The following is a 55,816-nucleotide window of genomic DNA, read 5'->3' as shown; positions in this document are numbered from 1 at the left end:
AGCGGCCGGACGATCTCCGCCGTCGTCGGATGCGGATACCTCGGCATGCTCGCCGGCCCCGCGGTCGTAGGCTTCATCAGCAGCCGGACCTCGCTGAACACCGGGTTGCTGGCGGCCGTGGCGGCGCTCGTCCTCGCCGTCGTGCTCGCGCCGGTCGTTCGCCCGGACCGCACGCGCACCGCCGCACCGGACGGAACGCGTTCGCCCGACGTCATCTGATTCCGCGTGGGCGGTCGTGACACACTGGAGGGGTGACGCGACCAACCAATCGTCAGCAGGCCGCCGCCGCGGCCCGACAGCAGGCGGCAGCAGCCATGGCCATGTCCGGCGCGGTGGATCTCGGCGTACTCAAGGAGCGGGCCGAAGCCGAACGCGCACAAGCGCAACGGGCCCAGTCGCAGGCCGCAGCACAACCTGCCGCGCCCGGTGAGCCGCCCGCCCAGGGCGGGCAGTCGCCGGCCGCCGGTGCGGGAACCGCGGCGGCCGCGGTCCTCGACGTCACCGAGGAGACGTTCGAGGCCGAGGTGCTCAACCGGTCGATGCAGCAACTCGTGGTCATCGACCTGTGGGCGGAATGGTGCGGGCCGTGTAAGCAGTTGTCGCCGGTCCTCGAACGCCTCGCCGCGCAGTCGGGCGGGCGCTGGGTGCTGGCGAAGGTCGACGTCGACGCCAATCCCCGTATCGCACAGGCCTTCCGGGTGCAGTCGATCCCGATGGTCGTCGCGATCGTGCAGGGACAGCCGGTGACCGCCTTCAACGGGGTGCGTTCCGAGGCCGAGATCACCCAGTGGATCGACGACATCTTCGCCCAGATCGGCGACATCCTCCCGGGCGTGCCCGACGGGCCTGCACCCGAGCCGGAGCCCGAGGACCCGAGGCTGGTCGCCGCCGAGACGAAGCTGAACGACGGCGACTTCGACGGCGCACTCGCCGACTACCGGGCGATCGCCGAGGCCGAGCCGGAGAACCTCGAAGCGGTGTCCGCCGCGCGGAACCTCGAGTTCATCCTGCGGGCGCAGGCGCACGATCCCGCCATCGTGGAGACGGCGTCCCCGCGTGACGTCGATGCGCAGCTCGCGGCCGCGGACGTCCTGCTGCTCAACCAACAGCCCGAAGCCGCGTTCGACCGCATCATCGACGTCGTGCGCGTGACCGCGGGGGAGGAGCGCACCCGGGCGCGCACCCGGCTGCTCGAGCTGTTCGAACTCTTCGATCCCGCCGAGCAGTTCGTCGTGAGAGCCCGGCGCAAGCTCGCCAGCGCGCTCTACTGAGCGCCGCGTGCCGCGCGGGGGTTCGAGTGGTGTGCTACTCCCGCGGCACCAGCCAGATCGCCGAGTTGGCGGGCAGCATGACCCGAGCCGACACGGGACGTCCGTGGTACGACGGCCCATCCGCCGTGACCGACCCCATGTTGCCCCGCCCGGCACCGCTGTAGGCGTCGGCATCGGTGTTGAGGATCTCGTCCCAGACACCGGCCGAGGGCAACCCGACCTGATAGTCGGCGCGGTCGGAGCCGCTCAGGTTGAACAGGCACGCGACGACCGATCCGTCGGTGCCGTATCGGAGGAAACTGATCACGTTGTTGGCGGTGTCGTTGGCGTCGATCCACTCGTAACCCAGCGGATCGATGTCCTGGGTGTACAGCGCCGGCCGGGACCGGTAGATCCGGTTCAGGTCGGTGACGAGGGCCGAGATGCCGGAGTGCAGTTCGCCCTCCCAGCCCTCGAGCTGATGCCAGTCCAGACTCCGGTTGTCGGCCCATTCGCCGGTCTGCCCGAACTCCTGTCCCATGAACAACAGTTGCTTGCCGGGGTGGGACCACATGTAGGCGAGGTAGACGCGCACTCCCGCGGCCTTGGTGAACGAATCGCCCGGCATCCGCGTCCACAGCGTGCCCTTGCCGTGCACGACCTCGTCGTGGGAGAGCGGCAGCACGAAATTCTCGCTCCACGCGTACACCAGCGAGAAGGTGATCTCGTGGTGGTGGAAGCTGCGGTGGATCTGATCGCGGGACAGGTAGTCGAGGGTGTCGTGCATCCAGCCCATGTTCCACTTGAAGCTGAACCCCAGCCCGCCGAGATCGGTCATGCGGGTCACGCCCGGCCATGCGGTCGACTCCTCGGCCACCGTGATCACGCCCGGGAAATGTTTGTGCACAGTCGCGTTGGTCTCCTGGAGGAACTGCACCGCCTCCAGGTTCTCGCGACCGCCGTGCACATTGGGGCGCCATTGCCCGGCCGGTCGTGAGTAGTCCAGGTAGAGCATCGAGGCCACCGCGTCGACGCGGAGACCGTCGATGTGGAACTCGCTGAACCAGAACAGGGCGTTCGCCACGAGGAAGTTGCGGACCTCGTGCCGGCCGAAGTCGAAGACGTAGGTGCCCCAGTCGAGCTGCTCGCCGCGCATCGGATCGGCGTGCTCGTACAGCGGGGTGCCGTCGAATCGGGCGAGCGCCCAGTCGTCTTTGGGGAAGTGGGCCGGCACCCAGTCGACGATCACGGCGATGTCACGGGAGTGGAGGTGATCGACGAGGTAGCGGAAGTCGTCGGGCGTTCCGAAGCGCGCCGTCGGCGCGTAGTACGACGTGACCTGGTAACCCCAGGAACCGCCGAACGGGTGCTCGGCGACGGGCAGGAACTCGACGTGGGTGAAGCCCTTCTCGACGGCGTAATCGGCCAGCTCGTGCGCGAGTTCGCGGTAGCCAAGGCCCTGACGCCAGGACGCGAGGTGGACCTCGTAGACGCTCATCGGCTCACGCTCGGGCGCGGACCGTTCCCGGCGCGCGATCCACGCGTCGTCGGTCCAGACATGTTCGGACACGGTGACCCGGGACGCGGTTGCCGGGGGCGTGCTGGTGCGGAAGGCCATGGGGTCGGCCTTGTCGCGGATGACGCCGTCGGCGCCATGGACGCGGAACTTGTAGTGGGTCCCGTCGCCGACGTCGGGGATGAAGACCTCCCACACCCCGCTGACCCCGACCTTGCGCATCGGCGCAACGCGCCCGGTCCAGTCGTCGAAGTCGCCGATCACGGTGACGCCGTGGGCATTCGGTGCCCACACGGAGAAGGCGGTGCCGTGCACGTCGCCGTCGGTGGTCGTGTACGACGTCACCCGCGCACCGAGGGCGTTCCACAGTTCCTCGTGGCGGCCCTCGCTGAAGAGATGGATGTCGACGTCGCCGAGGCTCGGCAGGAACCGGTAACCGTCGGCCACGACGAATTCCGACGTGCCCCCGGTGGAATCGGGGTAGACGACGCGGTACCGGTAGTCCATCAGGTCGGCCATCGGCACGGTGACCACCCACAGGTCGTCGGTCTGACGGGTCATCGGATGATCGACTCCGCCGATGACCGCCGACACCGAGATCGCGTTCGGGCGCAGGGTGCGCAGGATCGTCGCGCCGCCGGGCGCGTCGTGGGCGCCGAGGAAGGCGTGTGGATCGGGATGGGTCTGCGCCGCGAGCCGACGCAGGTCGTGGTCGGTCGCGTAGGGGTCGGGCAGGTCTGGCGGATCGGTGCGATCGGTCACTGATACCTCACTGGATCCGATAGGCGAGCTGTTGTGCGGCAACAGGTTCGAGGGGCGGCAAGGCGAGGATGTGCGCCACCGCCCGCCATGGCTCGAGCCGGACGTAGTTGTCCTGGCCCCACCAGTACTCCTCGCCGGAGACCTCGTCGCGGACGGGGAAGCGGTCGTACCACTCGAAGCCGAGCTTCGGCAGGTCGAGCCAGACCGTGGAGTCCTCGGGACCGAACGGGTTCAGGTTGATCACGACGATGACCCGGTCGCCCGACACCGGGTCGATCTTCGAGTAGGCGATCAGCGACGGGTTGTCGACATGGTGGAAATGGATGTTGCGCAGCTGCTGCAGTGCGGGGTGCCGGCGCCGGATCTCGTTCAGCGAGGTGATCCACGGCTCGAGCGACTCGCCGCGGCTCGCTGCCGCCTTGTAGTCACGGGGCCGCAGCTCGTACTTCTCCGAGTTGAGGTACTCCTCGCTGCCCTCGGTCACGGCGACGTGCTCGTACAGCTCGTATCCGCTGTAGACACCCCATGTCGGGGCCAGGGTCGCGGCGAGCGCGGCGCGCAGTGCGAACATGCCCGGACCGCCGTGCTGAAGACTCTCGTGCAGGATGTCGGGGGTGTTGACGAAGAGGTTGGGGCGGGCCTCGTCGGCGTGGTCGGCGATCTCCCGGCCGAACTGCTCGAGCTCCCACTTCAGCGTCTTCCAGGTGAAGTAGGTGTAGCTCTGGCTGAAGCCGAGCCGGGCGAGGCCGTAGAGCCGCGCCGGCCGGGTGAAGGACTCGGAGAGGAAGAGCACGTCGGGGTGGCGCTTCTTCACCTCACTGATCAGCCACTCCCAGAAGTTCGGCGGCTTGGTGTGCGGATTGTCGACGCGGAAGATGTCGACTCCGAGCCCGACCCAGTGCAGGACGACCTTGAGGACCGCTCGGTAGATGCCGTTGCGGTCGTTGTCGAAGTTCAGCGGGTAGATGTCCTGGTACTTCTTCGGCGGGTTCTCCGCGAAGGCGATGGTGCCGTCGGGCTGGGTGGTGAACCACTCCGGATGCTCGAGCGCCCACGGATGATCCGGTGCGCACTGCAGGGCCAGATCGAGCGCGACCTCGAGGCCGAGTTCGCGAGCCCGGCCGACGAAGTACTCGAAGTCCTCCTCGGTGCCGAGGAGGGGATGGATGGCGTCGTGCCCGCCGTCGGAAGATCCGATGGCCCACGGCGAACCGACATCCTCGGGTCCCGCGACGAGGGTGTTGTTGGGGCCCTTGCGGTTGATCTCACCGATCGGGTGGATCGGTGGCAGGTAGACGACGTCGAACCCCATGTCCGCGATGCGCGGCAGATCCTGGGCGGCGGTGAGGAACGTGCCGTGGACGGGATTGCCCTCACCGTCCCAGCCGCCGGTCGAGCGCGGGAACAGTTCGTACCACGAGCCGAACAGTGCGCGCTTGCGATCGACCCACACCCGGTAGGTACGGCTCTTGGTGACGAGCTCGCGGACGGGATGGGCGGTCAGCAGTTCGACGACCTCGTCGGAGACCGCCAGACCCACCCGGTTCTCGACACGGCGACGACGTGCCCGGAGTTGGCGCGCGGCGTCGAGCAGGAGTTCTCGGTCATCACCGGCGACCAGGTCGGCTGCGGTGTCCAGTACCCGCGCGCCGGTCTCGATGTCGTTGGCGAGGTCGGCGGCGCCCTGCCCGGCGTCGAGCTTCTTCAGAACGGCCGAACGCCACGTGGCGTAGGGGTCGCTCCAGGCCTCGATCCGGTACGACCAGAATCCGACGGCGTCGGGGACGAAGGCTGCGTTGAAGGTGTCCGGTTCCGGCGCGGGAACCATCCGGACATCGAACGGTCCGCGTCGCGGAGCCTCGACGTGCAGTGTGACGCCGAGCGCGTCATGTCCTTCACGCCAGGCCGTGGTGCTGACCGGGAAGTATTCTCCCACAACGGCTTTGGCAGGTTGCTGACCCGCTGACACAAGGGGTGCGATGTCGTCGATACCCATGCGCCCGATCACGTGGAGCCTCCTGTCGTCAGCTCCCGTGAGTGGCCGGGGTGCGCTGTCGGTCTCGCCTTCGTTGGTATCACCGGTACCCAACCTAGTGCCCCGCGGACGGGATTGTCTTGTCATGGATCGCCCGCCGTGTCGGGCGGGCCGGGCGCGGCGGGGTCGGTCGAGGTCAGCCCACCGAACGGGCGGGATCGGTCAATCGGGTCAGTGCCGAACGGACGACCGCGGGGTCGGTGGTACGCCACATCGGGGGCAGCGACGCGAGCAGATAACCGCCGTACCCGGCCGTGGCCAGTCGGGAGTCGAGGACCGCGACGACCCCGCGGTCGTCGACCGAACGCAGCAGGCGGCCGGCGCCCTGGGCGAGCAGCAGCGCGGCGTGGTTGGCCGCCACCGACAGGAATCCGTTGCCGCCGCGCGCATCGACCGCACGCTGCCGGGCGGTCAGCAGCGGATCGTCGGGACGAGGGAAGGGGATGCGGTCGATGAGCACGAGGCTCAACGACGGGCCCGGCACGTCGACCCCCTGCCACAGGGACAAGGTGCCGAACAGGCAGGTCGCCGGGTCGTCGGCGAACCGCCGGACCAGGGTGGACGTCGTGTCGTCACCCTGGCACAGCACCGGGTGGTCGGTGCGGTCGCGGATCGCGTCGGCGGCTTCGCGCGCCGCGCGCATCGAGGAGAACAGACCGAGCGTGCGTCCGCCGGCGGAGTTCACGAGCTCGGCGATCTCGTCCATCGTCCGCGACGAGATGCCCGAGCGGTCGGGTCGGGGGAGGTGACGTGCGACGTAGAGAATCGCCGACCGCGGATAGTCGAAGGGCGAGCCGGCATCGAGGCCGGTCCAGCGTGCCGAACCCGAATCGGACGGGACCGCCTTCCCGCTGGCGGTGACGTCGGCTGTGCTCGACCCCGCTGCCGGGCTCGTCTCGTCCGTCACCGGACGGTCGGTCCCGCGCCCCGACGCCGGGAGTCCCCAGGTCGCGGCGAGGGCGTCGAAGGAGCCGCCGATCGTGAGGGTCGCCGAGGTCAGGATGACCGTGGCGTCGGCGAACAGGGAGGCCCGGAGCAGGCCGCCGACCGACAGGGGTGCGATGTGCAGGATGGGCCGGGGCTCGGCCCCGCGGCGTGAGGTGTCCAGTGACGCCCACACGACGTCGCGCCGCTTCGCCTCGTCGGGTTCGTCGAACGCACCGAGTACGCGGACGACGGTGTCGTGCATGTCCTCGAGTGAGGTCAGGGCCGCCGAGCGGGCGGCCGCCGCGCCGTCGTCGGCGCCGGCCATCCGTACCGGTCCGATCGCGGTGCGCGCCTGCCACAGCCGGTCCCGCAGCATCACGAGGACAGCGGTGGCGTCGGACGGCAGGCCGGTCCACTGGCGCATCGGCGCGTTGTCGAGCAATTCGCCCAGCTGTTCACCGGCGCCCAGGAGGGCGTCGGCGGTCTCCTCGTCGACGAGCTTCCCGCACCGGCGTGCGACGAGCGCCACCGAGGCCGCCGACAGTTCGTCGGTGGCCACCGACGTCATCCGGTCGACGAGCTCGTGGGCCTCGTCGATGACGACGACGTCGTGCTCGGGCAAGACGTTGGCCGGGCTCGTGGCGTTGATGGCCAGCAGCGCGTGGTTGGTCACCACCACGTCGACCTTCCCGGACCGACGGCGGGACTGCTCGGCGAAGCAGTCCTCGCCGTAGGAGCAGTTGGCCGCGCCCAGGCACTCGCGGGCGGTGACGCTGACCTGTCGCCACGACCGGTCGGAGACGCCGGGGACGAGGTCGTCCCGGTCGCCGGTCTCGGTCTCGCTGCTCCACTCCCGCAGACGCGTGACCTCCCGGCCGGTGCGCGACAGCTCGAACGGGTCGAACAGCTCGGTGTCCGGCTCGTCGGCGGTACCGGAGTGGATCTTGTTCAGGCACAGATAGTTTCCGCGCCCTTTGAGAATCGCGAAGGTGGGCTCGCGGCCGATCGGCTTCTTCAGCGCCTTGGCCAGGCGGGGGAGATCGCGCTCGATGAGCTGGCGCTGCAACGCGATCGTCGCGGTGGACACCACGACGGTGCGGCCGCTCTCGACGGCGTGCCGGATGGCCGGCACGAGGTAGGCCAGCGACTTGCCGGTGCCGGTGCCGGCCTGGACCGCGAGATGTTCACCGGTGTCGATGGCGTGCGCGACCGCGGAGGCCATCGCGACCTGACCGTCGCGGCGGCGGCCGCCGAGTGCGGTGACCGCCGCGTCGAGCAGGTCGGTCACCGGGGGTGTGTTGGGCATGAGGTGTGTTCCGGTTGTCCTTGCTGGGTTCGCCGTGCGCGGGAACGGTGTTCTTTCAGACGTATCGCGGGCCCGGTCGGTTCCCGCTGTCGAGATCGGGATCGTGGTCGGGACCGCGGCGCTGCTACCCGGTCCGACTCGACCCGTCGTAGAGCAGGTCGCCCACGAGTTCGACACCCGCCTGCCGCAGCGCCGAGAGAGCCTTCGACGTCGTCTCGGGCGCGACACCGGCGGTGAAGTTCAGGAGGACGCGGGTGCTGAAACCGGCCTCCACGGCGTCGAGCGCGGTCGCCCGCACGCAGTGGTCGGTGGCGATGCCGACGATGTCGACCGACTTCACCTTCCGTTCCCGCAACCACACGGCGAGGGTGGAGCCGTCGGCGGCCGCGCCCTCGAAGCCGGAGTACGCGGCGCTGTACTCGCCCTTGGAGAACACCTCGTGCGCCGCCGCGGCGTCGAATTCCCGGTGGAACGCGACGCCGTCGGTGCCGACGCGGCAGTGCGGTGGCCAGGTGTCGACGTAATCGGGGTCGTCGGAGAAGTGCGCACCGGGGTCGATGTGATAATCGCGGGTCGCGACGACGGTCCGGTATTCGTCGAGGATCGACGTGACCGCCCGCGCGACCGCGGCGCCGCCGTTCACCCCGAGGGCGCCGCCCTCGCAGAAGTCGTTCTGCACGTCGACGACGATCAGCGCGTCGGCGGGACGGGTGCCGTCGCTGCGTTCGGCGCTCATCCAATTCTCCTGTCGTCGGGGGACATCGGTTCCGGGCGTCGGGGTGCGGTCAGCCGAGCTCGTAGCGGGTCGGCACCGCGGGATCTCCATGGGACAGGCCGAGACCCTCCCAGGGCAAGCTCACCAGGCCGGCCGCGAGGTGGGCGCGGGCATCGGTGAGAGTGGGCAGCGACGCCACGGGCGTCCCACCGCGGACGAGCGGGATCTGCAGGTCCCGGATGCCGAGCCCGTCCGGCGCGGGGCGGGTGCCGTCGGCGCGATACACGATCTCCTCGACGATCGTGCCGCTCGACCGGGCCGCCCGCACGGCCGACTTGGCGCCGCCGCGCGACTCCTTGTGACTCGCACGTTTGGCCACCGGCAGGCCGTCGACCTCGACGAGTTTGTACACCATCCCCGCCGTCGGCGCCCCGCTCCCGGTGACCAGGGATGTCCCGACCCCGTAGGTGTCGACCGGCTCGGCGCGCAGCGAGGCGATCGCGTACTCGTCGAGATCACCGGACACGACGATCTTCGTCTCCGTCGCGCCCAGGTCGTCGAGCTGCGCGCGGACCTGGCGCGCCAGCACACCGAGGTCGCCGGAGTCGATGCGCACGGCACCGAGTCCGGGGCCGGCCACCTCGATGGCGTTGCGCACGCCCTGGGTGATGTCGTAGGTGTCGACCAGCAGCGTGGTACCGATCCCGAGGACCTCGATCTGTGCGGCGAACGCGGCCTTCTCATCCGGGCCGTCGGGTCCGGTGAAGCCGAGGGTGAACGCGTGGGCTGCGGTGCCGGCGCTGGGCACGCCGAAACGGCGCGCCGCCTCCAGATTCGAGGTGGCGGCGACGCCCGCGATGTAGGCGGCACGCGCGCTGGCGACGGCCGCGCGCTCATGGGTGCGCCGCGATCCCATCTCGATGATCGGCCGCGACCCGGCGGCGCTGACCATGCGCGCCGCGGCCGAGGCGATCGCACTGTCGTGGTTGAGGATCGACAGGATCAGGGTCTCGAGCAGGACCGCCTCGGCAAACGTCGCTCGGACGGTGAGGATCGGCGACCCGGGGAAGTAGAGCTCGCCCTCGCGGTAGCCGTCGATGTCACCGGAGAACCGATAATCCCGCAGCCAGGCCACCGTGTCGGGATCGAGGAATCGTTCGACGACGGCGATCTCCTCGTCGCCGAACCGGAACGCCGCGAGCTCGTCGAGGACGCGGCCGGTCCCGGCCACGACGCCGTAGCGCCGACCGTCCGGAAGGCGGCGCGCGAAGACCTCGAATACGCACTGGCGGTGCGCAACCGGGTGGCGAAGCGCTGCCGCGACCATCGTCAGTTCGTACTGATCGGTCAGCAGCGCGGTGTTGTCGATGCTCACAATCGCTTACCCTGTCCCTATGGCGCCTGACGAAACTCGTGCGCACGAGGCTACCCCCGGCGGTACGGCGGTTGCCGAACCAGAGGTCGCCGACGGCGCGGCGGGACTCGACAAGCCCTGGATGACGATCGTGTGGGACGACCCGGTCAACCTGATGCGGTACGTCACCTTCGTCTTCCAGAAGATCTTCGGCTACTCCGAGTCCCGGGCCAATGAACTGATGATGCAGGTCCACACCGAGGGCCGGGCCGTCGTGTCCTCCGGCGACCGCGACAAGGTCGAGGCCGACGTCGCGAAGCTGCACGCCGCCGGTCTGTGGGCCACGATGCAGCGGGATTCGTGACCGGCCGGTCCGCTTCGCGCACACTCCGGGCACACTGAACGCGTGCGCACCTGGAAACGCAAAGGGCGCGGCGACACGATGCGGATCGCATCGCAGCTCGACGCGCACGAAGCAGAACTGCTCGCATCCATGGTCACCTCGATGTGCGAACTGCTCACCGAGCGGGCCGATTCCGCGCCCCACGACGACCTGGCGACGCTCACCGGCATCAGTGTCGGTCACTCAGAGGCACCCGACGACGTCACCCTCGGGCGCCTCCTCCCGGACTTCCATCGCCCCGACCAGGACGACGAGCTCTCCGCCGAGGTCGTCAACGGAAAACTGAACTCGGCGCTGCGCAGCGTGCACGAGCCGCAGATCATCGACGCCAAGCTCGGTGCGGCCCGGGTGCTGCTCGACACGCTCCCGGCGGGTGGCGGGGACCTCGTCCTCACGCCCGAAGAGGCCGCGGCCTGGCTCACCGCGCTCAACGACGTCCGGCTCGCGCTCGGCGCGATGCTCGGCATCTCCGAGGACACCCCCGACCAGCTGCCGCCGGATCACCCGCACGCCGCGCATCTCGACGTCTACCACTGGCTCACGGTGATGCAGGATCTGCTCGTCGAAGCGCTGATGTGAACCGACGTCCAGGGAGTTCGAGGTCTGTGTCCGCATCGACGTCAGGAGTTCTGTGAGCACACCCGGTCGACCGGCCCGCGCCGGCAACCGCATCACCGACATCGCAGGCATCTCCGTGGGGCATGCGCATCGCATCGACGACGATGCGCGGGTGGCCGGGTCCCCAGCGGCGCCCGACGGTCACGGATGGGCCACCGGCACCACGGTCGTGCGGGTGTCGGCACCGGGCGCGATCGCCGCGGTGGACGTCCGCGGCGGCGGTCCCGGTACGCGCGAGACCGACCTGCTCGACCCGTCGAACACGGTGCAGACCGCGCACGCGATCGTGCTCGGCGGGGGGAGCGCCTACGGGCTGGCCGCCGCCGACGGCGTCATGCGCGCGCTCGAGGCCGACGGTGTGGGCCTACCGCTCGACGACCGGGGCCATGTGGTGCCCATCGTCCCCGCCGCGGTGATCTTCGATCTGCCGGTGGGTGCGTGGGATCACAGGCCCGACGCGGACTTCGGAGCGGAGGCGGTCCGGTCGGCGCACACCGAGTTCGCCGTCGGATGCGTCGGCGCAGGCGTCGGTGCCCGGGCCGGCGCGCTCAAGGGCGGGGTCGGGACGGCATCGGTGACGATCGACGCCGGCCCCGCGGCCGGGATCACCGTCGGTGCACTGATGGTCGCCAATCCGGTCGGTGCGGTCATCGACCCGCAGACCGGGTTGCCGTGGGATCTGGGCGAGGCCGAACTCGCCGATCTCGGATTGTCCCGTCCGTCGGCCGCCGACCTCGACCGGCTCGCCGACCTCGCCGCGAAACAGACCGTGCTCAACACGACGATCGGTGTCGTGGCGACCGACGCCGTCCTCGACGCCCCGATGACCAGGCGGTTGGCGATGGCCGGGCACGACGGTCTCGGGCGCGCGATCCGGCCGGCGCACTCGCCGCTGGACGGGGACACGGTCTTCGGCATCGCGACCGGCGCGGTCCGGCCGGCGACGGCCGTGCCGGCACCCGCGGGCATGCACGCCGACGTCGCGGTGGTCGCCGAGGTGTGCCGGGTCGCGGCCGACGTCGTCCAGCGGGCGATCGTCGACGCGGTCCTCGCGGCGGAACCGATCGCATCGATCCCCACCTACGCGCAGGCGGCGCCGTCGGCGTTCCGATGACCGCTCCGCGGGCCGGGCTCCGACGCCCTCAGCCGTGCCCGCTGGTGCAGCCCCAGTAGTAGATCGAGCCGCCGCCCGCGTAGTAGAGCGCGTTGGCCTGGGCGGTGTAGAGCCGTGATCCCGTGCCGTATCCCCAGTAACTCGGCGACGACGCGATCGCGCCGCACCCGTTGACGAACTGCGCGACGACGCGGCAGTCGTCGGCCGGGCAGACCCGCGTCGCGGCGGCGGAGGCCGCGGCGTACGACCCGTAGTCGAGGGCGCGGCCGACCGAACCGGTCGACGGCGACAGCGCCAGCGCGCCGTAATAGTCGTAGTACGCGTGCGCCGGAGCCGGGTCGGCGACCGCGGTGCCGACGAGGGCGGAGGCGGTCGCCGCCACGGAGGCGGCGAGCACGGTGACACGTCGGGTCAGGCCCGGGCGGGTGGATCTCACGGAAGCTCCTCGGTGTGCAGTGGCAGAGGTGGGCATGGCGTTCTAACCTCCGGCCGGTTCACGGGTGGGCTGGCCGGGAGTCGGGGTGCCGGAGGGGGTCTCGGTCGGCGTCTGGATCACGTCGGGCTTCTCCACGTCGACGGTCTCGTTCCACTCGGTCAGGTCGACGGTGATCGTGGTGTCCGGGTCCGCGGGGTTCGGGCTGAAGACGAGCCGGGCGAGCTGGTTGGTCCCGGTGGTCAGCCAGACAGTGGTCGGAACCGGCGCGTCCTGCGGCCCGACGACCTGACGCGCGCCGGTCAGCGCGGCGAGGGCACCCGCCGGCACGGTGCCGTTGATCTGTGCCGTCTCCACGCCGTCGACGGTCTCCGAGCCGACCTTGGTCGGGTTCTGGAATTCGCTCAGCACGTTGGCCAGGCCGTCCTCCGGGTCGAGGAACACCGAGACGTCGTAGATGGACTTCCCGTCCCCGTAGCTCAGGTATCCGTCCCCGGCGATGTCGGCGAAGAGCACCCCGTCGACGTAGACGAACGGGGCCGAGGCCTCCTGTGGGTCCTTGGTGCCGAAGACCACGGTGGCCTCACCCTTGGCGGCGTCCGCCGGGGTGGTCACCAGATCCGCGGTGACCTTCTTCGCGTTCAGGTTCGGGACCGTGCCGTCGACCACGAGGTCGAGGTGGGCGCCGGTCAGGGCCTCGGTGTTCGTGGCCGCGGCCGCGAGCTGGGCCGCCGGGTCGACGATCACCGTGGTCGAGGCCGACGCGCTGGTCGCGGTCGGCGAACCCGTCTGGGAGGTGGAACATCCGGTCAGAACGATCGCGGCGACGATCCCCGTCGACAGTGCGGCCGCGGCCACCCGTTGGGCTCGTTGCATGAGAAGTGCCTCCTCCGTTGACTTTTCGACACACCCCCGGTGCCGTTGGGACGCAACACTAGCGGCGTCCCGCGTCGGATCGGGGGTACGTACGGTTGCCGAATGACGTCTCGTCGGATGACGGTCGATCCGCTCATGCAGCCCCGCGCGTCGAGGTGGAGGGACCTCGTGGCGGAATAGGTGTCGCGACGCCGACGTTGCACGTCGGCGAGATCCGCCACAATGGGGACACCCGCGAGGAGACCTTCGGAAATGACCTCGGGGTGCGTACACGTCTGGACAGGAGAACGGGACACCGATGCTCACGATCGGGCAGGAGCTGGTCGACGCCATGGTCGCGCACGCACGCGCCGACCATCCCGACGAGGCGTGTGGGGTGATCGCCGGTCCCGAGGGGTCCGACGACCCGCGGCGCTTCATCGCGATGGTCAACGCCGAGCGATCGCCGACGTTCTACCGCTTCGACTCGGCCGAACAGCTCGCCGTCTGGCGCGAGATGGACCGCCGCGACGAGGAGCCGGTGGTCATCTACCACTCGCACACCGCCACCGAGGCGTATCCGAGCCGCACCGACATCTCCTACGCGGGAGAGCCCGGCGCGCATTACGTGCTGGTGTCCACGCGCGACCCCGAGACCGCCGAGATCCGTAGCTATCGCATCGTCGACGGTGCGGTCACCGAAGAAGAGATCGAGATCAGGAGCTGAGCATGTCTGTCACCGTATCCATCCCGACGATCCTGCGTACTCACACCGGCGGGGAGAAGCGCGTCGAGGGGTCGGGTTCGACGCTGGCCGCCCTGATCGACGACCTCGAGACGGGCAACGCCGGGCTGAAGGAACGACTCGTCGCGCCCGACGAGAACGGCACCGCCAAACTGCACCGGTTCGTCAACATCTACGTCAACGACGAGGACGTGCGATTCTCCGGCGGCCTCGACACCCCGATCGACGACGGTGACGAGGTGACCATCCTGCCCGCGGTCGCCGGCGGCTGAGCGTGGCCCGCTACGACTCCCTGATCGACTCGGTCGGCAACACCCCGCTCATCGGTCTGCAACGGCTCTCGCCGCGCTGGGACGACTCCGACGAGGGCCCGCACGTCCGCCTGTGGGCCAAGCTCGAGGACCGGAACCCGACCGGATCCATCAAGGACCGCCCCGCGCTGCGGATGATCGAACAGGCCGAACGCGACGGATTGCTGCGGCCGGGCTCGACGATCCTCGAACCCACGAGCGGCAACACCGGCATCTCGCTCGCGATGGCGGCGAAACTCAAGGGCTATCAACTGATCTGCGTGATGCCCGAGAACACCTCGGAGGAACGGCGCTCGCTGTTGCGGATGTTCGGCGCGCAGGTCATCTCCTCACCCGCGGCGGGCGGCTCCAACACCGCGGTCGCGGTGGCCAAGGGCCTCGCCGCGGACAATCCCGACTGGGTGATGCTCTACCAGTACGGCAACGCGGCGAACGTCGCGGCGCATTACGAGGGCACCGGCCCCGAGTTGTACGCCGACCTGCCCGAGATCACCCACTTCGTCGCCGGGCTCGGCACGACCGGAACGCTGATGGGCGTCGGGCGGTTCCTGCGCGAACGCAACCCCGATATCGAGATCGTCGCCGCCGAACCCCGGTACGGCGACGAGGTCTACGGCCTGCGCAACATCGACGAGGGTTTCATCCCCGAGCTCTACGACGACTCGGTGCTGACCCGCCGCTTCTCGGTGACCGGCGTCGACGCGGTCGCGCGGGTGCGGGAACTGATCGACCTCGAGGGCATCTTCGCGGGGATCTCCACCGGTGCGATCCTGCAGGCCGCGCGCGGTATCGGCCGACGGGCACTGAAGGCCGGGACCCGCGCCGACATCGGCTTCGTCGTGCCCGACGCGGGATGGAAGTATCTGTCGACCGGGGCGTACGAAGGTAGTCTCGACGACGCGGAGCAGGCACTCGAAGGCCAGCTCTGGGCCTGACCCCGCTACCGAGGACTTTCCAGCCATGAGCTCGTACACCCCGCCGGTCGGGCAGCAGCCCGCGCGACGCGCGCGTCCGCTGTGGCTGCGTTCGGCGATCATCACCGCGTGCATCGTCGCGGTGCTGTTCGTCATCGAGGCCATCGACGTGGCGACCCACTACGACCTCGACCAGAACGGCATCGAACCACGACAGGTCGACGGACTGGACGGCATCGTGTGGGCGCCGTTCCTCCACGGCGACTGGCAGCACCTGTTCGCCAACCTGATGCCCGGCGCGGTGTTGTGTTTCCTCGTGCTCATGACGCAGCGGTTCCTGATCGTCACCGGCATCATCTGGGTGGTGTCGGGGGTCGGCGTCTGGCTGTTCGCCGCGCCGTACTCGGTGACCGTCGGGGCGTCGGGCATCGTGTTCGGCTGGCTCACCTTCCTCATCGTCCGCGGTCTGTTCAACCGCGATCTGTGGCAGATCCTCGGCGGCCTCGTGCTGTTCCTGGTGTACGGATCGATCCTCTGGGGCGTCCTGCCCTCGGATCCGCTGATCTCCTGGCAGGCCCACCTGTTCGGCGCGATCGCCGGTGTGTTCGCGGCGTGGGCGCTGGCGGCTCGCGATCGGCGCAAGCCGGCGGCCACCAACCCGGGGGTGGCGCCATAATCGCGGCGGGCGGCCAGGACGCACCCATCGGGATCTTCGATTCGGGCGTCGGCGGGCTGACGGTGGCACGCGCCATCATCGACCTGCTGCCGGACGAGGACATCGTCTACATCGGCGACACGGCCAACGGGCCGTACGGACCTCTGACCATCCCGGAGATCCGCCGGCACGCCCTCGCGATCGGGGACGATCTCGCCGAGCGCGGCGTGAAGGCCATCGTCATCGCCTGCAACACCGCGTCGGCCGCCTGCCTGCGCGATGCTCGCGAGCGGTACGCACCGATCCCGGTCATCGAAGTCGTGCTGCCCGCGGTGCGTCGTGCGGTGGTCGCCACCAAGACGGGCCGGATCGGCGTCCTCGGCACCGAGGCCACGATCTCTTCACGGGCGTACCAGGATTCGTTCGCGGCGGCGCGGGACGCGGTGATCACCGCGGTGCCGTGTCCGCGATTCGTCGACTTCGTCGAACGTGGGATCACCAGCGGCCGGCAGATCCTGGGACTCGCACAGGGATACCTGGAGCCGCTGCAGCAGGCCGGGGTGGACACCGTGGTTCTCGGCTGCACGCACTATCCGTTGCTCTCAGGGGTCATCCAGCTCGCGATGGGCGACGAGGTGACCCTGGTGTCGAGCGCGGAGGAAACCGCGAAGGACCTCTTCCGAGTCCTCACCGAGGCCGACCTACTGCATCCGCACACGGGCCGCGACGCGACCCGCGTCTTCCAGGCGACGGGCGATCCGGACCTCTTCGCGAAGCTCTCGAACCGATTCCTCGGTCCGGTCATCGGAGCCGTGCAGCACGTCTGAGGAACCGACCGCGCTTCGCCGCGCAGTTGTGACCCGTATGCCGACGCCCGGGCGCGGAATCGTGGCACAGTGGGGCCTATGCGTCTCACGGTCCTCGGGTGCTCGGGCAGTGTGGGCGGGCCGGGCGCCGCGTGCTCCGGTTATCTGCTCTCCGTTCCCGGTGAACAACCGGTACTGGTGGACTGCGGCCCGGGAGTCTTCGGTGAGCTGCAGCGCGTTGCCGACCCCAGCAACGTCGCCGTCGTCCTCAGCCACCTCCACGCCGATCACTGTCTCGATCTCCCCGCGATGCTCGTCTGGCGGCGGTACGCGCCCGAGCCGGCCAGCCGGCGGGCACCGTTGTACGGGCCGCACGGCACCGCGCTGCGGATCGGCTACGGGTCATCGGAGTTCCCCGGCCAGCTCGACGACATCACCGACACGTTCGACGTCCACGAATGGAGCGACGATCAGGAGATCACGCTGGGCGGGATGCGGATCCGGGCGATGAACGTCAACCACCCGCCCGACACCTTCGGATTGCGGATCACCGGACCCGAGGGGCAGGTCATCGCCTACAGCGGGGACACGGCGCCCTGCGACGAACTCATCGATCTCGCGGCCGACGCGGACCTGTTCCTGTGCGAGGCGTCGTGGACACACGCACCGTCGGAACGCCCACCGGATCTGCACATGTCGGGGATCGAGGCGGGGGAGGCCGCGACCAAGGCCAACGTCCGTGCGCTCGCCATCACCCACGTCGCGCCGTGGTCGGATTCCGCGGAGATCCTCGCCGAGGCCCGCAGTACGTTCTCCGGCCCGACCGAGCTCGTCAGCCAGGGACAGGTCATCGACCTCACCTAGATGTCGTGCGCGCGCCGGTCGTTACAGTGAGACCCGTGACCACACGAGCTGACGGCAGAGCCGACGACGAACTCCGTCCCATCACGTTCACCCGCGGGTTCACCAGCCACCCGGCGGGTTCGGTCCTGGTGGAGTTCGGCAAGACCCGGGTGATGTGCACCGCGAGTGTCACCGACGGCGTGCCGCCCTGGCGTCGTGGTTCCGGGCTCGGGTGGCTGACCGCGGAGTACGCGATGCTGCCGGCCGCCACCCACGATCGGTCGTCGCGTGAGTCGGTCAAGGGGCGGGTCGGCGGACGCACCCACGAGATCAGTCGGTTGATCGGTCGCTCGCTGCGCGCGTGTATCGATCTCGGCGCGCTGGGCGAGAACACCATCGCCCTCGACTGCGACGTCCTGCAGGCCGACGGCGGTACCCGCACCGCGGCCATCACCGGCGCCTATGTCGCGCTGGCAGATGCGGTCACCTACCTGCGCGCGGCGGGCAAACTGTCCGACCCGCAACCTCTTTCGTGCGCGATCGCCGCGGTGAGCGTCGGTGTCGTCGACGGCCGTGTCCGACTCGACCTTCCCTACGAGGAGGATTCGCGGGCCGAGGTGGACATGAACGTCGTGGCCACCGATGCCGGCACCCTCGTCGAGGTGCAGGGCACCGGCGAGGGAGCGACCTTCCCGCGTTCGACGCTCGATGCGCTGCTCGACGTCGCCGCCGTCGGTACGGAGAAGCTGTTCGAGGCTCAGCGCGCGGTGCTCGCCGAACCGTACCCGGGCGAACTCCCCGGACGGGCCTGATGTCCTCGGTGCTCCTGGCGAGCCGCAATGCCAAGAAGCTCGCCGAACTCCAGCGCGTCGTCGATGCCGCGGGCATCACCGGGGTCGAGATCGTCGGCCTCGACGCGGTGCCCGACTACCCGGAGGAGCCCGAGACCGGCGCCACCTTCGAGGACAACGCGCTGATCAAGGCTCACGCAGGTGCTCGAGCGACCGGGTTGCCCTGTCTCGCCGATGATTCCGGTATCGCGGTCGATGCCCTGAACGGAATGCCGGGCGTGCTGTCGGCGCGCTGGTCGGGCCGGCACGGCGACGACCCGGCCAACAACGCGCTCCTGCTGGCCCAGTTGTCGGACACCCCGGACGAACGCCGTGGCGCGGCGTTCGTGTCGGCGTGCGCCCTCGTGCTGCCGGACGGGACAGAGACGGTGGTGCGCGGCGAGTGGCGTGGACGCGTCTTGCGGGAAGAACGCGGGCCGCACGGATTCGGCTACGACCCGCTGTTCGCCCCCGAGGACGAGATCGCCGCCGGCCGGTCCGCGGCGGAATTGTCGCCGGGGGAGAAGGACGGGCTCAGTCACCGCGGAAAAGCGCTGGCGCAGTTGGTCCCGGCGCTGCGCGCGCTCGCGGGCTGACGCCCGTCGCGTCGACGCGCGGACGAGATCAGCTCGCCGTGCCGGTGTACATGTAGACGCCCAACGTATGGGGCCGGCCGTCGAGCAGGATGTTCATGTCGTCGGCGCCGGCACGCGACATCCCTTGTCGCTCATAGAATCCGAATGTGCACAGCGAGTCCGTGTACAGATGGAAGTCCGAGCGGCCGCGTCCCCGGAGATGGTCCAGGAACGCGCGGTAGAGTGCGGCTCCGACGCCGTGTCCCCGGGTGGTGGAGGCGACGGCGAAGAGGGTCAGTTCGTCGTCGAGCGGCCTGACGGTGCGGGCGCCGAGCCGGTGGGCCACCGATTCGTATGCGAAGAAGCCGCGCAGCGACTTCAGCTGGGGTAGTCCGAGAACGGCGGCTCGGGCGGTGTGTGCCCAGAGCAGTGCCCTGTTCGTCGCCCGCTCGGGCAGGTGCGGCTCACCGTCGACACGTCCCAGGATGATCCCGACCACGTGACCGTCCTTCTCGGCGACGCGGCTCCAGGTGCTCGCCACCAGTTGCTCACGCAGATAGACCTCGAGTGCGCTGTCGAGAACGCGACGACCGCGGACGTACCGGTGGATGAAGAACGCCTCGTCGATGATCTTCTTGACGTCCTCGGCGTCGGTGGAACGGTATGGGCGATAAGTGATGTCGGTCATGATCCCTTCATTTCGTAGGTGTTGTCGAGTGTGGTTGTCGGGTTGGGGGCGACCGGACCCGAGCCGTGGGTGAGTGCGATGAGGTCTGCTTCGAGTGCGGCCCGGTCGCCGTCGTCGAGGACCGCTCCCCAGAGCGGGGCGGTGTTCGAGCCATCGGCGGCCGCGATGATGAGTCGTGTGATCGCCGGGTCGAGGCCGTCGTCGGCCAGCGTGGCTCGCCAGTGATCGGCGTCCTGCTGGGCGAGTTCGGCCGGGCCCGGTTCGTACATCAGGCTCGCGGCCAAAGCGATCTGGTCGCGCAGACCGGCGGAGTCCCGGGCGTCGGCGAAACTCACCCGGATGTAGGCCCTGGTGAGTCGTCCCGGTGTCTCGGCCTCCTCGCCGGCGACTCGTTCGACCTCGGCCCGGAACTTGGTCATCAGGTCGGCGGCGAGTTCTTCGAGCAGTCCGTCTTTGGCGGGAAAGTGATAGAGCAACCCGCCTTTCGACACCCCGGCCGCGGCGGCGATCTCGGACACCGATACCGCGGCACCCTGGCGCGCGACGAGACGGGCCGCGGCGTCGAGGATGGACCGTCGCGTATCGGCGGCGGTGCGTCCGGATGTGCGTCCCATGTCGTCCTCCTTCTGATCGGACCCGGGGGTCTCCTGACGTCGTCTACAACTGTACCGTCCAGACGGTATAGTTTCAATCTCCGAGGGAATGCGAGGGTCCAGGCGGTCTCGCCCGGTCCGTCGAGCGCGCGTCCGATCCCGTCGAGAGCGCGTCGACATTCATCGACCGTGCACGGGAGAGGTGCGAGGGTGATCAGCTGCCGGCGTGGACACCCAGCATCCGCGCGACCGAATCGGGCCAGCGGTACTGGGTGGCCCGGTGCCGGGCCGCTCGTTCGCGATCGATCCGAGGGAGGCTGAGCACCTGCCGGATCGCGCTGGCGAAACCCGACCCGGAATCCTCGGCAGCAGCGCCGCACGTGTCGTCGACGAGGCTCGCGACGGCCGACGAGCGCGATCCGATGACCGGTGTACCGGCGGCCAGTGATTCCAGCGCGGAGAGGCAGAACGTCTCGTGCGGCCCGGGGGAGAGCGAGAGGTCGGCGCTCGCGAGGAGTGCGGCGACCTGCCGCCGGTCCGTGAGGTGCCCCAGAAATGTCACCGGTAGTCCGCGCGCCAGGTGTTGCAGCGGGCCTCGCATCGGCCCGTCGCCCGCGACCACCAGATGTGCAGGCGTCCCGGAACGGTGGAGCCTGTTGAGTGCCGCAATGCTTCGGTCGGCGCGCTTCTCCACCGAGAGGCGTCCGCAGTGGGCGATGAGCGCGCCGGTGCCGTCGGACCATTGCTCGCCCAGATTGGGATCGAGGTGCCGCGGGTCGAAGACGTCGAGGTCGACACCCAGCGGGGCACGGACGACGTTGGGCGCCGCGACGCGATCGAACTCCGCGGCGGCGAAGTCGGTGGTGCAGACGACGGTGTCGTAGTCGCGGGCGGTGGCCGCGTTGGCTCGATCGGCGAGCGCCCGCGCCGTCGGGCCGGGCATGATCTGACCGAGTAGGCGGTCGAGGCGCTCGTGGGACACCATCGTCGAATGGATGTCCCGGGCGCGCGCCCACCGGCCGAAACCGCGGAGGGTCAGGCGGTCAGAGACCTCGAGGGCGTCGGGGTGGAGATGGGCGAGGACGTCGGCGACGCGACGCGCAGACGCGAGGCGGTAGCCGCCCGAGGCCGGGATGCGTGGTGCTGCGACGGTGATCCGGGTGACACCGGAGGGAAGTGCCTCCTCGCCGGGGTCGGCGCCGGGGACGATCAGGACGACGTCGTGACCTGCCTCCACGTAGCCGGCGCCCCAGCGGTCCACCGCGGTGCGCAGACCGCCGGAGCGTCCGCCGTAGAAGTTCGCGAGCTGGACGATCCGCACGGAGTCCAGTGAGCCGGACCCGGGTGAACGGACGTCCAGCGTGGGGATATCAGAGGTTGAACTGCGCCTTCACTTCCTGGGTCCGCTTGTGCTCGAACCAGAAGGACAGGAAGGGAATCGTGCCGGCGATGGCGGTGATGACGGTCTTGCCCACACTCCAGCGCACCTTGATCGCCAGGTCGATGGCCATGATCAGGTAGACGAAGTAGACCCAGCCGTGCACGAACGGCACGAAGTCGAGTGCGTGATTGTCGAAGCCGTACGTCAGCACGAGCTCGACGACGAGCAGCAGCAACCACACGCCGGTGATCCAGGCGAGGACGCGATACCGCAACAACGCGCCGCGGACCTTCTCCACCGGGGCGGCGAGGGTGGGGGCGGTGGAATCGGTCTCGGTCACTGCTGGCCTTTCGATGAGGGTGTGGGTTTCGTGTCGGTCGGACGGGCGTCGGCGTCGCGGAGCTCGGCCAGATAGCGGTTGTACTCGGCGAGGGCGACGTCGTTCGCGGGGTCCGACGAGGTCAGCGACGACGCACTGGGAGTCGTCGGACGTTCGGGGAGGATTCCCTCGGGGATCTGGTCCGTGGACTTCCCGGCGCCGACCCTGCGTGCCTCGTCGGGATCGCTCTCCAGGATGACGAACTTTCGGTAGGCGTAGATCACCGCCGCCGCGAACGCCGGCCACTGCAGGGCGTAACCGAGGTTCAATCCGGAACCAGAAGCCGACTCGTACCGCGACCACTGCCACCACGCAAGCGCCAGGCACACCACGGCGGCGGAGACGGCGAGCACCGTGAGCGCGGGCCGGTGGGCGCGGCGACGGGTGGAGGACATGCCTACGACGGTACCTGGCCTGCGATGATCAGAACGCGGCCGGTAGGGTGGTCGCCGTTACACTGCGTGACTCCCCGCCTTCCTGGGGCGTCGCGCCCACGCGCGAGTGGCGGAATTGGCAGACGCGCTGGATTTAGGTTCCAGTGTCTCAGGACGTGGGGGTTCAAGTCCCCCCTCGCGCACCATAGGGTCCTTACTGCAATCAGCGCGTGCGTTGACAGCGAGAAGAAGGTCATCAATCAGGAGTTTGGCGCCGTCAGAGATGACGGCGCGTTTTGATTGGCCTGTGTGCTTGAGATACGAGGCGTGGGCGACGTCTCGGCTTTGCTCGACGTCACCCGTCGCCTCTTGCGCGCGGTACCCGGCGTCGGCTGCGACAAGTTCGGCGAGCGGTGAACTGAGGTCATGGCCGGTGACGTCTTCGACGCTGAGGTACAGGTGTTTGAAGATCGCCTGGTTGAGTTTGCGTCGGACCTCATCGCTGGCACTTGCATAGAGCTGTCCCGGGTTCGCGAGCAGGCGAAGGCAAAGATCGATGTACTTGGCGCCGTGGCTGAGGGTGTCCTCTACCGAGTCCAGCTCCCCGCTCAGGTGTTGCCGCTTCTCGTCAATCTCTCTGAGTTTGCGCTGGACCTTGACGGTAGCGAGCGCGCCGTCTGCGGCGAGATCGAGGAGGTTCTCTTCCTTGGTATCGAGAGCGCGAAGCTGATCGGCGAGCTGCTTGCGGTGGAGACGAGTCGCGGACGCCGAGTCAGCCAGTAGCTTCTCCATGGTCGTCCTCAGTGCGGAGATGAATTCTTCCGAGAACCTGATCGTCTTGTAGTGCTCTTCGATAGCAGCCTCGACCAGGTCGACGTTGTTGTACGGAGCATCACAAGTGTGGTCTTGTACGCCGCGGCAGAAAAAGTACCAGTACTCGCCGCCGTGTCGCCCGGTCGCGCGCTGCATGATGATTCGCCGTCGGACACCTCGGGAATGACATTTGCCGCAGAACAAGGTGCCCTTGAGGTAGTGGTCATGCTTTCGGCGCCGCTCGCCGGCGTAACCACGCTCCTCCACCAGGGCCTGGACGCGCTCGAACAGCTCTTCAGAAATCAGCGGGGTGTGTCGCCCCGGGAACTCATCGCCCTTGTACTTGACCCTGCCGAGGTAGTACCGATCCTTGAGGAGGGCTGCAACTTTGGTGTGCGAGATCGGTCCGGCGGGTCTGCTCAAAGTGGGCCGGGTAGTCAGGCCCCGGTTGGTCAGTTCGTCAACGATCTCGCGAATAGTCAGGTTTCCCCCTGCGTACAACTCGAAGGCGAGTTGTACGAGGGGCCCTCGCTCCGGGTCGACCTCGACCGATCGGATCTCGCGACCCTCTCGGCGGTCGATCGTGTTCAGGTAGCCGATCGGCGCTGGGCCGAGCGTTCCGCCCTTCTTCGCCTTCTCGCCCATCTTGTAGGCGATGTCGGCGCCGTCTTTGGCGGAGCGGTACTCGTTGAACGCAGCGAGTAGTCCGTGCATGAGCTGCCCGACGGGGCTGGCGTCGATGTTCTCGGTCGCTGAGATGAGGGTGACGCCGCGTTTCTTCAGGTCGGCCATGACGACGGCGTCGTCGATTCGGTTGCGTGCGAGGCGGGACAGCTCGTAGATGATGATGAAATCGATGTCGCGCTGGTCGCGGACGCGGGCCAGCATCTGCTGGAACGAGACTCGCTCAGTCATCTCGGTGGCGGACTTCCCCGGCTCGACGTACTCGCCAACGATCGACAGACCGAGCTGATCGGCCTTTCGAACGCAGGCGGCGCGCTGGGCGGGTATCGAAATGCCCTCCGGGTCGTAGTCGGTATGGACCTGGCCGGCCGATGACACCCGCAGGTAGAGCACGGCCCGCGTGCCGGGGAGTGCGGACACGTCGTGATCCTCGGACGTTGCCAGCTCCGCGGGAGCCGGAATCGTTCGGGCGCGCGGTGGTGCGTAATCGAGGGATGCACTCACCCCGGTGCCGCTGGGGTTTGTTGTCATCTGTGCTTCCCTCCTCTCTTTACATCGTTGTGGCTCAGCAGAATTCGTAATCCTTGGTCACCACAGTCGGATGATAACTCTGTTCCGCGCGCGTGCCGAGTGGTCAGGTGACGCGGAATTCACATCGCTATCTGTGGATTTCGTGCCGTAGGGGGGCCGTCCGAGTTCGCGAGGGCTTGGGTACTTGCGGACAGTGAACGGGCGTGCATCGTTGGGTCAATCCTTGGATTCCGGTCGTCGGTCCACGTCGAAGTCGGGAGCTTGCAGGAATACGTGCAGCCTGCCGCCCGCTTCGAGGATGGTGTGGTCGCGGGTGATTTCGTCGAGCAGTGCTTCACGGTCGATCGTGACGAAGTCGGACAGCTTGTAGGCCTCGGCGATGCTGTTGATCTTGCGTTCGGCCTCTGCGAGGTGCGTCACGCCTTCAAGCACATCGTCAGGCGTCTGGTAGCTGTCGCAGTCCCGGCCAGCCCATTCGTCAAGGGCGCTCCCGATATTGGGTGCGTCACCAGGGTTCGCTGCCTGGAGAAACGCGTGCAGTGCGTCGCCGTCGGTCGGGAGCGGATCACCGTTTGGGGGCGGTGTCGCCGCGAGGGAGTAGGTGACGAGCCAGCACGCCCAGCGATGCAGGCCCTCCGGCACGTCCCCCAGGTGGATGCGTTCCAGTACCTGCGACCATATTTCCTGGCTCGCTGGAAGTCCCAAGATGATGAAGCGTAGCGTCGCTTCCTGCGCGTCGGCCGGGAGAAGGTCGTAGAGGCTCGCGGCAATGGTGCGGGCGATGTCGGTGCTGATCGGTCCTTCGCGGTCTACAGCCACGGACAGCTGAGCCCGGACCTGTGGAAGGTGCTCCTCGACCGCGATCTCATGCGCGGGCTGCTCTGGGGGCTGCAGAACACCGTCATCTGTGCTGCTGTCTCCATCGTTCTCTCCATCGGATTCGGCATGCTCCTGACGACCCTGCGGATCTCGGAGAATCGGATTCTGCGTGGCGCGGCGCAGGTGTGGATCGAGATATTCCGCGGACTGCCGCTGCTGCTGCTGCTGATCTTCTTCATCTTCCTCGGAGCACCGCGGTTCGGCATCATCGTGCCCACCTTCTGGGCATTGACCATCGGCATCACGCTATACAACAGCGCGGTCATGAGCGAGATCTTCCGCGCCGGTATCGCCTCACTGCCCAGGGGGGGCAGGCCGAGGCGGCTGCCGCAATCGGAATGCGCCGCTTGCAGATCCAGCGCATCATCCTACTTCCCCAGGCTGTCCGCATCATGCTGCCGGCCCTCGTGAGCCAGGTCGTGATCGTGGTGAAGGAGACCTCACTCGGCTTCGTCATCGGCTACACCGAACTGCTGCGCAGCGGCCGGGTGGCCGTGGAGTACCTGGGCGGTCAGTACGCGATCCCGATCTACGTGATGGTCGGCATCATCTATCTCCTGGTCAACATCTCGTTGTCCAAGGTCGCCCGCCGGCTCGACGCGCGCGGCTGACGCATCGACCCTGACCGATCCCGTTGGCACGTCGTCGATGTCGTGGTGACGAGATCGGCAGTCGGGTGGTCCCTATCCGGCGAAACCCGAAGATCTGTGCGCTGTCACAGGTGAGTCGAGAGCATGACGATCGCTGCGTGGGATCGGACGAACCTCCACCGGGAAGTCAGTGCTGTGGTTGCTGTCGCGATGTCATCGAAGTCCACGTCGAACATCGCGTTCGGTGACAGCAGGGCTGTCAGATCGGCGTCCATGTTCGGGTACGCGTCGAGTGCGGCCGACACCGGTTCGTAGTCCAGGGGGCCGTTCTTGCGATCAGCGAGATAGGAGGCGGCGAGTATCTCCAAGAGCGAATCCTCGTCGATCGTCTCCAACCGGGCCACGACCAGGGACAACCGGCCGCTCGTCGCCAGACAGCGACCGGCAGCGATTCTCCGAACCCTCGATGCGGCCGGATCGTGGAGCAGGTCCCGCAATCCGGCCACCGTGCGGGATGTGAGCGCGGTACCCAGCGCTGTCAGGTGCTCGAGGGCCGCAAAGCATGCCGCCGACTCGTCCCCGGTCAGCTCCAGGGCCTGCTCGGCGAGCGTGTCGATCGCGGCGGGGCCCCCTCTGGCGAGCAGGTCGAGCGCGGTTGCCTGGTCGAGATCGAGTTTCTCCGATCCGGCGAGCCGTGCCACCAGCATCTCGTGGCGGCGAAGGTCCGGCAGCGACTCCAGTTCGGTGACTGTGCGCTCGCGCGCACTGATCGACGGAAACGATCTGGCCAACTGATTGTCGGTCAGAGAAGACGTGGCCGGGCCTTCTCGTGGGTCGAAGCTCACCGCAACGAAGTCCGACGCTGCCCGGCTGGAGCCGGTGACGACGGTGGTCGCCTGCCGACAGCCTGTGACGATCGCGGCACGATAGTCGGCGAACACATGTGACCACCGTGATCCCGGTCGGCCGCCGTATGCGGTGACCGCCTCGGCTTCAACCTCGCCGCGCGGGGAGCTGTCACGGTGATGGGTCCACGATTCCGGGTCCCACACGATGTTCGGTTCTGCCGTGGCCGCCATCGCCGGCCACAGGGCGAGCATGTCCTGGGCGTGGATGTCGTACACGCACACCGCTCGTACCGATACCGAGTGGCACATCTCGACTTCGTCGACGAAGTCGAGAATCTCCCTGACGAGAATGTTCTGTACCCGCTCGCGCAACTCGGCCCGACTGCCGACAAACGTGGACACGGTTCGTGTCGGCACAACCGCCCGCGAGTTCGTCATCAGACGCCGCCCCTCACGTGAGGGCGATACCGAGACGACCTGCCATGACCCGGATCATGTGTTGGACACCGATCTCGTTCCGGCCGATGACCATGTGACTGTGCTGTCCTTGTCGAACGCCCTGACCGCACTGGGGGAGCATGGCGAAGTCCTCGTCGCGGACCGCGGCGTGGACCTGCGCGAAGATGTTGTCGTAGAGCTCGCGCTGTTCGTCGGTTGTGGCCGGGTACTTGGCCATCCAACTGTGGCGCACGGTACAACGGGTCGCGGAATCCTCGGGAAGGATCTCGATGACCTCCACCCCTACCGGGCTGTTTGCCAGGATGAGGTTCGGGTAGACCCAGTAGATCAGGCCCATCTGCTGAACCGGGTCCCACGAATCCGATGGCTCGGTGCCCTCCAGGTCGGTGATCCAGTTGAACGGAAAGCCGATGCGGTGGTGGTCGCCGAACTCGTCGTAGACGTGGGTGTTGGCTCGAGTGTTCATCCCGATGACGCTCTGTCCGTGCACGAACGGGAAGTGATAGCCCTCGGCGAATGCCTCCAGGGCGCCCTTCCAACTGACCGCCGAGGTCAGGAACCGCTCGTCGTGGTAGCCGTAATCGCCGTAATTCCAGAAGGCGAGTTCGTCGTTGAAGGAGCCCAGGTGCGCGTCGAGGTCGAAGGGGGCGTCTGCGGTGAGTACTGCCCAGACGAAGCCGTGCCGTTCCTCCGACGGCAATTCGACGAGCCCGTACTGTGAGCGGTCGATGTCGTCGAATCCTGCCTTGCCCGGGACGCCTTTCAGCTGACCACGCGAATCGTAGACCCAAGCGTGATAGGGGCAGGTGAAGCGGCGCGAATTACCCGATCCGCAGGCGGGCATTGCGCCTCGGTGCCTGCAGTAGTTGAGGAACACGTGTGCGACACCATCTCGGTCGCGGGTGATCAGCAGCGAATCGCCGATCACCGTGCGTACGACGTAGTCGTGGGCGTCGGGGATCTGGGCGCTGGCCAGGATGGCCATCGGAGTGTGGCGCAGGATCTGATTGTGCTCGAGTTCGGTGAGTTTGTCGTCCCGGTAGTAGTCGAGTGGGACACGCAACGTCGACTCGGCCATGTCGGTGGTGTCGTCGAGCGACAGTTTGAGAGCACGTCTGGTCAACTCGTGCCCGATCTTGGTCGGGTCGGCGGGCGCTTGGCGGGATTCCGTCGAAGTCATGAACGTCGTCCTTCCTCTGAGCAAGGAACGTGGGGGCTGTTGCTTCTGCTTGCACTGACTCACTAGACCATACAGATATTCCGTTTCATGTATGGCCTAATGGTCGGATCGCGGACGCGCTAGTCTGCGACAGCGGGTCGGGGAAGAGTGCCGCCGTAGAAGTGAGGTGAGTGAGGCTGCGTACCCACGGCTGGGGCGGAAAGACTCCGCGGTCCGATGGCGAGGCGGTGTCTCGAATCCTGGCGGCCGCCGGCGAGCTACTCGACGGGGGCGCCGACACGCTCTCGATCAGCGAACTCGCGACCGCTCTCGGCGTCACCCGGCAAACTGTCTACCGGTACTTCTCCAGCGCCGAGGAGGTACTGCGTGCCACTGCGGAGCACGCGACCGCTGATCTCGCCGAAGAAATCCGCGCTTCGGTCGGTGGGATCGAGGACCTCGCGGAGGCTGTGGTCGAAGCAGTCGCGGTCACCATCGAGCGGGTGCACGAGAACCCGCGGTTCCGAGTCCTGTTCACCGAAGAGCTCCAGGGCAAGGTCATCGTGGCGGTCACATCGGATGCGGCCATCGCTTCGGGGCGTCAGATCATCGAGTCCTTCGACGCAGACCTGTCGGCGTGGGATGAGGGAAGCCTGGGGGAGCTGTCCGAACACATGTTGCGCACACTGCAGAGCTTTCTACTGGACTCCGGCGGACCTGCTCGGCTGGGAGGTGACTTGCGTCGATACCTGCGACGCTGGGTCGGCGCGGCCATCGGTGCCCACCGGCCGTTGTACCGCCGTTCGCTCGACTAGACGGCCGTGATGCTTGGTGTATGGTCTACCGAGCGGGCGAGCCGATCTGGTCAGGTGAGCGCTCGTGTCTCCTGCCGGACAGCTGGTGGTGCTGTGCAGGGGGTTGGCACTGCCGTTCGCCCGCGTCGGTGCCGTGACGGCAGGGTGATCTTCTGCCGTCACGGCCTCGGTTGCCGGTTCGCGGATCTACTCCAGCCGTTCGACCAGGGAATCCGACAGTTTGTCGAGCAGGTCGAGGCTGGATTCCAGGGAGGACAGCTCCGATGCCGTGAAATCGGTCAGCGCTCGGCGGAGCACCGCTTCGCTGGCAGTATCGAACCGGGTCAGGAGTTCTACGGCCCGCTCCGTGGGAACGACCGGCGCGCGGCGCTTGTCGTCGGTGTCGGGCGCTGCTCGTTGTACGAGACCGGCGCGAACCATCTGGCCGAGGAAGTTGCTCACGGTCGGGCGGGCGAGCCGAAGGTGCGATGCGATCTCGCTCGGTGTCCGTTCCGTCCGTCGGTGTCCGGTGATCAGGATTCGCAAGACCTCGACCTGCGCGTCGGGGATGTCGGGCAGGTCGTCGGCCGCGCGTGCCGACCGGAGGAGGGCGCGCCGCAGTGGCCCGATGGTGTCGGCTAGTCGCGCAGCGAGCCCGGCGGTTGGACGAGTGCGGTCTCTCACAGAGCGGCCCTCCGAATATTGTTTTGTGACAAAATCACATCATGAACAGTCCGACATCGATCTCTGAGCCCGCGCCCGACCAGGACCTTTCCGGAATCGTGGGCCACCGGTTCGTGTACACCTACGCAAACGGCTGGCAGTACGAGATGTACGTGAAGAATAGATCGACCATCGACTATCGCATTCACAGCGGGATGGTCGGCGGGCGATGGGTGACGGACCAAGCGGTCGATCTGGTCGTGCTCGTGCCCGGCGTGTACAAGGTGTCCTGGACCGAACCGACCGGGACGTCGGTGGTCGTGAATGTCGTTCCGGGGGAACGGTGCCTGCACGGGACCATCTTCTTTCCGCGATGGATCGAAGACGACCCGTCGAAGACCGTCCTCCACCAGAACGAGCATGTCGACCTCATGCACACCTACCGGGACAACGGCCCCACGTACCCGATTCACGTGGTTCCCGAATTCGCCTACATCACCCTGTTCGAGTACGTGGGGCCCGACGACCCGTCGGTGATCGATCGGGCGCCCGAGGACCTGCCGCCCGGTTTCGGCGACCGGTCGAACTGATGGGGGCGCCCGGGCTGGACCACTTCGCACGGCTGTCCGTGCGCGTCGGGACACCGGTCGAGCTGGAGGCCTCGGCACGCGGGCGTCGGCGACTGATACCGATTCTGGGCGGCACGATATCCGGGCGGGACTTCACCGGCAGGATTCTCCCACTGGGATTTGACGATCAGTTGATCCGGACGGATCGGGTCGCCGATCTGCATGCGGAGTACGCTATCGAGTTCGACGACGGGTCGCGCGCGATGGTGACGAACGTCGGTGTGCGGGTGGCGGATGCGGAGGTCACCGCCGCCCTGCTCCGAGACGAGCCGGTGCCGGCCGAGCGCGTGTACTTTCGCACCACACCCAGAATCACCTGTGGAGCAGATCGGTGGGCGTGGTTGTCTGAAGTCGTTTTCCTAGGCTGCGGGATGCGGCGACCCGGGGTGGTCGACATGGATTTCTACATCGTTCGGTGAGGCATGACCGTGGCGTTCCTCTTGCTCGGGCGCGTGCCGTTCGCGCCACGATGGGCGCAACCGTGTCTCACTCGTGTTCGCCTGAATAGTGTTCGGTGCACCAACCGTGAATCGCTGCGAAGGACACTGCAAAGCATTTACTTGCGGCGATTCTCGTCCCATCGGATTCAGCTGTTGACGAGGAGCGAGGTATGACCGAACTGACACTGTCGCAAGCGCAGCACATCGTGGCGTCGGCTGTCGACGAGGCCGATCGGATCGGCCAGCCCGTGAACATCGCCGTGGTGGACGGTGGCGGCAATCTGGTGACGCATGTACGCCAGGATGGCGCGTGGATCGGGAGTATCGAGATCTCGATCGACAAAGCTTGGACCGCACGCGCTTTCGACCTCCCGACGTCAGAGCTGGCGTCGAACGCTCAACTGGGTGGCCAGTTCCACGGCATCCAGGTGACGAACGGGGGCCGGGTCACTGCGTTTGCTGGCGGCGTGCCGTTACGAATCGATGGCGTGGACGTCGGCGCCGTCGGTGTCAGCGGCGGTAGCGGTGAGCAGGACCAGGCCATCGCCCTGGCTGCCGCGGACTCACTCGAGGCCCGGGTTTCCTGAGCGCGAGTGGCTTGAGCTGGCCGCGGGCGGCGAAGCCGGGACGGTCGATCGCCGGCGAACTGTGCTGCCGGGCGGCCACTCGCTACGCCGACGGCGTGACCACACGGCCTGATTGCCATGTGTATGGTCTGATTCAGCACACTCGTTAGGTCGCGCGTCCCGAAAACGCTATGACCAAGGTCACATTCTGATTTTGTAACAAAACTATATCACCACCGCACCGCCATGAGGTAGGATTGAGCGCAGTCTAGGGAGGGCGGGAACCCATGGTGCGTCGTCGGTTGAGTTGGCTGCTGGTCTGTGCGATCAGCCTTGTGGGGGTGTCGGTGGTGCCGCCCCAGAACGCTGCTGCCTCTCCGCGTGCAGTGCAGACCGGTTCAGGGCTGGTAAGAGGTGTGAGCGTCGATCACATCGAACAGTTCCTCGGAGTGCCCTTCGCAGAGGCGGACAGATTCGCGCCGCCCCGTTCCCCGGGCAGGTGGGGCGGGGTCCGGACGGCCGACCGGCACGGGCCGCAGTGCCCGCAGAAGACACCGGGTCCGGTGCCGCTGCCGAATTCCATCCCGTTCCCATCCAGTGAGGACTGCTTGTCGATCGACCTGTACGTCCCGGCTGGAACCACGTCTCAGGACAAGCTGCCGGTGATGGTGTACCTATTCGGCGGGGCCTACGTTCTCGGCTCGACTTTCCAATACGATTCGCCCGCCGACCTCGTCCGGCGCGGCCGAGTGATCGTTGCCATCCCGAACTATCGCGTCGGTCCCTTCGGGTTTCTCTCGTTGCCGGAGCTGGCCCGTCAGAACGGTGGCGTCTCCGGGACTCTCGGGACAGCGGACCAGCAGGCGGCGCTGCGCTGGGTGCGGGACAACATCGGTGAGTTCGGTGGTGATTCCGGCAACGTCACATTGTTCGGTGAGTCCTCCGGCGGGATGAGTGTGTGCACCCAGATCGCCTCGCCGGGATCGAGGGGGCTGTTCCGTCGCGCAATCATCCAGAGCGGTGCCTGTGCCCGGAGCCCAGTGGTCCCGCCCACACGTGAAAGTGGATACGAACGCTCGATCGCCTACGCGAGTTCGCTGGGCTGCCGGACGCCGAGTACCCGACTCAGTTGTCTGCGTAAGCTCCCCGTCGATCGACTCCTCGAGTCGCCGACCACCGGCTTCGACTCGGCGAAGACGACTTGGGGGCCGTTCATCGACGGCGTGATCGTCACCAAGACCCCGGAAGAGGCCTTGCGTGAGGGTGCGGCCCGTTCGATGCCGCTCATCATCGGCAGCAACGCCGAGGAGGGTGACATCTTCGTCGCACTCTTCGAGTACATGAAAGGCCGGAACCCGACCGAGGACGGATTCCGTTCGATGGTCCGAGACCGGTACCCGGACAAGGCCGATGCCGTGCTGGCGGCCTATCCGGTAGAGCGGTATCCGTCGCCTGCGCTCGCGATGTCGGCGGTCTACACCGACTCGCTGTTCGCTTGTCCAGCACAGGCGACCTCGGAAGCGGCCATCGAGGGCGGGGCGAGGGTGTGGCAGTACCGCTTCGCCGCGGCGCCGCTCGGCCGGCCGCACCCCCTGGTGCCCAGGTCGTTCCACGGTGCCGAGCTGACCTACCTGTTCTCCCGGCTGGGCGGTGTCCCGATCCCCTGGGCCGGTCCATCGCGCGAATTGGCGCTGCAACTACGAGATCAATGGGCGGGATTCGCCCGCAACGGATCTCCCGAGGCGGCCGGGTTGCCGGACTGGACTCCGACACAGGTGGGCTCACCGCACTATCTCTCGATCTCGGACTCCGGATCCGCGATGCGCTCGGATTTCGGCCGGTTGCACCAGTGTGATCTCTGGGCGGACCCACCGCGCTGATGTCTGGCGAACCATCCCCAGAACGGCTACCCAGCACTACCACGAGGAGATTCTGATTTCGATGACGATCTCGCGTAGGTCGGTCCTGGCAGGAGCGGTTGGGCTCGGCGCCACGGCCGCATTGTCGCCGTCACCAGTGTCCGCGTCCCCGACGAACTCGCGACGGGTGCCGACGACTCGGGTCGAGCACCGGGTTGTCGTCGTGGGCTCGGCTTCGGCGGCGGTGTCGCGGCCCTTCGCCTGACACAGGCCGGAGTGCCCGTGGTGATGATGGAGCGAGGCCGGCGGTGGATTGCCGGCCCCGACTCCGACACCTTCCCGAGGGCTGCCGAGCCGGATCGGCGGATCCTGTGGCACCGTTCAAGTCCCCACGTTTTCGGGCGCACACTCGATGTCGCGCCCTACGTCGGGCTGATCGATGCCGTGGTCGGCGACAACATGACCGCGCTGTGTCCCACGGGTCTGGGTGGAGGATCCCTGATCTATCAGGGAATGTCACTGCAGCCGTCGCACGAGGTGTTCAACGAATTCTTTCCGGAACAGTTGGACTGGCCCACGATGAACCGCGTCCACTATCCAACCGTAATGCTTTTCTCACCGAACGTGGCCGTCTGGCCCTGGCTCAGTGCGTTGTCGACCAGGGTTGGCCTCTGCGACGAGCCGCGGAACGATTCAACTGCTCCACCGCGACCGCCAAGAAGTGGGCTGACCGCTACCGGCAGACCGGTGAGGCCGGCATGGCAGATCACTCCAGCCGCCCCCGCCGCTCACCCACCCGACTTGCGGTGCGCCGTGAACGTCGAATCATCAAGCTGCGGTTCGTGCGTCGCTGGGGCGCTGCACGTATCGCCGCGCACCTGCGGCTGGCGAGATCGACCGTTGAGGCGGTGTTGCGCCGGTATCGGATGCCGCTGTTGCGTCACGTGGATCAGGCCACCGGGCTTCCGGTACGCCGGACCCCGCCACGCCACTACGAACACGACGCTCCCGGCGACCTGATCCACGTCGACATCAAGAAGCTCGGCCGCATCCCAGAAGGCGGTGGGCACCGCAAACTCGGGCGCACGATCGGCAACCGGCACAACAAGAAACACCGCCCGGGGTACGCGTACTTGCACCACGCCGTCGATGACCATTCCCGGCTGGCGTACTCGGAGATCCTCACCGACGAACGCAAAGAGACCGCCGCGCAGTTCTGGGACCGGGCCACGGCCTTCTTCGGAGCGCACGGCATCACCGTGCGACGAGTGATGACCGACAACGGAGCCTGTTACCGCTCAAAGGTTTTCGCAGAATCTCTCGGCGCCGAGATCAGGCACAAGATGACCCGTCCCTACCGTCCGCAAACCAACGGCAAGGTCGAGCGCTTCAATCGCACCCTGGCCTCGGAATGGGCCTACGCCGAGTTCTACAGCTCAGAGACCGCCCGCACAGCCACCTACGGCGACTGGCTACACCACTACAATCACCACCGAGCCCACAGCGGTATCGGCGGACTCACCCCGATCGAACGCCTACACGTTCACAACCTGCCCCGGTCTTACAGCTAGCGCAGTGTCGCGGACTCGGCAGTTCGGTCTGTCGCTCTTGGGCTCAATGCCCGAGATCGCCGCCGACCTCTACTCCACTGACGGAATCCATCGGGATGTCGCAACCGGAAAAGCGGCCATAGGTCGAAACGAGATCGCCCTATCGCTAACAGGATTCCTGGGCCGGATGACGAAGGCGAGCTGGTCCACAACAAAGGTACTGGGCCGTGACAAATGGCTGGCGGCTCACTACGAGCTCACCGGCTACTGGAAGCTCCGAGGCGGCGAGACCCGTCCTGTGCGACTGCCTGGAACTCATGTGTTCATTATTGCCGGTACAAGAATCAGTCAAACAATGGACTTCTGGAGCATGGATGAGTTCGTACAGCAGTTAGAAGGGGATATCTGAGTAACGTCGTGATTGCGTCATAGAGCACCTGCTTGTGTGTGTGGAGTGTCCGTCGTATGGTTCGCGAAAGGAGGCATAGGTCCCGATTGCTCACTTTCGCCCTGTCTGTACTGGCGCTCGAGGGGTGAGCGCTGGTATATCGGCGCTGGTTAGGTTGGAGTCTTTTGGGGATAGCACTGAGTGGTCAGGGAGCCGATCACCGAGTACCGGGGTCCTCTGCCCGGACGGTATGAACAAGCCCGGAACCGGTTTCAGCGATGGTAACGCCGCCAGTTGCTGGGGACACGACACCGCCCATCGAGGTGCCCACCAAGTGGGCACTCATCGAGGACTTCGACGACATCCACCGCATCCCGATTTAGTTCCACCCGATCAGCAGCGGGGGCTCGGCGAGTAACCGCGACGGTAGGGGGCGATAAGGCGAAGCCGGTCGGCGTGAACTTTCTGCTCCCCGAACGCGGCGGCCGCGGAGTTCAAACTACCGCGCACGACCACCACACACAGTCTGCTGTCGCCCCAGCGTTCAACGGCAAGTTCAGTCATATTATCGACCTCGCTTCGCTACCGTTAGGGGGACCACCTACGGGCAGCTGATCGCGCAGATCAACGCGGCGGTGGGTGCGATCGCGGCGCGCGGTATATGGGATCGGCGATGTGGTCGGTGTGTTGTCGCCGAACCCGCGTTTGCGGCCGTCGTCCACGAGATTCTGCGCGGCGGTGGTATCGCGTCATCGATCAACGCGCTGTTCACCGGTCATCCCCGGCGAGTGCTGGGGTGCCGCACACGGCCGAGCCCCGACGATCAGCTCCATGACGAGAGGCTTCCGCACAGGTCGGCCGCGGCGCCCATTGGCCTCACGCACTAAGGGATATGGTGGGCATGGGTCGATTGGAGCCTAACTGGCGGTGTACCGCGTAAGGAGGTGGGTGACTTCCGGATGTTGGAGGCGGTTACGGCGCGACGGAGAAGATTCGCCCAGGGCTGCGTGACTCGGCATTCGTCATCGCTATTGCCTGTCCGCTTCGGATTCGCGCCGGTTTGTTGCGCGCTGGCTTCGAAGGGCTTATCGGAGTCGTACCTCAAACGAGGGGTAGTGAGCATCCGCGAGCATCCGTTCCGGTGAGATGGGGGCAATGATGTCGTGCGGAGATGGCGAACTGTTGGAAGCACCCGTCGAGTTCGAGGTAGATCGTGCCCTTTGCGACTACTACGCGGTTGGCGTCGAGACCGAGCAACTGTCCAACGACAAAGGTTGCGCTCAAGGTTGCGACGTTTCTGGTGATCCCCAGCGGTAGAAGGGATCCGGTGTCGGTGAGTGCTTCGTGTTCGCCGGCTCTGAGGACGAGTCTGGCGCCAGGGTGTACACCGTGGGCTGCTACGGACACGGCGATGTTGTCGCGGTCGTCGGAACCGACGGCAGCAAGGCATAGGGCTCGGTCAAGGCGGGCGCGTACGAGGAGGGTCCTGTCGGCACCGTGCCCGACGATGGTGGGAATGTTCAGTGCTCGCGCCAAGCGTAGGTTACGGGCTCGATCGTCGCGTTCGATGGCGACGACCGGGATGCCGAGCTTGCGAAGTTCGAGGCATAGCCGGAGACCGATCTGTCCCAAGCCGACGACGATGACGTGGTTGCGGCGGGGGAGAACCCGTTGACCTATCAAGCCGATGAGCCTGGTTCCGAGTAGACGTTCGATTATCCCGGCGGTGAACATCGCGGTGAACACGATCGCCGCCAACATCGCGAGGGCCGCGAACGCGTCATAGGTGTGGTCGCCGTGTGAGGCCGGTGCGGGACCGACGGTGGCGACGACCTGGACCGCTTCTTTGAGGGACTCGACCCAGTGGTGGCCCTTGCCGACAGTGAGCCATATCCAATCGATCAGGAGTATGGCGAGCAGCCCGGTGAGGCCGGTGAGCAGCATGCGGGTGCCGGCGTCGTGGGATCGCAGTGTGCCGATGGAATGGACGAAACGGCGGCGGATTCTGCTGGTGCGGCTGTGGGGTAGCGGCTGCCAGGTCGGTTGGTCGCCGGGGGCGGGATGCCGGAGGACGCGTGCGGTGCCGTCGGACGCGGTGTGTGCGGCGTCGATCGTGGCAGCGATGCACGGGCCGGCCAGGGACGGTGTCGCGAGGTCTGCGGGCGAGGTGACCTGGCAGTGGGGGATCAATCGGGTGAGCTGGTTGGCGATGGTGCGGTCGAAGACGGTCACGACCATCGGCAGGCGGGGACTGATGTGGGCGATGGCGAGTGCGTAACGAACGGCGACCGCGTCGTCGTGGGTGACCACGGCGACCCCGGCCGGGTCGTGCTGGGGGATCTGCAGAAGATCCGGGTCGTCGGGTGCATCGAGGTGGAGGACATCGAAGTGGCGTCGGGTGAGCGAGGCGCAGACGAGCCGGGCAACATTCGACGCACCGATGACAACGAATGGGGACATCGGGTCGACGCCGGTCACCGCACAGCTGCAGGGAAGGGGGTGTAGGCAGTGAAGATGCCACCGGAGCCGATATCGGACGCTGGGTCGATCAGCTCCGGCAGCGCCGCTTCGAGGCGTATGGGGGCAGCGGCGGTGACACCTGTCTCTGGAGTCGGGGTGGGTACCAGACGGATGTTGTTGATCCGTAGGAGCTCGCTGCCGAGTTCACGTCCGGCGGCGAGAGCAAATGATTCGATGGCACCGTCAATGGAGTCTCGCGCCGGCACTCGATCGGTGTCGGCGATTCTGCGAAGCGCGTCCAGGCCGGTGACGGTGACTATCGATCCGATGCCACCGGTGCGGTGGAGGGATACTGCAGCACGTCTGGTGGTGTGGAATAGCAACGCCATGTGGTCGTAGGTGAACCGGCCCCAGTCGGCAGAGCGGATGCTGCTCAGCGAGTGGCATGCGGTTTCCGGGCCGGGTAGCCAGGCGGTGTGCACGAGCGCGTCGATGCCGCCGTATCGTCGCTCGAGGTGGGTGAACATGTTGTCGACGTCGGATTCGAGAGTCAGATCGGCCGCGACCGTGTGAGCGATCCCGTCGTCATCGGTGATTCGTCCGGCGAGGTGTTCGGCAGCATCGAGGGTGAAGCTGTGCGTGAACACATGGTGACCGGCTGCCGCCAACGTTCGGGCCACGTGGGCGCCTTCGTTCTGTTCGACGCCGGTGACCAGGACACACAGTGAGGTGGTGGGCAGAGCCATCGGGTGCAGCGACGGTTCGGCGATGCTCATCTGAACTCGTTTCGAGGGTGCCGGGGGCGCGGGGGGATGCGTTCCGCGCCCCCGGGAATCAGGGTGGGATGGATGTCTGTCGAGGTCCACGGCCGTGGGATCCTGTGCTGACGAATCGGCGGCCGCCGCACGGGGGCGGGGGCGTGAGCGTGCTCAGTGAGCGGCCGGTGTCAGCTGTTCCGGTCCGGAGGTTTCGTCGGTGTCGGACAGGTCCTGCCGGTAGGTCTCGCGCATGGCGATCACGCAGAACACGGAGACGGCGCACATTGCGACCATGAACAGCGCCACGGCGACGTACGAGCCGGTGCGATCGAGCAGGTACGTGGCGACGATCGGTGCGGGAGCGCTCGAGGCGAGGGTGCCGATCGTGTAGCCGAAGGAGATTCCGGTGTAGCGGATGCGGGTGTCGAAGGCTTCGGCGAAGAAGGCTGCGAGGGGACCGTAGGAGGTTGCGAAGGCGAGGCAGAACACCACGAACCCGATCATCGCCAGCGCGAAGGATCCGGAGTTGACCAGCCAGAACCAGGGGAAGGTGAACAGCAGCATGGCGAGAACCCCGGCGAGGAAGACCGGCTTTCGGCCGTAGGCGTCCGACAGCTTGCCGAACAACGGTAGTGCGACGAACGTGACCGCCATAGCGACGAGGACGAGTGTCAGCATCTGGTTTCGGGTGTAGCCGACCTGCGTGACGCCGTAGCTAAGGCCGAATACCGTAGTGCCGTAGAAGGTGACGCCGATGGCGAAGTAGGCGCCGCAGGTCAGGAGGACCTGCTTGGGGTAGTGGCGAAGGACCACCCCGATGGGCAGCTTTTCCAGCTGTGCGTTCTTCTTGACGCGGACGAAGTTCGGGCTTTCGCCGACATGCAGTCGAACGAACAGGCCGATCGCGACGAATGCGCCGCCGATCAGGAAAGGAATTCGCCATCCCCAGGATTCGAACGCTTCGGGAGACAGTCCGGCCATCAACAGGAAGACCGTATTGCCGAGCATCAATCCTGCCGGCACTCCCATTTGCACCCAGCTGCCGTAGTAGCCGCGTTTGTCGGCGGGAGCGTGTTCGACGGCCATGAGAATTGCCCCGCCGATCTCACCCCCGAGTGCGAGACCCTGCACGAAACGCAAGGTGACGAGGATGATCGGTGCGGCGACGCCGATGGTCTCGTAGCTCGGGAGCAGACCAACTCCGAGAGTGGTCAAGCCCATGATGGTCAAGGTGATGATGAGCATGGACTTGCGTCCGATCCGGTCACCGAAGTGACCGAACACCACTCCGCCGAGCGGGCGCGCCACGAAGGCGGCGGAGAACGTGGCAAAGGCGAGCAGAGTGCCGATCAGAGAGTCGAACTCGGGGAAGAAGATCTTGTTGAAGACGAGTCCGGCTGCGGTGCCGTAGATGAAGAAGTCGTACCATTCGACTGTAGTGCCAACACCGCTGGCAAATCCTACTTTCGATGTTTGGGACATTTTTGGCATGTGGGGCCTCCGTTGTCACGAGCGCGAGATGATTTCTGCGACTCGAATATATGGGTGACCCAGAACACACAACATCTCCATGTGGAGAGGTGGAGTGCGCTCCGGAAAAGCGAATTTGCTTCAGAGCAAGCGAAGTTCGTGAGCGCGTGCAATGGCTTCGACGCGATTGCGCGCGTTCAGTTTCTGCATGGCGCCCTGCAGATAGGTCTTCACGGTGTTGCGGGTGAGAGATAGTTCCTGAGCGATTTCGGGATTGCTGTGACCCATGGCCGCAAAGCGCAGCACTTCGTACTCGCGACGGGTCAGGCCGGCCCGGTACAGCGCCTCGGAGGGCACGACTTTTCGTGGTCCCGTCAACCTCGGGTCGACCACCCGGATTCCGCTGGACACACGGTGAATGGCTGTGGCGAAGTCCTGTCCGCTGATGTCCTTGACGAGGCAGCCGTCGGCGCCTGCTTCCATCAGTAGATCGATGGCGCCGTGATCGGCGAACGCGGTGAACAGCAATATCCGCGCGTGCGGCGCGGCTCGCCGAAGACGCGGAATCAGTTCCGGTGCAGGGATATCGGGAAGTCGAAGATCGAGGAGGATGACGTCGACGGGCAGGGTGCGGGCCAATTCGGCCGCGGCAGCGCCGGTCAGTGCACCTCCCACGACTTCGAGGTCGGTGTCCTCGCGGGCGAGAAGTTCCACACCGCCACGCACGATGGGATGATCGTCGACGACGAGGATGCGGATGGTCTTCGGTGGCGCGGTCATGTGCTCGGTCCCTCCAGGGCGTCGACCCAGCCGCGTACGGTGGTGCCGCTTTCGTCGTCGCTGACGACCGACATGCCGCCCCCGAGCCGCTCGAGGCGCCCTGCTGCCAATCCGAGCCCCAGTTGGCTTCCCCGCTTGGAATCGTCGGTGCCGTCGACGCCCCGGCCATCATCGCTGATGACGACCGTCACCCTGCCCGACCGCGCCGACAAGCTGACCACCACGGTGGACGCGTCAGCGTGTTTTTCCACGTTGACCAGCGCTTCGCGAACGAGGCGCTGGAGGGCCTCGACGCGGCTGGCATCGAGGTCGGGAGATTCGGTCAGGGGCACGAAGCGGGCCGGGATTCCAGTCCGGAGCGTGAATGCCTGGCAGTCCTCCTCGATGCCGACCGGGAGGTTTCGTTCGGGAGGCCGCGCGGTGAGGTTGGTAAGCGATCGGCGGATGGAGGCATTGACGGCATGGACCTGCTCGGTGATCTCCTCCAGGCGATCGTGGATCGCCTGCGCGTCACCGAGGGCGCGAAGGCTCTGCAGTTCGGCGCCGATCCGGAAGAGGACCGGGCTCACTGAATCGTGCAGGGATTCGGCGAGCCGTTTCCGTTCGGCTTCGAGCGCGAGTTCTGTTTGGGTTGCGGCCCTTTGGGCGCTGAGGAGAGTGACGGCAGCCGTTTCGGCGATCGATTGGATCTCTGCGATGACTCGATCACCGAAGGACGAATACTCGCGGGTGCCCACGTACATGGCGCCGAGTACATGTCCCTCGTAGGACATGGGCACTGCGAGCATTCCACGCAATGCCTCCTCTTTCACGAGCGCGTCGAAGTCGTGGGTGATTCCGGGGTCAGAAAGATAGTCCCGTACCCAGACGGGTTGTTTCTGTCTTGGGCCTCGGCACACACCGGCGACCCGCGCTTCCACGACGCCGCGATCCGCCACGCGCAGCGGCACATCGAACTGTGCATCCGCACCGATGGCTCGGTCTGTCAGTCGGCACGATTCGACACATCCAATGGTGCACTGCTGGACCGATACACCCACAAGGGCATGAACGCCGACAGCACCTGGGGCCGGGCACAGGCGTGGGCGATGGTGGCATACGCCCAGGCTGCACAGTGGGCATCGCCGTCCTTTCTGCCGACCGCCGTCCGACTGGCGGAATGGTGGCTCGACCGCACACCGAACGGCGCGGTCGTGTCCTGGGATTTCGACGCCGGCACCGGTCCGGACGTTCCGATCGACACCTCCGCCACGGCCATCGCCGCTGCCGCGCTGCTCAAGCTCGACCGGCTCGTCCCCGAGCGGACCGACTTCCGGGAGGATTTCGTCGGCATGTTCACTGACCGCCGGCACGCCGCGGCGCACCTGGGCGGGTGTACGGGACAACGTGACGGGGTTGCCCATCAGCCGGGTGGTGCGCACACCCTCGATCTCGACGTCGACGAGCGTCCCGTTGTGACGCGTCTTCAAAGCACCCGTCCATCAGGATCCCTGCCGGTCTGCTGTCGTGCGGTCCGGTGGGAGTGAGGTGATCGAGGAGTGCCTCGACGTGGGCGACGGCCCGGTCCTGGGGATGATCGAGCGCCTCTTGCAGGGTGAGCAGCGGTGCGCAGAGCAGATCGACCCCATCGAACAACTCCGCCGCCTCGGCGGTGCTCAACTGTGCGACCAGCGGACGCAGAACCGCGTTGGCGGCCTCTTTGTTCTCCGCCTGAAGTTGTGGTGTTGCGAATGTCGGCTGGACGGATAGATCGTCGATGTCGAGGGCTTTGCATGCCAGCCGCAGAGCGTTCTCGCGGAACAGGCCGAGTACCAGGAGCAGGCCGTCGGTCGTTTCGAAGATGCCGCTGTACCAGTCGCTGACCCAGTTGGTCTCGCGCTGGTACGCCAGCAGTGTGGAGCTTTCGAGAGTTTGCAGGGCCAGTGCGGTATCGAAGAGGTTGACGCTGACCTTCTGGCCGCGGCCGGAGCGCTCGCGTTCGAACAGTGCAGCCAAGATCCCTTGGGCGAGAGCCATACCCGAGGCGTAGTCCACGGTCGGTACCGGATGTACGTATGCCGAGATCGACGGGTCCCCGCACGCGCGTGCCATACCGCTCAGTGCCTGCGCGAGCATGTCCTGGCCTGCTTTGTGGGCGTACGGTCCGGTCTCGCCGAATCCGGTCGCGGTACCGTAGACGAGCCGGGGATAGCGCTCGTGCAGATCGTCGTAGGTCAAGCCCAGTCGTTCGACTGCCGCGGTCCGGTAGCTGTGGATGAGAACATCCGTCTCGGCGAGGAGTTGATGGAGAATCTCCTGTCCCTCAGGAGTTTTCAGGTTCAGTGCGATGCTGCGCTTGTTGCGGTTGACCGCGGCGAAGTAGGCGCTGGGACGACTTTCGTCGAGTGACTCGCGATCGAGGCCTCGCAGCATGTCTCCGTTGACACCGCGCTCGACCTTGATCACTTCGGCGCCGAGGTCGCCGAGAACCTGCGCCGCCACTGGGGCCTGCATGATCTCGCCGAGATCGAGTACCCGGATGCCGCTCAGCGCTTGCTGTTGCTGGGGGTGGTGCACGGTGCGCCTACTTTCCGTAAACCGACTTGGCGACGATGAGTCTCTGAATCTGGTTGGTGCCCTCGTAGATCTGGGTGATCTTGGCGTCGCGCATCATCCGCTCGACCGGATAGTCACGGACATAGCCGTATCCGCCGTGCAGTTGGAGCGCATCGGTGGTCACCGACATGGCGGTGTCGCTGCACAGCAGCTTCGCCATGGCCGCCTTCGTCCGTCCCGCCGGTTCCCCGTCGTTGATGAGACGGGCTGCGTCGTACAGCAGCGCGCGGGCCGACTCGATATCGACGGCCATATCGGCGACCATTCCTCGCAGAAGCTGGAAGCGGGAGATGGACTGGCCGAACTGCTCGCGGTCGGTCGTGTACGACACGGCGGCGTCGAATGCGCCCTGTGCGATGCCGAGGGCCTGCGCGGCGATGAGTGCCCGGCTGACGTTCAGTTCCTCGGAGATGTACGCGAACCCCTGGTAGGGGTCGTTGACGACGCGGACGGCGGGCAGTCGGCACTCGTCGAAGATGACGTCGGTCGTGGGACTGCCGCGCATACCCATCTTTTTTTCGGGAGCGCCGAAACTGACGCCGGCGTCGTCCTTGTGCACGATGAAGATGCCGAGTGACTTCTCGCCGGTCTTTGCCAGTACCGCGTACCAGTCGGCCCACGGCGCGTTGCTGATGAACCGCTTCTGACCGTTGAGGATCCAGTCGGAGCCGTCCTGGGTTGCGGTCGTTGCGATCGCCGACAGGTCCGAGCCCACGCGCGGCTCGGTCATGCACCATGCGGCGCCGGCAGCGCCCGACGCGACGTCCGGTACCACCAGTTGCTTCAATTCGTCGGAGCCTTGGCGGAGCACGGTGGAGGTGCCGGCCCAGTTGACCAGCATGACCAGCGCCGTGCTTGCACAGGATGCTGCGACTTCCTCCACCGCGATGACCTGTGCGAGCAGGTCGGCTCCGCTGCCACCGAGGCTTTCGGGGTAGGCGAGTCCGGGCAGGTCGTTGCTGCGCAGGGCTGCCCAGGCTTCCGAGGGGAATCGTTCCTTGTCGTCCACATCGGCGGCGTGCGGTGCGATCTTGGTCTGCGAGAGTTTGCGGACGCTCTCGCGGAATTCGCGATATTCGATACTCATCAATTACTCCTGGTCTGTGTGGGGAAGGTGATGTTCGGAAGTTCGACGGTCACAGTGGGGGCCAGCTCAGGCCTGTCACGGACGAGGGGACACCGTCTGCGGCTGCCCGGTGGGCGAGGTCTTCGACGACACCGGCACGGCGCAGCACCTCCTCGGTCTTGACGTGGGTGTCGGTGGCGCGCCGAGTCGGGCCGTCGGAGAACACGGGGACCACGGGGACCGAATCCAGTGCGAAGTCCGGGTCCCGGGCCACGATCTGATCGAAGGTGGCCAGTTCGTGCGGTTCGAGTACCGGTGTCACGCAGGCATCCACCTCGGCGAACTCCGTGGTCCATTCCGCCATCGTCTTCGTCTCGAATGCTGTGGCCAGCGACTTTTCGATGTGATCCCAGGTGGACTCGTCGAAATGATTCGGAACGGCACCGAGGTCGAGGGTGGTCCACAACCGTTCGAAGAAGGCGGTCTCGAGGGCTCCGACCGCGACGTAGCGATCGTCCGAGCAGCGATAGCACCGATAGAACGGCATCGATCCGGTCAGTACGCCGTGTCCACGGCCGGGCAGCGTCGGCGTCTGCCAATCGACGAAGTTCATTCCCATCATCGACAGCACGCCGTCGACCATGGCGGCATCGATGTACCGGCCCTTGCCTGTACGGGTCCGGTCGTAGAGGGCGGACACGATGCCGAATGCCGACAGCAATCCGCCACCTGCGAAGTCGGCGACCAGGTTCAGCGGCAGTGTCGGCGGGTGATCCGAGGGGCCGAAGGTCCCGAGGGCGCCGGCGATGGCCAGGTAGTTGATGTCGTGACCGGCGCGCTGCGCCATGGGACCGTGCTGGCCGTAGCCCGTCACGCTGCAGTAGACGAGTCCGGGATTGACAGCCGACAGTTCCGCGTAGCCGGCTCCCAGCTTGTCTGCCACCCCGGGGCGGAATCCTTCCATGAAGACGTCCGCTTCCGAGACGAGGGTGTGCAGGGCGTCGAGGCCGTCGGTGGTCTTGAGATCGAGCGAGATGAATTCCTTGCCTCGCGACAAGGCGGGAACCGGAAGCCCGGAACGACCACCGCCGATGGCGATCACTTCTGCGCCGAGATCCGCGAGCAGCATGCTCGCGTACGGTCCGGGCGCCAGACGTGTCATGTCCAGTACCCGAACCCCCGCGAGTGGTCCTGTCGTTGCGGTCATCGTCGTCCTCCAAAGTCATCCGGTATCTCGTGTGATGCCCATCCTGAAGGCAGTGACCGCGCGCACAACATCTCCATGTGGAGATGTCGCCTCACATCGGTTCTCCCGCACACTGTGATCTGCACACTCAGCACCGGATGCTCCGAATTCGACAGGACAGCAATGGAAACCACTGCGACAGAAACTCTCCCCGACACCACCGCGCACGATTACGAGCAGATTCTCGAGGCCGCCGAGGCGGCCGCGACGCCTCTCGCTCGTACGGACTTGCACGAGCGAGCGCACCTTCTGCGGTCGGTGGCCGATGCGCTCGACGCCGCAGGGTCGGAACTGGTGCCACTGGCGGCCGCCGACAGCTCACTGCCCGAGCCGCGCCTGCGCGGCGAAGTCACGCGGACGACGACGCAGCTGCGGATGTTCGCCGAGGTCGTCGAGGAGGGCTCCTGGCTGGAAGCGATCATCGACACGGCCGATCCCGATGCGTACCCTGCTTCGAGTCCCGATCTGCGCCGGATGCTCGTGCCCACCGGACCTGTCGCGGTGTTCGGTGCGAGCAATTTTCCGTTCGCATTCGGACTCGGCGGCGGAGACACCGCTTCGGCATTGGCTGCCGGCTGCCCCGTCGTGGCCAAAGCCCACCCTGCTCAGCCACGACTTACCGCCGCCTACGCGGGCGTGATCTCGGAGGGTCTGCGGGCGGGCGGCGCCCCGGACGGCACCTTCGAGGTTGTGCAGGGCGCCGAGATCGGACGTCAGCTCGTCCAGGATCGGCGTATCACCGCCGTCGGGTTCACCGGCTCGACATCGGGTGGCCGTGCACTGGCCGATCTGGCAGCCGGCCGCCCGGATCCCATCCCGTTCTACGGTGAGCTCGGCAGCACCAACCCGGTGTTCGTGACGCCTGCCGCCGCCGCGGACCGGTCGGACAAGATCGCCGGCGAGTTCCTCGAATCGTTACTCCTCGGCGTGGGACAGTTCTGCACCAAGCCGGGACTGCTGTTCGTTCCCGAGCAGAGTTCGATCGAGCGGCTCGTTCGAACCGCGGTCACCGATGATTCGTCCCGTCTGCTGCACGCAGGGATCCGCCAGTCGTTTCTCGAGGTGTCCCAACAGATCCTCGACCATCCCGAGGTCCGGCCGGTGGCCGCGCCCGGGCAGAGTGGTCTGGACGATCTGTCGGTCCGCCCGGTCATCGGCGTGACCGATGCGCGGGCGCTACGCCGAAACCCTCAGGACTTGCTCGAAGAATGCTTCGGTCCGTTCGGGCTGATCGTGACCTACACATCGATCGAGGAGTTGTACGCGGCGATGGCGGTCCTGCCGGGCACGTTGACCGCAACCGTCCACGGAACCGATGACGATCCCGATGCTGCGGGATTGCTCGGTGCGGTTGCGCGCCGTGCGGGGCGCGTCATCTGGAATGGGTGGCCCACCGGTGTGGCCGTCGGTTGGGCTCAGCACCACGGTGGTCCCTACCCGGCCACCAACTCGGTACACACCTCCGTCGGAGCCACGGCGATTCGGAGGTTCCTGCGTCCGGTCGCCTATCAGTCGGTGCCCGAGGCGAACCTGCCGTCCGCTCTTGTCGATGCGAACCCGTGGGGTATCCCGCGCCGGGTGAACGGTCGGCTTTCGTAGGGTCACCGACCCTCGAGATATCACCTCGGTTCAGGCGGGGTACGCAGAGGAACGACGTCTGTGGGGCGGCTTCGGCCCTGTTCGCCTGCGACGCTGTGTCACACGAGCATCCAGATCAGCGGGGGCGGTTACGTCCGTGCAACCTGGTGACCACGTCGCGCAGATCAAGCCGCTCCACGGGATGACCCCCACGACGTGGTGATTGCGGTGCTTCCGTTCTTCCACATCTCGGCATGACGGTGCTGCTCACGGCGGCCCTCTACAAGGGGCCGGTTGGTGATCGTGCGCGCGGTTCGATCTCGTCGAGTTCCTAGAAACCGTGCAGAGTCACCAGGTGACCAGCGCTTCATCGCGCCACCGGTTGCGGTGGCGCTGGCCAAGCATCCCATCGTCGACAACTACGATCTGTCCGCCCTAGGTGATGACGTCGGGGGGCGGCGCCACTGGACGACGAGTTGGGCAAGGAGGTGACGCGGTTGAACGTCAACATGCTGCAAGTTACGGAATGAGCGAACTCTCCCGATGAGTCACCTGATCCCCGAGGACATGGGTCAGGTGCGGACTCGTGTGCAGCGACGGCGCGCGTCATCGACCCCCGGGCATGCGCTGCAGCCGCTGCCGAGGTTTCCGCGGTGACCGGTTCGCCATCGGCCAGCTGCTGTCGCCGTCGCTTCAACTGCTCCAGTCTCGCACCAGCCTTGCCCTGGTCATCTCGACTTTTGAGCCAGGTCTGTCGGCATCAACGAGTTCGATCCTCCCAGCTCGCCGCCGCTGACAAATCCTGATCACGCAGGTTGCCGGGTTGGGGCACGCGCCCGAGACGCCGCGTGCAGCGCGGATTTCAGCTGGCCACTCTACGTCGCCTGCGCGGCGCTCGTTCTCTTTCGGTGTCAATCAACCCTGTCGAGGTCTGCGACCGTCGACATCGCCAATTGCCGCCCTGGACTGGCGCAGCGTGACATGGCGTGGCGTTGTGTGGATCGTTCCGATCATCGGCTCGGCAGTGGGTGACTCATAAGTCACATGGCCGGCGGCCAGACGCCCACGGCCACCGACAAGACCCGATCCTCCGGCGCGGGCTGACAGAATGTCCGAAAGCGATCGCCGCCGACGCCGACGAGGACCCCGTGGCGGTGTCGTGCCGGGTCCTTAAGCTCTCCCGTCAACCCTCCTTCCGCCGGCTCGTTGCTCCTGTCACCACCGCCGAGTTGACCGCGGCGTACCGGCGCATGCCCCATTCAATATTCAACGCCAACCGAGACGATTCCGAGAGTTCGGATACCGGTTCCTCGCCGACGAAGCAGAGCGGGTCAAAGAACCCGATGAGCGAGCGGACCGCGTGGCCGCAACCGAAGATTCGAGCCGCCGGTCACGACGATCTGGTCCAACGCAGTTCACCGCCGACAGACCGTACTGCTAGTGGCTAACCGATATCACCGACCATCACACCGGCGAGGGCAAGCTGTACCTGCGTGCGAGCAAGGACGTCTACTCCGGGCGGATCGTACAGCATCGATCCCCGGATGAAGGCGCGGCTGGCCGGAGGCACATCTAGCAGTCGTCAAGTGGTTTGAATCGGCCGCTCACTCAGCCGCGGGCTAGTGCCTCGACCGACGCTTCGGCCGCTCTCGGCGGTTTCCATGGCCGCGCGGCGGCAAATCGCACTTAACTACATCGTGATCCGCGAGCGTATTCGAAGAGAGTGTGGAGTGGCCGCCGCGAGTCATCGCCAGGGGGACGGGGCGGACGCAGACTAGCGATGCCGCGACACCGAGCCCTACCCCCTCGTCGCTCCCGAACAATCGCGCCATCGGTGGACAACTCGGAGGACTTCGCGAGCGGACACGCGCGGCGTCGATTAGTGCTCATCGAGTTCGGTGGGACCGGGCCGGAAGCATGCCCGCCGAGCACGTCCTGCGGATCGAAGTTGGGTTCCCCGACTGGCGGTGGACCCGCAGGACACGAGCGGCATTCCACATCGGTCTCGACCACGCACGGCTTCGTCGCCGCACACGGCTCCAGCTGCCGCTTGCAGTCACAGCGGGACGCCAAGCTGACTCGATACCGACGGTCTGCCGGGGCGCGGTGTTGGAGTTAGGTCGACAAGCCGTGCTCGTGGTGCAGGGCAGCTTGGGCGGTGCGGCGTACGTGGTCGTACGCGGCCTGGTGTGCTAAGTCGCTGTCCGAACTCTGGATGGCGGAGAGGATAGCGCGGTGCTCGTTGACGACTTCTTTGTAGCGGTGTGGCAGGCTGAGCGCTTCGAACCCGAAGAGCCACATCGCGCCTCGAAGATTTGCCATTGTGGCTCGAGTGCGCTCGAGGCCCAGGTGTTCGGCTTGGAGAAGGTGGAACTGTTCGTCCAGGTCGAGGAAGGCTTGGGCGTTGTGGGGCGCGACGGCGAGCCGTTGTTGTTCGTCGATGAGGTTGGCGAGCTGTGTGACCTGTTCGTCGGTGTGCGTTGTGGCCAATTGCGCGGCCACGTAGGGCTCGAGTAAGGCGCGGAGGTCAAATATCTCGCTGCGCTCGTCCGCGGTGAGTTCGCGAAGCCGGAACCCGCGCTGACTAGCGATCTCTATGAGCCCTTCACGACTTAGGGAGATGACGGCTTCGCGTACAGGAGTACGTGACATCCCTAACTGTTCGGCCAGCTCGTTCTCCGAGTACATGACGCCCGCTTTGAGCGCGCCATCGCGAATCGCCTGCTGTAGCTGCAGATATGCACGCCGAGACAGCGTGGGTGGGCGTTCGACGGCTGTAAAACCTGAAAACTTGGCCATGACCTAACCGTAGCAAAATATTTACACTAGTATCTTGTATACTACACACTAGTGCCGTAGCTTAGGTCGTGGCTCACTCGCCAGGGAACAGGAGAAAGTACATGTCACTGTCTACGGACGACAAGATCGCTATCCAGGAGCTCTCGAACGCGCACATTGCGCACCTGGACCGACACGAGGTCGATGATTGGGTGGGGTATTGGGTCGACGGAGGTCAGTTCATAGCCACCTATGGGACTTTCACCGGACACGCCGAGATTAAGGAGTTCATCGAAGGTCATATCGCAGCCGGAAAAGAAGATGGCGCTCGGCATTTTATGACCAACTACGTGATCGATGGAGACGGTGATCGTGCGGAGTCGTACTGTTTGGTGCTGAAGGTGCAAGTGGAGAAGGCGCCACACATTATCGCCTCGGGCGTCTACCGCGATGTGGTCACCAGAACTTCGGAGGGGTGGAAGTTTCAGTCTCGCCAACTCGACGTCGACAATGGCGTCTTCGCTGCTGCTGCCGCCGCAGCGTCGGAATGAGGTGTCTCGATGACTGAACTTGCCACCGAGCGGTGGGGAGACTCCGGACCGCGAGTAGTGCTGGTGCACGGTAGCCTCAGTTCTGCGGCGACGGCGTTCGGAGAGCAGAAGGTATTGGCAGATCGTTACCAATTGATCGCTCCCTACCGTCGCGGATACTCGCCAAGCCCCTCGACAGACCGCATCGACCCTGACCGGGATGCAGTTGATGTTGTCGAACTTCTGGAAGAGGGGGCCCATCTCGTTGGTACCTCGATGGGGGGTGTTGTCGCGATGCGAGCAGCGGCGTTGGCGCCGGATAAGGTCAAGTCGCTGACGGTGATTGAACCTCCCGCAATGCCGAATGGTGCAGGTCGTCCCGCCGCGGATGCACTCTCGGCCGCGCTGCGCGGTCACTTCCAGAACTCAGATCTTGACGACCTAGAAGGTTTTGCGGCCGGATTTCTAGAGGTGCTGAGCGTGGACATGCAACTGCCTTCGCCGCTGCCCGCCGCGTTGGCCGAGGCCGTCCGAAACCTCACCACTGAGCGCCCCTGGGAGACGGGTGCACCGACGGCGAAGCTGTCCAGCGCGCCCTTCCCGAAGCTGGTCGTCACCGGCGGCGGGACACCTGGTTTCGAGGATGTGGCCGACGCACTCGCCGAGGAACTCGACGCCAAACGTGTGCTCTTTGAGGGAAGTCCGCACGCGGTACAGAGGATCGGCGATCGATTTAATCACGAGTTGCTCGCCCACCTGAACGCCGCAGAGCAGGCAACCTCTACGTAGTGGTAGGGAAGTGGCCTGGTTCCAAGCTGGCCTGGCCACTTCCCCTCAGGTGCAGGCGAGGAAAGCCAATGTGTGACTCGCGCTTGAACTCCAAAGGAGCCCTTCATGAAGATCGCACTGGTCCAGGTGGCCAGTCCCGACGACGAGACCGGCGCGCATCGACTCGAACGCGTGCGCACACTCGTCGACGGCCTGCCCGACGACGTCGACCTCATCGTCCTGCCGGAGCTGTGGCGGGTCGGTTACAACCACTTCGACGACTATCCGGCCTCGGCCGAGGACCTGTACGGGCCCACGGTGTCGACGATGGCTGCCATCGCACGCCGCCGGAACTGTTTCGTGCACGCGGGCAGCATCGTCGAGGATCGTGGCTCGGAACGCCTGCGCAACACCGCTGTCCTGCTTGGACCGGACGGTACCGTCGTGCACCACTACAGCAAGGTGCACGTGTTCGGTTATCGGTCGCAGGAGGCTCGGCTGCTGGAGCCTGGTGAGCAGGTCCACGCGGTGGACACTGCCTTCGGCCCGGTCGCGGCGACCACCTGTTATGACCTTCGGTTCCCCGGGCTCTGGTCCGAGATCGGCGCTGCGGGAGCGCAATTGGTGATCGTGCCGGCAGCCTGGCCGATGGCACGACGGGAGCACTGGCGGTTGCTGACCTCGGCGCGCGCCGTCGACAACCAGGTGTTCGTCATCGCGTGCAACGCCGCCGGTACCCACGCGGGGGTCGAACTGGCGGGTCACAGCCGCATCGTCGACCCGTGGGGATCGGTTGTCGCCGAGGCCGGTTCGGCCGAAGGGGTCACCCTGGCCGAGATCGACCCCGCCGTGGTCGCCGCGGTGCGGTCGGAGTTCCCGGTACTCGGCGACCGCCTTCCCGACTATTCCGTTCTGTCCCGTAGAAAGGTCCACTCATGACCGGCACCGACACCCGGGTGCTCAGCTTCACGATCGCCGGCACCGCCGAGCAGATCGAGTTCGACACCCTCCGCACTCTTGTCGCCGGGTACACCGGGCGCGACGAAGCCGCCGTGCGCCACCACATCGACGAGCTCGCGGCCATCGGGGTGGCCCCGTCGCCCGAGGTTCCGATGTTCTATCCGGTCAAGCCGGGCAGCGTCACCACCGACCCCACCACGGAGGTGCACGGTCGTGAGACCTCCGGCGAGGTGGAGCCGGTGCTGTTGCGCCGGGACGGACGCTGGTATCTCGGTATCGGTTCCGACCACACCGACCGACAGCTCGAGACCGTGGACATCGGCGACTCGAAACGCGCCTGCCCGAAGCCGGTCGGCCGGCAGGTCGCCGAGATCACGTCCTGGGACGACTTCGATTGGGACGCATGCCGTGCCCGCAGTTGGGTCGATGGCCGCCTCTACCAGGACGGCGCCCTGTCGGGATTGCGGACGCCGCAGAACCTGCTCGGGATACTCGCCGAACGCGAGGGCGACGACGGCGCCGACCTGCTTTGTTTCGCGGGCACGTTGCCGCTGCTCGACGGCACTTTCGTCTACGGCACCCGGTGGGATCTCGAACTCACGCTGCCGGACCGGGACCGTCCTCACCCACTCCTACACCTCAGATCCGGAAGGACGATGATGATGCGTACCGGAACCGACTATCTGTCCTCCCTGAACGATGGACGCGTGGTGCTCGTCGACGGGCAGAAGGTCGACGACGTCACCACCCACCCGGCGTTCGCTCCGGTCGCGGCGACCATCGCCGAGATGTTCGATCTGGCCGCCGACCCCGAGCGCGGGATGCAGTACACCGCGCCGGAGACCGGTGCCCCTGCCAACCGCACCTTCGGGATCCCCCGCAGTCGTGAGGAACTCCGACTCCGTCGCGAAGCCATCCAGACGTGGGCTCGGCACACCCATGGGTGGGTCGGACGTAGCCCCGACCATGTCGGAACCTTCCTCGCATCCTTCGCCGCCCACCCGGAGGTGTTCACCGGCGAGGGCCGCGACCTGTCGGCGAACGTGACGGCATTCCATCGTCGGTTGCTGGAGGAGAATCTGTATGTCTCCTATGCGATCATTCCGCCGCAGGTCTCGCGGGCGACCACGGCGTCGGGCTGGGAGGGCGAGTTCCTCCAGGCCGGTGTCGTGCGCGAGACCGATGAGGGGATCATCGTGCGCGGGTCGCAGATGCTCGCCACCGGCGCCGCGATCGCCGACGAGGTGTTCGTCTCGTGCATCAAACCGCTCGGCCCGGACGACAGTGACTTCGCCGTCTCGTTCGTGGTCCCGGTGGCGACCGAGGGCCTGAAGCTCTACTGCCGGCGGCCGTACGCGCCCGCCGCGACCAGCAGCTTCGACTACCCGCTGACCTCGCGGTACGACGAGCCCGACGCCCTGGTGGTGTTCGACGACGTCCTGGTGCCCTGGGATCGGGTGTTCGTCGACCGCGACATCGTCGGCGTGCGCCGTCAGTTCTTCGAGACCGGAGCACACGTTCTCGGCAACTGGCAGGCGCAGATCCGTTTCGCCACCAAGCTGAAATTCATCGCCGGCGTGGCGCGCCGGGTGACCCAGGTCAACGGCGTGGACAAGATCCCCAGCGTCCAGGAGAAGCTCGGCGAACTCGCCGCCGTCGTGTCCGGCGTCGAATCCGCGGTGCTGGCGGCGGAATACACGGCGGAGCCGGACGCCTCCGGGCAATGGCTGCCGGGTCGGCAGGCACTCTACGGGTCGATGGGTCTGCAATCGGAGACCTATCCGCGCGTGCTCGCCATCCTCCGCGACCTGGTCGGTGGCGGGGTGCTGCAGCTGCCCTCGAGCGTGCACGACCTCACGAGCTCGCTGACCGCCAAAGACATCCAGCACTATGTGCAGTCGCCGGGCGTGCCGTCCGAAGAGCGGATCAAGCTGTTCAAGCTGGCCTGGGACATCGTCGGTTCCGAGTTCGCCGGCCGCCACCAGCAGTACGAGATGTTCTACGCCGGAGCGCCTTTCGTCGTGAAGGGTGCCTACACCTACCGCAACTACGCCTACGACGACGCACTCGAGGACGTTGCAGGCTTCCTGCAGTCCTACAAGCTCGAAAACGCCTGAGAGGAGCCATCATCATGGCCAAACCCGAATACGAGTTCTTCCCGGTCACCGACGTGGAATACACCGTGTGTCCCGGCGGCGATCCCAAGATCACCGAACGCATCCTGTCGCGCGACCCGGACGGCAACGTCGCCACCCGCATCCTCCGCTACGAGGCGGGCGCCGACTCCAGCCCGATGGGCGTGCAAAAGCACGATTTCTGGGAGGAGGTCTACATCCTCGAGGGTTCGTTCGTCGACCTGACCCTGGACCAGACGTTCTCGGCCGGTGAGTACGCCTGCCGCCCACCGGGAATGCCGCACGGCCCGTGGCGTACCGACGAGGGTGTGCTCACCTTCGAGGTCCGCTACCGCAGCGCATAGGACACGATCATGACCCTGCCGGCCTTCTCTCGTCCCACTCCCTCCGACATGCGACGCAGCATGGGGAGGTTCACCACCGGTGTCGCGGTCGTCAGCGCCGAGGACTCCGACGGCGAACCGTGCGGCATGACCATCAGCTCGCTGACGTCGGTCAGTCTCGACCCCGCGATCATCCTGGTGTCGCTGACCCATGGATCGCGGACCACGGATGCGGTGGAGACCGGCGGGCGGTTCGCAGTGTCGATCCTGTCGTCCCGGCAGGAGGCGGTCGCCCGGCGGTTCGCGACCCGTGGCGGCGCCCGCTTCGAGGGGCTGCCGTATGACCGCACCGCGTGCGGGCTTCCGGTGGTCGCCGATGCTCTCGCGCACCTGGAATGCACGGTGCACAGCGCGCACAACATCGGCGACCACCGGGTCTTCTACGGCGACGTGTCCGAGCTGCGGTGGCGCGACGGCACCGGCCTGGTGTTCTACTCCGGCCGGTTCGGCGACTTCCGCGACTTCGGTCACGACGAGATGCCCTGGTTGTTTTGACCCGTCGGTACGCAACTTTGAAGGAAGGCACCATGCCCGCTCCACTTAGCGGAGAGGGGTGTGCAGCAACGTTCGTGTCCGCATCGCGCTGGCCCGTGCAGGATTGCCGGGGGTGGGGTTTGCTGGAGCCTGGTTTAGCTGGCTCCAGCGAAGTACCCCAGGTCTAGTTCCTATGTTGTTGCGAGGGCCGGGACGGCTGACTCGCAGATAGCTGAGGCGCCGTTGAGGGCTGCCTCGAACTCTGTGAGTGGTTGATAGTCGAGCGCTTAGTGAAGACGTTGTTGGTTGTACCACCAGACCCATTCGCACGTGGCCAGCTCCACCTGCTCGGCGGTGCGCCACGGTCGACGTTGCCTGATCAGCTCGGTCTTGTAGGACGCGTTGACGCTCTCGGCAGGGCGTTGTCATAGGAGTCGCCGACAGTGCCGACCGAGGGAATGATTCCCAACTCGATCAGCCGATCGGTAAAGGTCAGCGATAGGTGCTGGGCGCGTTCAATCGGTCGATGCAACACTGGGTTGTTGTAGCGAGTGTAGTTGTTCGCCAAAGACTTCGGCGGGAGTTTTCCATCCAAGGACTT

At 66.4% G+C, this 55,816-nt stretch carries 55 protein-coding genes, 1 tRNA gene and 5 pseudogenes (1 of these 61 cut by a window edge); 34 read left to right on the top strand and 27 right to left on the bottom strand.

Annotation, left to right across the window (positions count from 1 at the left end; all coding sequences use genetic code 11):
- Together ACFUEJ_RS18920 and ACFUEJ_RS18915 are read left to right on the top strand one after the other, a co-directional pair.
- Positions 1-219: the end of an MFS transporter gene (locus ACFUEJ_RS18920; protein WP_388031128.1), read on the top strand. The gene continues 933 nt to the left of window position 1, outside the view; only the last 219 of its 1,152 coding nucleotides appear in the window; its start codon lies beyond the left edge, outside the window; it ends in the stop codon at positions 217-219.
- Positions 220-314: 95 nt separating this feature from the next.
- A complete protein-coding gene (locus ACFUEJ_RS18915; RefSeq protein ID WP_388031154.1) occupies positions 315-1,271 on the top strand; it encodes a tetratricopeptide repeat protein in 957 nt (318 codons plus the stop codon).
- A 34-nt stretch (positions 1,272-1,305) separates the two neighbouring features.
- Here the strand turns inward: ACFUEJ_RS18915 and glgB are convergent, their stop codons facing one another.
- From glgB to ACFUEJ_RS18890, 5 genes are all read right to left on the bottom strand, one after another.
- Complete coding sequence (glgB, locus tag ACFUEJ_RS18910; RefSeq protein ID WP_058249982.1) at positions 1,306-3,528, bottom strand: 1,4-alpha-glucan branching protein GlgB; 2,223 nt, start codon at positions 3,526-3,528, stop codon at positions 1,306-1,308.
- A gap of 7 nt (positions 3,529-3,535) precedes the next feature.
- Entirely contained in the window at positions 3,536-5,536 is a 2,001-nt protein-coding gene (locus ACFUEJ_RS18905) for a maltotransferase domain-containing protein (protein WP_058249983.1), read from the bottom strand.
- Between the two features lie 163 nt (positions 5,537-5,699).
- Entirely contained in the window at positions 5,700-7,796 is a 2,097-nt protein-coding gene (locus tag ACFUEJ_RS18900) for an ATP-dependent DNA helicase (protein ID WP_058249984.1), read from the bottom strand.
- Between the two features lie 124 nt (positions 7,797-7,920).
- Positions 7,921-8,532, bottom strand: coding sequence for an isochorismatase family protein (locus ACFUEJ_RS18895; protein WP_058249985.1), 612 nt, complete (start codon positions 8,530-8,532; stop codon positions 7,921-7,923).
- A gap of 49 nt (positions 8,533-8,581) precedes the next feature.
- A complete protein-coding gene (locus tag ACFUEJ_RS18890; RefSeq protein ID WP_388031125.1) occupies positions 8,582-9,886 on the bottom strand; it encodes a nicotinate phosphoribosyltransferase in 1,305 nt (434 codons plus the stop codon).
- A 19-nt stretch (positions 9,887-9,905) separates the two neighbouring features.
- On the opposite strand from ACFUEJ_RS18890, the gene clpS reads away from it, so the two are divergent.
- The 3 genes from clpS to ACFUEJ_RS18875 are packed head-to-tail and all read left to right on the top strand — an operon-like array spanning position 9,906 to position 12,000.
- Positions 9,906-10,229 (top strand): ATP-dependent Clp protease adapter ClpS, encoded by a 324-nt coding sequence (gene clpS, locus ACFUEJ_RS18885; RefSeq protein ID WP_033203522.1) that lies wholly within the window; start codon positions 9,906-9,908, stop codon positions 10,227-10,229.
- Positions 10,230-10,271: 42 nt separating this feature from the next.
- Complete coding sequence (locus ACFUEJ_RS18880; protein ID WP_004019522.1) at positions 10,272-10,847, top strand: DUF2017 domain-containing protein; 576 nt, start codon at positions 10,272-10,274, stop codon at positions 10,845-10,847.
- Positions 10,848-10,899: 52 nt separating this feature from the next.
- Positions 10,900-12,000, top strand: a complete 1,101-nt coding sequence (locus tag ACFUEJ_RS18875) for a P1 family peptidase (protein ID WP_101822805.1) — start codon at positions 10,900-10,902, stop codon at positions 11,998-12,000.
- A gap of 28 nt (positions 12,001-12,028) precedes the next feature.
- On the opposite strand, the gene ACFUEJ_RS18870 is transcribed toward ACFUEJ_RS18875, so the two are convergent.
- A complete protein-coding gene (locus ACFUEJ_RS18870; protein ID WP_231896014.1) occupies positions 12,029-12,436 on the bottom strand; it encodes a DUF4189 domain-containing protein in 408 nt (135 codons plus the stop codon).
- Positions 12,437-12,478: 42 nt separating this feature from the next.
- Positions 12,479-13,309 (bottom strand): LppX_LprAFG lipoprotein, encoded by an 831-nt coding sequence (locus ACFUEJ_RS18865; RefSeq protein ID WP_101822807.1) that lies wholly within the window; start codon positions 13,307-13,309, stop codon positions 12,479-12,481.
- A 298-nt stretch (positions 13,310-13,607) separates the two neighbouring features.
- Between ACFUEJ_RS18865 and ACFUEJ_RS18860 the strand changes: the two genes are divergently transcribed.
- From ACFUEJ_RS18860 to rdgB, 8 genes are all read left to right on the top strand, one after another.
- Positions 13,608-14,015 (top strand): Mov34/MPN/PAD-1 family protein, encoded by a 408-nt coding sequence (locus ACFUEJ_RS18860; RefSeq protein ID WP_388031118.1) that lies wholly within the window; start codon positions 13,608-13,610, stop codon positions 14,013-14,015.
- A gap of 2 nt (positions 14,016-14,017) precedes the next feature.
- Positions 14,018-14,305, top strand: coding sequence for a MoaD/ThiS family protein (locus ACFUEJ_RS18855; protein WP_065629054.1), 288 nt, complete (start codon positions 14,018-14,020; stop codon positions 14,303-14,305).
- A gap of 2 nt (positions 14,306-14,307) precedes the next feature.
- On the top strand, positions 14,308-15,279 hold the full coding sequence (locus ACFUEJ_RS18850; protein WP_065629053.1) for a PLP-dependent cysteine synthase family protein: 972 nt from the start codon (positions 14,308-14,310) through the stop codon (positions 15,277-15,279).
- Positions 15,280-15,304: 25 nt separating this feature from the next.
- Positions 15,305-15,934 carry a rhomboid family intramembrane serine protease gene (locus ACFUEJ_RS18845; RefSeq protein WP_388031114.1) on the top strand — a complete coding sequence of 210 codons (630 nt, stop codon included), beginning with the start codon at positions 15,305-15,307 and terminating at the stop codon, positions 15,932-15,934.
- Entirely contained in the window at positions 15,934-16,740 is an 807-nt protein-coding gene (murI, locus tag ACFUEJ_RS18840) for a glutamate racemase (protein ID WP_180819514.1), read from the top strand. Before ACFUEJ_RS18845 ends, murI begins: the two co-directional genes overlap by 1 nt.
- Positions 16,741-16,818: 78 nt before the next feature.
- On the top strand, positions 16,819-17,583 hold the full coding sequence (locus tag ACFUEJ_RS18835; protein ID WP_004019531.1) for a cyclic nucleotide-degrading phosphodiesterase: 765 nt from the start codon (positions 16,819-16,821) through the stop codon (positions 17,581-17,583).
- A gap of 35 nt (positions 17,584-17,618) precedes the next feature.
- The gene (rph, locus tag ACFUEJ_RS18830) at positions 17,619-18,374 is read left to right on the top strand and encodes a ribonuclease PH (RefSeq protein WP_004019532.1); all 756 of its coding nucleotides are present in this window, start codon (positions 17,619-17,621) and stop codon (positions 18,372-18,374) included.
- Positions 18,374-18,988 (top strand): RdgB/HAM1 family non-canonical purine NTP pyrophosphatase, encoded by a 615-nt coding sequence (gene rdgB / locus ACFUEJ_RS18825; RefSeq protein WP_101822815.1) that lies wholly within the window; start codon positions 18,374-18,376, stop codon positions 18,986-18,988. Before rph ends, rdgB begins: the two co-directional genes overlap by 1 nt.
- 28 nt (positions 18,989-19,016) lie before the next feature.
- On the opposite strand, the gene ACFUEJ_RS18820 is transcribed toward rdgB, so the two are convergent.
- From ACFUEJ_RS18820 to ACFUEJ_RS18800, 5 genes are all read right to left on the bottom strand, one after another.
- Positions 19,017-19,655 carry a GNAT family N-acetyltransferase gene (locus tag ACFUEJ_RS18820; protein WP_388031110.1) on the bottom strand — a complete coding sequence of 213 codons (639 nt, stop codon included), beginning with the start codon at positions 19,653-19,655 and terminating at the stop codon, positions 19,017-19,019.
- On the bottom strand, positions 19,652-20,269 hold the full coding sequence (locus tag ACFUEJ_RS18815) for a TetR/AcrR family transcriptional regulator (protein ID WP_388031108.1): 618 nt from the start codon (positions 20,267-20,269) through the stop codon (positions 19,652-19,654). Before ACFUEJ_RS18815 ends, ACFUEJ_RS18820 begins: the two co-directional genes overlap by 4 nt.
- 193 nt (positions 20,270-20,462) lie before the next feature.
- Positions 20,463-21,569: a glycosyltransferase gene (locus ACFUEJ_RS18810; RefSeq protein ID WP_388031106.1), complete on the bottom strand. Its 1,107-nt coding sequence runs from the start codon at positions 21,567-21,569 to the stop codon at positions 20,463-20,465.
- A 49-nt stretch (positions 21,570-21,618) separates the two neighbouring features.
- Entirely contained in the window at positions 21,619-21,969 is a 351-nt protein-coding gene (locus ACFUEJ_RS18805) for a DUF3817 domain-containing protein (protein ID WP_388031104.1), read from the bottom strand.
- Positions 21,966-22,403, bottom strand: coding sequence for a transcriptional regulator (locus tag ACFUEJ_RS18800; protein ID WP_101822820.1), 438 nt, complete (start codon positions 22,401-22,403; stop codon positions 21,966-21,968). The genes ACFUEJ_RS18805 and ACFUEJ_RS18800 overlap by 4 nt, the downstream gene beginning before the upstream one ends.
- Before the next feature lie 100 nt (positions 22,404-22,503).
- Between ACFUEJ_RS18800 and ACFUEJ_RS18795 the strand changes: the two genes are divergently transcribed.
- Both ACFUEJ_RS18795 and ACFUEJ_RS18790 read left to right on the top strand, forming a co-directional pair.
- Positions 22,504-22,588 (top strand) — tRNA-Leu (locus ACFUEJ_RS18795).
- 220 nt (positions 22,589-22,808) lie between these two features.
- Positions 22,809-23,165 carry a hypothetical protein gene (locus ACFUEJ_RS18790; RefSeq protein WP_388031101.1) on the top strand — a complete coding sequence of 119 codons (357 nt, stop codon included), beginning with the start codon at positions 22,809-22,811 and terminating at the stop codon, positions 23,163-23,165.
- 117 nt (positions 23,166-23,282) lie between these two features.
- On the opposite strand, the pseudogene ACFUEJ_RS18785 reads toward ACFUEJ_RS18790, so the two are convergent.
- Positions 23,283-24,410, bottom strand: a pseudogene (locus ACFUEJ_RS18785) (recombinase family protein); the annotation flags it as partial.
- A gap of 216 nt (positions 24,411-24,626) precedes the next feature.
- Positions 24,627-25,229, bottom strand: a complete 603-nt coding sequence (locus ACFUEJ_RS18780) for a hypothetical protein (protein ID WP_388031099.1) — start codon at positions 25,227-25,229, stop codon at positions 24,627-24,629.
- Between the two features lie 27 nt (positions 25,230-25,256).
- Between ACFUEJ_RS18780 and ACFUEJ_RS18775 the strand changes: the two genes are divergently transcribed.
- Together ACFUEJ_RS18775 and ACFUEJ_RS18770 are read left to right on the top strand one after the other, a co-directional pair.
- Positions 25,257-25,700, top strand: a complete 444-nt coding sequence (locus ACFUEJ_RS18775; RefSeq protein WP_257881398.1) for an ABC transporter permease subunit — start codon at positions 25,257-25,259, stop codon at positions 25,698-25,700.
- Positions 25,628-25,900 (top strand): ABC transporter permease subunit, encoded by a 273-nt coding sequence (locus ACFUEJ_RS18770; protein WP_257881399.1) that lies wholly within the window; start codon positions 25,628-25,630, stop codon positions 25,898-25,900. The genes ACFUEJ_RS18775 and ACFUEJ_RS18770 overlap by 73 nt, the downstream gene beginning before the upstream one ends.
- A 104-nt stretch (positions 25,901-26,004) precedes the next feature.
- Here the strand turns inward: ACFUEJ_RS18770 and ACFUEJ_RS18765 are convergent, their stop codons facing one another.
- Positions 26,005-27,129 carry a hypothetical protein gene (locus ACFUEJ_RS18765; RefSeq protein ID WP_388031095.1) on the bottom strand — a complete coding sequence of 375 codons (1,125 nt, stop codon included), beginning with the start codon at positions 27,127-27,129 and terminating at the stop codon, positions 26,005-26,007.
- A 49-nt stretch (positions 27,130-27,178) separates the two neighbouring features.
- A complete protein-coding gene (locus ACFUEJ_RS18760; RefSeq protein WP_388031092.1) occupies positions 27,179-28,366 on the bottom strand; it encodes an SRPBCC family protein in 1,188 nt (395 codons plus the stop codon).
- 227 nt (positions 28,367-28,593) lie between these two features.
- Here ACFUEJ_RS18760 and ACFUEJ_RS18755 point away from each other — a divergent pair, with 227 nt between their 5' ends.
- A complete protein-coding gene (locus ACFUEJ_RS18755; RefSeq protein ID WP_180819541.1) occupies positions 28,594-29,160 on the top strand; it encodes a TetR/AcrR family transcriptional regulator in 567 nt (188 codons plus the stop codon).
- Positions 29,161-29,346: 186 nt separating this feature from the next.
- On the opposite strand, the gene ACFUEJ_RS18750 is transcribed toward ACFUEJ_RS18755, so the two are convergent.
- Positions 29,347-29,823: a MarR family winged helix-turn-helix transcriptional regulator gene (locus tag ACFUEJ_RS18750; RefSeq protein WP_388031089.1), complete on the bottom strand. Its 477-nt coding sequence runs from the start codon at positions 29,821-29,823 to the stop codon at positions 29,347-29,349.
- Positions 29,824-29,864: 41 nt separating this feature from the next.
- Here ACFUEJ_RS18750 and ACFUEJ_RS18745 point away from each other — a divergent pair, with 41 nt between their 5' ends.
- From ACFUEJ_RS18745 to ACFUEJ_RS18715, 7 genes and pseudogenes are all read left to right on the top strand, one after another.
- Positions 29,865-30,392: a phenolic acid decarboxylase gene (locus ACFUEJ_RS18745; RefSeq protein ID WP_101823256.1), complete on the top strand. Its 528-nt coding sequence runs from the start codon at positions 29,865-29,867 to the stop codon at positions 30,390-30,392.
- Positions 30,392-30,850: a DUF3237 family protein gene (locus ACFUEJ_RS18740; protein WP_388031087.1), complete on the top strand. Its 459-nt coding sequence runs from the start codon at positions 30,392-30,394 to the stop codon at positions 30,848-30,850. The genes ACFUEJ_RS18745 and ACFUEJ_RS18740 overlap by 1 nt, the downstream gene beginning before the upstream one ends.
- A 191-nt stretch (positions 30,851-31,041) precedes the next feature.
- Positions 31,042-31,458 carry a heme-binding protein gene (locus ACFUEJ_RS18735; protein ID WP_388031084.1) on the top strand — a complete coding sequence of 139 codons (417 nt, stop codon included), beginning with the start codon at positions 31,042-31,044 and terminating at the stop codon, positions 31,456-31,458.
- Positions 31,459-31,724: 266 nt separating this feature from the next.
- Positions 31,725-33,317 (top strand): carboxylesterase/lipase family protein, encoded by a 1,593-nt coding sequence (locus ACFUEJ_RS18730; RefSeq protein WP_388031082.1) that lies wholly within the window; start codon positions 31,725-31,727, stop codon positions 33,315-33,317.
- A gap of 548 nt (positions 33,318-33,865) precedes the next feature.
- On the top strand, positions 33,866-34,867 hold the full coding sequence (locus ACFUEJ_RS18725; RefSeq protein ID WP_388031151.1) for an IS481 family transposase: 1,002 nt from the start codon (positions 33,866-33,868) through the stop codon (positions 34,865-34,867).
- A 46-nt stretch (positions 34,868-34,913) separates the two neighbouring features.
- On the top strand, positions 34,914-35,255 hold the full coding sequence (locus tag ACFUEJ_RS18720) for a hypothetical protein (RefSeq protein ID WP_388031079.1): 342 nt from the start codon (positions 34,914-34,916) through the stop codon (positions 35,253-35,255).
- 575 nt (positions 35,256-35,830) lie between these two features.
- A pseudogene (locus ACFUEJ_RS18715) lies at positions 35,831-36,007 on the top strand (4-coumarate--CoA ligase family protein); the annotation flags it as partial.
- Between the two features lie 328 nt (positions 36,008-36,335).
- On the opposite strand, the gene ACFUEJ_RS18710 reads toward ACFUEJ_RS18715, so the two are convergent.
- The 8 genes from ACFUEJ_RS18710 to ACFUEJ_RS18675 form a co-directional block, all read right to left on the bottom strand.
- Entirely contained in the window at positions 36,336-37,694 is a 1,359-nt protein-coding gene (locus tag ACFUEJ_RS18710; RefSeq protein WP_101823157.1) for a TrkA family potassium uptake protein, read from the bottom strand.
- A gap of 14 nt (positions 37,695-37,708) precedes the next feature.
- On the bottom strand, positions 37,709-38,470 hold the full coding sequence (locus ACFUEJ_RS18705; RefSeq protein ID WP_101823155.1) for an SDR family oxidoreductase: 762 nt from the start codon (positions 38,468-38,470) through the stop codon (positions 37,709-37,711).
- 153 nt (positions 38,471-38,623) lie between these two features.
- On the bottom strand, positions 38,624-39,943 hold the full coding sequence (locus ACFUEJ_RS18700) for an MFS transporter (RefSeq protein WP_180819536.1): 1,320 nt from the start codon (positions 39,941-39,943) through the stop codon (positions 38,624-38,626).
- A gap of 120 nt (positions 39,944-40,063) precedes the next feature.
- On the bottom strand, positions 40,064-40,702 hold the full coding sequence (locus tag ACFUEJ_RS18695; RefSeq protein WP_101823152.1) for a response regulator transcription factor: 639 nt from the start codon (positions 40,700-40,702) through the stop codon (positions 40,064-40,066).
- Positions 40,699-42,105, bottom strand: coding sequence for an ATP-binding protein (locus tag ACFUEJ_RS18690; protein ID WP_388031148.1), 1,407 nt, complete (start codon positions 42,103-42,105; stop codon positions 40,699-40,701). Before ACFUEJ_RS18690 ends, ACFUEJ_RS18695 begins: the two co-directional genes overlap by 4 nt.
- Positions 42,038-43,258 carry a CaiB/BaiF CoA transferase family protein gene (locus tag ACFUEJ_RS18685; protein WP_388031075.1) on the bottom strand — a complete coding sequence of 407 codons (1,221 nt, stop codon included), beginning with the start codon at positions 43,256-43,258 and terminating at the stop codon, positions 42,038-42,040. The genes ACFUEJ_RS18690 and ACFUEJ_RS18685 overlap by 68 nt, the downstream gene beginning before the upstream one ends.
- 7 nt (positions 43,259-43,265) lie before the next feature.
- Complete coding sequence (locus ACFUEJ_RS18680; protein ID WP_101823147.1) at positions 43,266-44,384, bottom strand: acyl-CoA dehydrogenase family protein; 1,119 nt, start codon at positions 44,382-44,384, stop codon at positions 43,266-43,268.
- Positions 44,385-44,433: 49 nt separating this feature from the next.
- A complete protein-coding gene (locus ACFUEJ_RS18675) occupies positions 44,434-45,570 on the bottom strand; it encodes a CaiB/BaiF CoA-transferase family protein (RefSeq protein ID WP_101823146.1) in 1,137 nt (378 codons plus the stop codon).
- A 162-nt stretch (positions 45,571-45,732) separates the two neighbouring features.
- On the opposite strand from ACFUEJ_RS18675, the gene ACFUEJ_RS18670 reads away from it, so the two are divergent.
- From ACFUEJ_RS18670 to ACFUEJ_RS18660, 3 genes and pseudogenes are all read left to right on the top strand, one after another.
- On the top strand, positions 45,733-47,208 hold the full coding sequence (locus tag ACFUEJ_RS18670; protein ID WP_101823144.1) for an aldehyde dehydrogenase (NADP(+)): 1,476 nt from the start codon (positions 45,733-45,735) through the stop codon (positions 47,206-47,208).
- A gap of 151 nt (positions 47,209-47,359) precedes the next feature.
- A pseudogene (locus tag ACFUEJ_RS18665) lies at positions 47,360-47,754 on the top strand (AMP-binding protein); the annotation flags it as partial.
- An 868-nt stretch (positions 47,755-48,622) separates the two neighbouring features.
- Positions 48,623-48,749 (top strand): annotated as a pseudogene (locus ACFUEJ_RS18660) (IS3 family transposase); the annotation flags it as partial.
- Positions 48,750-49,302: 553 nt separating this feature from the next.
- Here ACFUEJ_RS18660 and ACFUEJ_RS18655 read toward each other — a convergent pair.
- Positions 49,303-49,986, bottom strand: coding sequence for a GntR family transcriptional regulator (locus ACFUEJ_RS18655; RefSeq protein WP_101823141.1), 684 nt, complete (start codon positions 49,984-49,986; stop codon positions 49,303-49,305).
- Between the two features lie 101 nt (positions 49,987-50,087).
- On the opposite strand from ACFUEJ_RS18655, the gene ACFUEJ_RS18650 reads away from it, so the two are divergent.
- The 6 genes from ACFUEJ_RS18650 (at position 50,088) to ACFUEJ_RS18625 (ending at position 55,236) form a co-directional block, all read left to right on the top strand.
- On the top strand, positions 50,088-50,516 hold the full coding sequence (locus ACFUEJ_RS18650; protein WP_101823140.1) for a nuclear transport factor 2 family protein: 429 nt from the start codon (positions 50,088-50,090) through the stop codon (positions 50,514-50,516).
- A gap of 9 nt (positions 50,517-50,525) precedes the next feature.
- Positions 50,526-51,284 (top strand): alpha/beta fold hydrolase, encoded by a 759-nt coding sequence (locus ACFUEJ_RS18645; RefSeq protein ID WP_101823138.1) that lies wholly within the window; start codon positions 50,526-50,528, stop codon positions 51,282-51,284.
- Positions 51,285-51,389: 105 nt separating this feature from the next.
- Positions 51,390-52,202: a carbon-nitrogen family hydrolase gene (locus ACFUEJ_RS18640; protein ID WP_388031069.1), complete on the top strand. Its 813-nt coding sequence runs from the start codon at positions 51,390-51,392 to the stop codon at positions 52,200-52,202.
- Entirely contained in the window at positions 52,199-54,340 is a 2,142-nt protein-coding gene (locus ACFUEJ_RS18635; protein ID WP_388031067.1) for a 4-hydroxyphenylacetate 3-hydroxylase N-terminal domain-containing protein, read from the top strand. The genes ACFUEJ_RS18640 and ACFUEJ_RS18635 overlap by 4 nt, the downstream gene beginning before the upstream one ends.
- A 14-nt stretch (positions 54,341-54,354) precedes the next feature.
- The gene (locus tag ACFUEJ_RS18630; RefSeq protein ID WP_064569928.1) at positions 54,355-54,702 is read left to right on the top strand and encodes a cupin domain-containing protein; all 348 of its coding nucleotides are present in this window, start codon (positions 54,355-54,357) and stop codon (positions 54,700-54,702) included.
- 9 nt (positions 54,703-54,711) lie between these two features.
- Entirely contained in the window at positions 54,712-55,236 is a 525-nt protein-coding gene (locus ACFUEJ_RS18625; RefSeq protein WP_101823362.1) for a flavin reductase family protein, read from the top strand.
- Positions 55,237-55,508: 272 nt separating this feature from the next.
- On the opposite strand, the pseudogene ACFUEJ_RS18620 reads toward ACFUEJ_RS18625, so the two are convergent.
- Positions 55,509-55,696 (bottom strand): annotated as a pseudogene (locus ACFUEJ_RS18620) (integrase core domain-containing protein); the annotation flags it as partial.
- Between the last annotated feature and the right edge of the window lie 120 nt (positions 55,697-55,816).

The organism is Gordonia sp. NPDC057258, from assembly GCF_042668985.1.
GTDB lineage: Bacteria > Actinomycetota > Actinomycetes > Mycobacteriales > Mycobacteriaceae > Gordonia > Gordonia hongkongensis.
The sequence above is the reverse complement of the archived record's forward strand: the minus strand, read 5'-3'. Positions and strand labels throughout refer to the sequence as shown.

Excerpts from the sequence above, each read along its gene's own strand:
- ACFUEJ_RS18915 (WP_388031154.1), top strand. The coding sequence starts at position 315 with ATGGCCATGTCCGGCGCGGTGGATCTCGGCGTACTCAAGGAGCGGGCC.
- ACFUEJ_RS18900 (WP_058249984.1), bottom strand. The coding sequence starts at position 7,796 with ATGCCCAACACACCCCCGGTGACCGACCTGCTCGACGCGGCGGTCACC.
- ACFUEJ_RS18895 (WP_058249985.1), bottom strand. The coding sequence starts at position 8,532 with ATGAGCGCCGAACGCAGCGACGGCACCCGTCCCGCCGACGCGCTGATC.
- clpS (WP_033203522.1), top strand. The coding sequence starts at position 9,906 with ATGGCGCCTGACGAAACTCGTGCGCACGAGGCTACCCCCGGCGGTACG.
- ACFUEJ_RS18865 (WP_101822807.1), bottom strand. The coding sequence starts at position 13,309 with ATGCAACGAGCCCAACGGGTGGCCGCGGCCGCACTGTCGACGGGGATC.
- ACFUEJ_RS18860 (WP_388031118.1), top strand. The coding sequence starts at position 13,608 with ATGCTCACGATCGGGCAGGAGCTGGTCGACGCCATGGTCGCGCACGCA.
- ACFUEJ_RS18855 (WP_065629054.1), top strand. The coding sequence starts at position 14,018 with ATGTCTGTCACCGTATCCATCCCGACGATCCTGCGTACTCACACCGGC.
- ACFUEJ_RS18845 (WP_388031114.1), top strand. The coding sequence starts at position 15,305 with ATGAGCTCGTACACCCCGCCGGTCGGGCAGCAGCCCGCGCGACGCGCG.
- ACFUEJ_RS18835 (WP_004019531.1), top strand. The coding sequence starts at position 16,819 with ATGCGTCTCACGGTCCTCGGGTGCTCGGGCAGTGTGGGCGGGCCGGGC.
- rdgB (WP_101822815.1), top strand. The coding sequence starts at position 18,374 with ATGTCCTCGGTGCTCCTGGCGAGCCGCAATGCCAAGAAGCTCGCCGAA.
- ACFUEJ_RS18820 (WP_388031110.1), bottom strand. The coding sequence starts at position 19,655 with ATGACCGACATCACTTATCGCCCATACCGTTCCACCGACGCCGAGGAC.
- ACFUEJ_RS18815 (WP_388031108.1), bottom strand. The coding sequence starts at position 20,269 with ATGGGACGCACATCCGGACGCACCGCCGCCGATACGCGACGGTCCATC.
- ACFUEJ_RS18800 (WP_101822820.1), bottom strand. The coding sequence starts at position 22,403 with ATGTCCTCCACCCGTCGCCGCGCCCACCGGCCCGCGCTCACGGTGCTC.
- ACFUEJ_RS18790 (WP_388031101.1), top strand. The coding sequence starts at position 22,809 with ATGGCCGGTGACGTCTTCGACGCTGAGGTACAGGTGTTTGAAGATCGC.
- ACFUEJ_RS18770 (WP_257881399.1), top strand. The coding sequence starts at position 25,628 with ATGCGCCGCTTGCAGATCCAGCGCATCATCCTACTTCCCCAGGCTGTC.
- ACFUEJ_RS18760 (WP_388031092.1), bottom strand. The coding sequence starts at position 28,366 with ATGACTTCGACGGAATCCCGCCAAGCGCCCGCCGACCCGACCAAGATC.
- ACFUEJ_RS18745 (WP_101823256.1), top strand. The coding sequence starts at position 29,865 with ATGAACAGTCCGACATCGATCTCTGAGCCCGCGCCCGACCAGGACCTT.
- ACFUEJ_RS18740 (WP_388031087.1), top strand. The coding sequence starts at position 30,392 with ATGGGGGCGCCCGGGCTGGACCACTTCGCACGGCTGTCCGTGCGCGTC.
- ACFUEJ_RS18735 (WP_388031084.1), top strand. The coding sequence starts at position 31,042 with ATGACCGAACTGACACTGTCGCAAGCGCAGCACATCGTGGCGTCGGCT.
- ACFUEJ_RS18730 (WP_388031082.1), top strand. The coding sequence starts at position 31,725 with ATGGTGCGTCGTCGGTTGAGTTGGCTGCTGGTCTGTGCGATCAGCCTT.
- ACFUEJ_RS18720 (WP_388031079.1), top strand. The coding sequence starts at position 34,914 with ATGCCCGAGATCGCCGCCGACCTCTACTCCACTGACGGAATCCATCGG.
- ACFUEJ_RS18710 (WP_101823157.1), bottom strand. The coding sequence starts at position 37,694 with ATGTCCCCATTCGTTGTCATCGGTGCGTCGAATGTTGCCCGGCTCGTC.
- ACFUEJ_RS18705 (WP_101823155.1), bottom strand. The coding sequence starts at position 38,470 with ATGAGCATCGCCGAACCGTCGCTGCACCCGATGGCTCTGCCCACCACC.
- ACFUEJ_RS18700 (WP_180819536.1), bottom strand. The coding sequence starts at position 39,943 with ATGCCAAAAATGTCCCAAACATCGAAAGTAGGATTTGCCAGCGGTGTT.
- ACFUEJ_RS18695 (WP_101823152.1), bottom strand. The coding sequence starts at position 40,702 with ATGACCGCGCCACCGAAGACCATCCGCATCCTCGTCGTCGACGATCAT.
- ACFUEJ_RS18690 (WP_388031148.1), bottom strand. The coding sequence starts at position 42,105 with ATGGGCAACCCCGTCACGTTGTCCCGTACACCCGCCCAGGTGCGCCGC.
- ACFUEJ_RS18680 (WP_101823147.1), bottom strand. The coding sequence starts at position 44,384 with ATGAGTATCGAATATCGCGAATTCCGCGAGAGCGTCCGCAAACTCTCG.
- ACFUEJ_RS18675 (WP_101823146.1), bottom strand. The coding sequence starts at position 45,570 with ATGACCGCAACGACAGGACCACTCGCGGGGGTTCGGGTACTGGACATG.
- ACFUEJ_RS18670 (WP_101823144.1), top strand. The coding sequence starts at position 45,733 with ATGGAAACCACTGCGACAGAAACTCTCCCCGACACCACCGCGCACGAT.
- ACFUEJ_RS18655 (WP_101823141.1), bottom strand. The coding sequence starts at position 49,986 with ATGGCCAAGTTTTCAGGTTTTACAGCCGTCGAACGCCCACCCACGCTG.
- ACFUEJ_RS18650 (WP_101823140.1), top strand. The coding sequence starts at position 50,088 with ATGTCACTGTCTACGGACGACAAGATCGCTATCCAGGAGCTCTCGAAC.
- ACFUEJ_RS18645 (WP_101823138.1), top strand. The coding sequence starts at position 50,526 with ATGACTGAACTTGCCACCGAGCGGTGGGGAGACTCCGGACCGCGAGTA.
- ACFUEJ_RS18640 (WP_388031069.1), top strand. The coding sequence starts at position 51,390 with ATGAAGATCGCACTGGTCCAGGTGGCCAGTCCCGACGACGAGACCGGC.
- ACFUEJ_RS18635 (WP_388031067.1), top strand. The coding sequence starts at position 52,199 with ATGACCGGCACCGACACCCGGGTGCTCAGCTTCACGATCGCCGGCACC.
- ACFUEJ_RS18630 (WP_064569928.1), top strand. The coding sequence starts at position 54,355 with ATGGCCAAACCCGAATACGAGTTCTTCCCGGTCACCGACGTGGAATAC.
- ACFUEJ_RS18625 (WP_101823362.1), top strand. The coding sequence starts at position 54,712 with ATGACCCTGCCGGCCTTCTCTCGTCCCACTCCCTCCGACATGCGACGC.